The organism is Variovorax sp. RCC_210, from assembly GCF_041355175.1.
GTDB lineage: Bacteria > Pseudomonadota > Gammaproteobacteria > Burkholderiales > Burkholderiaceae_C > Variovorax.
This window is the reverse complement of the sequence record NZ_JBFUPJ010000009.1, coordinates 223,281-278,841: the sequence shown is the minus strand read 5'-3', so window position 1 is coordinate 278,841 and position 55,561 is coordinate 223,281. Positions and strand designations below refer to the sequence as shown.

The following is a 55,561-nucleotide window of genomic DNA, read 5'->3' as shown; positions in this document are numbered from 1 at the left end:
CTTCCTCGCCAACGCCCGCGTGCTCGAAGACGCGAACGCCTCGGCCGAAGACCGGCAGACCGCACAGCAAGACCTGCGCTCGCTGATTCCCGCGCTCGAGACGCTCGGCCTGTTCGACATCTTCGAACTGCGTTCGCCCGCCTTGCGCGCCGAAGTGGACCGCCATCGCGCAACGCTCAGCCAGCAGCCCCGGACTTGACCTCGGCCTGCTTCGCCGCGCGCGTGATCGACGCGAGCGTGCCGCGCGTGGTGATCACCTCGGGGTCCAGCGGAATCTCTATCAGCGTGCCCGTGTCGGCCGCCAGCGCGCGCAGCAGCGCGGCCTCGAACTGCCCGGTGGCCGTCACCCGCTCGGCCGCGTAGCCGTAGGCGCGCGCCAGGCCGCAGAAGTCGGGGTTGCGCAGCGCCGTGCCGCTGGTGCGTTCGGGGTACTCGCGCTCCTGGTGCATGCGGATGGTGCCGAACATGCCGTTGTTCAGCAGCACGATGATGCTCTTGCCGCCATGCTGCGACGCCGTCGCCAGCTCCTGCCCCGTCATCAGGAAATCGCCGTCGCCGGCAATCGTGAAGGCCACGCGCCCCGTCGCCAGGTTGGCCGCGATGCCGGCCGGCACGCCGTAGCCCATCGCGCCGCTGGTCGGCGCCAGCTGCGTCTTCGCGCCCTTGGTGAGCCCGTGGTAGCGAAAGTAGCGGTGCACCCAGCTCGCGAAGTTGCCCGCGCCGTTGGTGATGGCCGCGTCGGCGGGCAGGTGCTTCTGCAGCAGCGCGACGACCTCCGCCATGTCTACCGGCCCGCGTGGCGCGTCGGCGGGCATGCCGGCCAGCGCCTGGGGCACCAGGTTGGCCTCGTAGTCGGCATGGGCCTGCAGCGTCCATTCTTCCCACGGCAGCGTCGGCGGCGCGCTCAGCACCTCCAGGCTGCGCGCGGCGGCGCTCATGCCGGCGTTGATGGCCAGATCGGCCTGGTACACGCGGTTGAGTTCTTCCGCGCTCGCGTGGATGTGCACCAGCGTCTGCCTGGCCTTGGGCGCCTCGAGCAGCGTGTAGCCGCCCGTCGTCATCTCGCCCAGGCGCGGGCCGATGGCGAGGATCAGGTCCGCGTCCTTCACGCGCTGCGCGAGCTTCGGGTTGATGGCGATGCCCACGTCGCCCGCGTACAGCGGGTGGTGGTTGTCGAAGGTGTCCTGGAAGCGAAAGGCGTTGGTCACCGGCAGGTGCCAGTTCTCCGCGAAGCGCTGCAGCGCGTGCGCGGCCTGCGTGGTCCAGCCGCCGCCGCCGGCAATCACCAGCGGGCGCTGCGACTTCAGCAGCAGCTCGCGCAGCGTGCGCAGCGCGCCCGGGTCGCTCCAGGGCTCCACCGCTTCGACGCGCTTCAATGGCCGCGCGGCGGTCTCGCTGCGCAGCATGTCTTCGGGCAGCACCAGCACCACCGGCCCTGGCCGCCCGTTCATCGCGGTGGCGAAGGCGCGCGCGATGTACTCGGGAATGCGGTCGGCGTCGTCGATGCGCTCCACGCGCTTGGCAAAGCCCTTGGTGCTCGGCCCGAAGAAGCTGCCGTAGTCGACCTCCTGGAAAGCCTCGCGGTCGCGAAAGTCGCTGCCGACGTCGCCCACGAACAGCACCATCGGCGTGGAGTCCTGGAACGCGTTGTGCACGCCGATGGATGCGTTCGTCGCGCCCGGACCGCGCGTGACGAAGCACACGCCCGGCCGCCCGGTGATCTTGCCGTGCGCCTCGGCCATGAAGGCCGCGCCGCCCTCCTGCCGGTTGACGATGAAGCGCGCGCGCTCGCGGTACGCATGAAAGCCGTCGAGCACCGCCAGGAAGCTTTCGCCGGGCACGCCGAACGCGATCTCCATGCCCTGTTCGACCAGGCACTCCACGATCAGGTGGCCTGCGGGTTGTGATGTACTCATGAGAAGTAGAACCTCAGCTGCAAATGTCTTCGGCAATTATGTGCGTCCGCCCTTCGCGCCTTGCGTTAATTCCCCAATTGGTTAAATTCGCGCCATGAAGGCTCCCAAGGACCGCACCGCTCAAGCCAGCATTGCCGGCAATGCCGCCCGTGCCACGGACACCATCGACGTGCTCGAACCCCGTTCGCGCGATGCCGACCGCTCGCAGCTCGCCATCCTCGCGTCGGCGCGCGACGAGTTTTCGGCACGCGGCCTGGCCGGTGCGCGCATGGACAGCATCGCCGAGCGCGCGGGCCTCAACAAGCGGCTCATCTACTACTACTTCGGCAGCAAGGACGACCTGTTCCTGGCGGTGCTGGAGCGCACCTACGCCGACATCCGCGAGGCCGAGCAGCGCCTGCACCTCGACGAGATCGAGCCGGTCGAGGCCATTCGCCAGCTGGTGTCCTTCACCTGGCACTACTACCTCGAGCACCCGGAGTTCATTACCCTGCTCAACAGCGAGAACCTGCACTGCGCGGCGCACCTGAAGCGCTCCGAGCGCATCCAGGAAATGAACTCGCCGCTGGTGCAGCTGCTGGACACCGTGCTGGAGCGCGGCAAGAAGGACAACCTGTTCCGCGCCGGCGTCGACCCCGTGCAGCTGTACATCTCCATCGCGTCGCTCTGCTACTTCTACCTGTCGAACAACCACACGCTGTCGGCCATCTTCGGGCGCGACCTGCGGGCCCCCAAGGCGATGGCGCAACGCCTGTCGCACATGACCGACCTCGTGCTGGGCTACGTGCTGCACTGAAGGCGGCACCGCGGCGCCCCTCCTTCCTCACCGACCGGGCGCCGCCTCTCCTCACTCTGCGGGTATTCACTAGGCGGCGGCCGTTGACGCTGCGGTGTGGCCGTTTCTAAAATCGATAATTCACTCAATGGTGAATTGATCGATCCAAGAAAGCGGCCCGACCGCGCGGAGACAAACCTTGAAGCTTCTTGCCAGCACTGCACGCTCCCCCGCCCTCGCCTCGCTGACCGCGGCCTTGACCTTGGCCTGCACAGCCGCGCTGTTCCCCACGCTGGCGTCCGCGCAGAACGGCTACCCCAGCAAGCCCATCCGCGTGATCGTTCCCTTCGCGGCCGGCAGCACCACCGACATCATTGCCCGCGCCATCACCGACAAGATGAGCGTCAGCATGGGCCAGACGCTGGTCATCGACAACCGCGGCGGCGCCAGCGGCACCATCGGCCAGCAGGCGGTGGCCACGGCGGCGGCCGACGGCTACACGGTGATGATCCATTCGTCGTCGCACACGGTGAGCCCCTCGACCTTCGCCAAGCTGCCCTTCGACACGGTGCACGACTTCGCGGGCGTCACGCCCATCTCGTCGCTGCCCAACGCGCTGGTGATCTCGCCGGGCAAGAACATCAAGACGCTGCCACAGCTGCTGGCCGCGGCGCGCGCCAAGCCGGGCAGCATGAACTTCGCTTCCGCCGGCCAGGGCAGCGCCACGCACCTGAACGCAGAGAAGTTCAAGCTGGCCGCCAAGATAGACGCCACCAACATCCCCTTCAAGGGCTCGGGCGAGGCCGTGACCGAGGTGCTCTCGGGCCGCGTCGACTACTACTTCTCGCCCATCGCCCCGGTCATCGGCCAGATCAAGGAAGGCCAGCTGCTGGCGCTGGCCGTGGGCTCGCCCAAGCGCGCCGCCGCCCTGCCCGACGTGCCCACCACCACCGAGGCCGGCGTGCCCGGCTCGGAGTTCAACTTCTGGATCGGAATGATGGCGCCGGCCAAGACGCCGCGCGACATCGTCGAGCGCCTGAACGCCGAGGTGGCCAAGGCGCTGGCCACGCCCGAGGTGAAGGAGCGTTTCGCCAAGCTCGGCGCCGACGCCTGGACGCTCAAGCCCGCGCAGTTCGACGCCTACATCAAGGACGAGATCGCGAGCAACGCCGAGCTCGTGAAGGCGGCCGGCCTCTCGGTGCAGCAGTAAGCAAGCAGACAACAAGCAAAAGAAACCCCGGCCCCCCGTCATGTTCCGCAAGCTCCTGCTCTCCCCGGCCCTGCGCCCGTTCATCCTCATCTTGCTGCTGCTGGTGTTGTGGGACCTGGCGATTCGACTCTTCAGGATTCCGGCCTACCTGGTGCCGCCAACCTGGGAGGTGGTGAAGCAGCTCGTGGCCGAGTGGCCGCGCCTGCTGTCCGAAAGCTGGAAGACCACGCTGGCCACGCTGGGCGGTTTCGGGCTGACCATCCTCATCGGCATTCCGATGGCCATGGTCATCGCGTACTCGCGCGTGGTCGAGTCGTACGTGTACCCGCTGCTGGTGTTCTCGCAGAGCATTCCCAAGGTGGCAATCGCGCCGCTGTTCGTGGTGTGGTTCGGCTTCGGCATCTTCCCGAAGGTGATCAGCGCCTTCCTGCTGGGCTTCTTCCCGGTGGTGGTGTCCACGGTGATGGGCTTCAAGTCGGTCGAGCCCGACATGATCGACCTGTCGCGCTCCATGGGCGCGAGCCGGCTGCAGACCTTCTTCAAGATCAGCCTGCCCCAGGCGCTGCCGCAGATCTTCAGCGGCTTGAAGGTGTCGGTCACGCTGGCCGTGGTGGGCGCGGTGGTGGGCGAATTCGTCGGCTCCAACTCGGGCATCGGCTACGTGCTGCAGGTGGCCAACGGCAACTTCGACCTGCCGCTGATGTTCGCCGCGCTGGTGGTGCTGTCGAGCATCGGCGTCATTCTTTTCGTCGCGGTCGACCTGGTCGAGCGCGTGATGATTCCGTGGCACGCCTCGCAGCGCCACGCGCACTGAGTTCCCGGTTTCTAGTTCCTTCTGCATACCAACAACCTCCCGGAGACAAGACCATGAAGAAACTGCTTCCCTCGCTGCTCGCCCTGTCGACCGCCGCGGCATTCGCCACCTTTGCCGTGCTGCCGGCCCATGCCCAGGGCGACAAGCCCAAGGACAAGGTCACGCTCATGCTCAACTGGTACCTGTACAGCGAGCACGCGCCCTTCTTCCTGGGAAAGGAAAAGGGCTTCTATGCCGACGAAGGCATCGAGCTCGACATCCAGGAAGGCCGCGGCTCCGCCGTCACCGCGCAGGCGGTGGCCGCCAAGTCGGCCACCTTCGGCTACATCGACGTCACCACCATGATCAAGGCCGCCGCCAAGGGCGCGCCGCTGAAGTCGACCGGCGTGCTGTTCCAGGTGAGCCCGATGTCGGTCATGGGCTTCACCGAGAAGAACATCAAGACCCCCAAGGACATCATCGGCAAGACCGTGGCCGTGACGCCGGGCGACTCCATGTCGCAGATGTGGCCGCTGTTCCTGAAGGTCAACAACATCACGGCCGACCAGGTGAAGATCGTCTCGGGCGACGGCCAGACCAAGCTCAACGCGGTCACCAACGGCCAGGCCGACCTGCTGCTGGGCTACGTGATGGACCAGGCCATCAAGCTGCAGGACGCCACCGGCAAGCCCGTGACGCCGATCCGCTTCGCCGACTCGGGCGTGAACCAGATCAGCTCCGGCATCATCACCAACAAGAACCTGCTCACCGAGAACCCCGACCTGGTGAAGCGCTTCATGCGCGCCTCCACCAAGGCCGCCGAAGCTGCCGAGAAGAGCCCCGAGGCGGCCGTGGACGCCATGCTCAAGGCCAACGCCAAGGCCGGCGTGCGCGACACGCTCATCGTCGGCATGAAGCAGAGCGTGGCCCTGTATCACACGAAGGAAACGGCCAACCAGCGCCCCTACCGCGTGACCATGAAGAACGTGAGCGACTCGCTCGACCTGCTGGTGCAGTACGGCGGCATGGACGCCTCCACGCGCGGCAAGCCGGAAGACTACGTGACGCTGGACTTCCTGCCCTGATCGCCTGATCACCCGACCACCCGACCCATCGACCGCCCGACCGCCGCCTCCCGAGCCCCGCGCGCCTTTCGCCGTTGCCACCTCCCACGCATTCCATGTCCCAAGTCAACCTGATCGAAGCGCGCGGCGTCTCGAAGATCTACCAGAGCAAGGACGGCCCGGTCGAGTCGCTCAAGCCGCTCGACTTCGCCATCGGGCAAGGCGAGTTCGTCTCGGTCGTCGGCCCGTCGGGCTGCGGCAAGAGCACGCTGCTGAAGATGGTGGCGGGCCTGCTGCCGATCAGCGGCGGCAGCCTCACGCTCGCGGGCAAGCCCATCCAGGGCCCGCAGAAGGACGTGGGTATCGTGTTCCAGAGCGCGGTGCTGCTGCCCTGGCGCAGCGTGGAGGACAACATCCTGCTGCAGGCCGAGATGCGCCACCTGCCCATGGAAGCCGCCCGGGCTCGCGCCCGCGAGCTGATGGAAATGGCCGGCCTGAAGGGCTTCGAGGGCAAGTACCCGTGGCAGCTCTCGGGCGGCATGCAGCAACGCGCGTCGATCTGCCGCGCGCTGCTGCACGACCCCTCGGTGCTGCTGATGGACGAGCCCTTCGGCGCGCTCGACGCCATGACGCGCGAGAAGATGAACCTGGAGCTGCAGCGCATCTGGCTGGCCTCGAAGAAGACGGTGATGCTCATCACCCACAGCATTCCAGAAGCCATCTTCCTGTCGGACCGCGTGATCGTGATGAGCGAGCGGCCCGGCTCCATTGCGGCGGTGTACGACATCGACCTGCCGCGCGCCCGCACGCTGGACATGATGGCCTCGCCCGAGTTCGGCGCCTACACGAAGCTGGTGCGCGCGCATTTCTTCTCGCAGGGCATCCTGGACCACTGAACGGCACCCCATGGACGCGACCCGTTTCCACGTCGAGGAAGTTCGCTTCGCGGAGCGCAACGTCACGCTGCGGCTGCCGTTTCGCTTCGGCGCGGCCACCGTCACGGCCTGCCCGCAGGTCTATGTGAAGGCGCGCATCCGCTTTGCCGACGGCCGCACCGCCGAAGGCTGCGCCGCCGAGATGATGGTGCCCAAGTGGTTCGACAAGAACCCGGCGCTCACCAACGAGCAGAACTTCGAGCAGTTGCGCTTCGCCCTGCGCGACGCGCGCGAGGCCTACACCGCGGAGCCCGACGCGCAGACCGCGTGGACGCACTTCGCCTCGAACTACGCCGCGCTGCAGTCGCGCGCCAGGGCCAAGGGCCTGCAACCGCTGGTCGCCAGCTACGGCCCCGCGCTGATCGACCGCGCCCTGCTCGACGCGCTGTGCCTGCACCACGGCGCGAGCTTTGCCACGGCGATGAGCGGCAACCTCTGCGGCATCGACATCGCGGGCAGCGGCCTGGCCGACGACCTCGCAGGGTTCGACATGCCCGCCTTCCTGGCGAAGCAGTCGCCGCGCGCCCGCATCGCCGCGCGCCACACGGTAGGCCTCGCCGACGCGATCGACGAGATGGACGCCAGCGAGGCGCTGACGGATGCGCCTGAAGACGGCCTGCCGACGACGCTCGCGGCCGCCGTGAAGCGCTACGGCCTCACGCACTTCAAGCTCAAGCTCTGCGGCAACACCGCGCAGGACATCGACCGGCTGCAGCGCATCGCCCGCGTCATCGACGGCCATGCGCAGCGGGTCACGCTCGACGGCAACGAGCAGTACGCCGATGCCGACGACTTCGCCGTGTTTCTCGACCGCATGCTGTCCACGCCCGTGCTGTGGAAGCTCGCGCAGAAAACCGTGTTCGTCGAGCAGCCGATTCGCCGCGACGCGGCCTTGCAGCGCGACGTGTCCGCGCTGGGCAAGCGCATGCCGCTGCTCGTCGACGAGTCCGACGCCACGCTCGATGCCTTCGTGCAGGCGCGCGCGCTGGGCTACACCGGCGTGTCGAGCAAGAGCTGCAAGGGCTTCTACAAGTCGGTGGTCAACGCGGCGCGCTGCGCGCACTGGAATGCGGCCGAGCAAAAGCAGCCCTCCTCGCGCTTCTTCCTTTCAGGTGAAGACCTCACCATGCAGGCCGGCCTCGGCGTGCAGCAAGACCTGGCGCTGGTCGCGTGGCTGGGCCTGTCGCACGTGGAGCGCAACGGGCACCACTACGTGAACGGACTGGCCGCCGCGCCGCAAGCCGAACAGCAGGCGCTGCTGAAGCTGCACCCCGGCCTGTACGAACTCAGCGAGGGCGCCGTGCGCCTCGCCATCCGCGACGGGCAAATCGACTTGTCCTCGCTCGCCGCCGCGCCCGGCTTTGCCACCGGCAGACCCGGCGCCGGCATCTCGTGGGACGCCATGCGTTCCGTCTACTGAAGCCCTTGCGCTTCGCTCTGCAATCTCTCTCGCATCTCAAGGAAGAAAACGATGGCCACCCAACGTCTAGGAATCATCATGCACGGCGTCACCGGCCGCATGGGCATGAACCAGCATTTGATCCGCTCCATCTGCGCCATTCGCGCGCAAGGCGGCGTGACGCTGTCGAACGGCGACAAGGTCATGCCCGACCCGATCCTCATCGGGCGCAACGCCGAGAAGATGGAAGCGCTGGCCAAGGCGCACGACATCGCACGCTGGGGCACCGACCTCGACAAGGCGCTGGAGAACCCGGACGACACCATCTTCTTCGACGCCGGCACCACGCAGATGCGCCCCACGCTGCTGGCCAAGGCCATTCGCGCCGGCAAGCACGTGTACTGCGAGAAGCCCATTGCCACCAACCTGAACGAGGCCGTGGAGATCGCGCGCCTGGCCGAAGGCTCGGGCCTGAAGCACGGCGCCGTGCAGGACAAGTTGTTCCTGCCCGGCCTGCGCAAGCTCGACATGCTGCGCCGCGCCGGCTTCTTCGGCCGCATGCTCAGCGTGCGCCTGGAGTTCGGCTACTGGGTGTTCGAGGGCGACCTGCAGCCCATCCAGCGCCCGAGCTGGAACTACCGCAAGGAAGACGGCGGCGGCATGATCCTGGACATGATGTGCCACTGGCGCTACGTGCTGGACAACCTGTTCGGCGAGGTGAAGTCGGTGTCGTGCATCGGCGCCACGCACATCCCGAAGCGCTGGGACGAAGCCGGCCAGCCGTATGAAGCCACCGCCGACGACGCCGCCTACGCCACCTGCGAGCTCACCGGCCACAACGGCGAGCCGGTCATCGCGCAGCTCAACATGAGCTGGGTGACGCGCGTGCGGCGCGACGACCTCGTGACCTTCCACGTCGACGGCACCGACGGTTCCGCGGTGGCGGGCCTGTCGAGCTGCCGCGCCCAGTCGCGCGTGGCCACGCCGCGCCCGGTGTGGAACCCCGACGAGAAGCAGACCATGAACTTCTTCGACCAGTGGCAGGAAATTCCGGACTCGCAGGTGTACGACAACGGCTTCAAGATCCAGTGGGAGCACTTCATTCGCCACGTGGTCGAGAACGCGCCCTACAAGTGGACGCTGCCCGAAGGCGCCAAGGGCGTGCAGCTGGTCGAGGCCGCGCTCGAGTCGTGGAAGGACCGCCGCTGGGTCGACGTGTCTCCTTTGAAGGTGTGAGGCGGCCATGGCACTGTCGCTGACCCTCCCCAACACCGGCGGCACGCTGGCGCCCTACGCGCTGCGCGGCACCGCGCCGGTGAAGCCCGACGCGGGCGTCAAGTTCGACCGCATCGCCTACTCCGCGGCGCACGTGGTGGCCGACCCGCTGGCGGCCGTCGACCCGTGGCTGCAAGCGGCGGTCGACTGGGACACCACCATCGCCTACCGCCGCCACCTGTTCTCGCTGGGCCTGGGCGTGGCCGAGGCCATGGACACCGCGCAGCGCGGCATGGGGCTGGACTGGCCCACCTCGCTGGAGCTGATCCGCCGTTCGCTCGATGCCGCCCAGGACACGCCGGGCGCGCTGGTCGCCTCGGGCTGCGGCACCGACCACCTGGACATCGATGACGTGAAGAGCGTCGACGACGTGATCCGCGGCTACGAAGAGCAGATGGCGGCCATCGAGAAGCTGGGCGGCAAGCTCATCGTGATGGCCAGCCGCGCGCTGGCCCGCGTGGCGAAGGGCCCGGCCGACTACGAGCGCGTGTACGACCGCATCCTGGGCCAGGCGAAGCAGCCGGTGGTGCTGCACTGGCTGGGCGACATGTTCGACCCGGCGCTGGCGGGCTACTGGGGCACGAAGGACGTGAACGCGGCGATGGACACGGCGCTGGGCATCATCGCGGCGCATCCGGACAAGGTCGACGGCATCAAGATCTCGCTGCTCGACAAGGACAAGGAAATTGCGATGCGGCGGCGCTTGCCCGCGACCGGAGGGGCTGATGGCCGTGGCGTGCGCATGTACACGGGCGACGATTTCAACTACGCCGAGCTGATCGCCGGCGACGGCTTCGGCAGCGCGCCGACGCACGGCAAGAGCGATGCGCTGCTGGGCATCTTCGACGCCATCGCGCCGGCCGCGAGCGCCGCACTGGGCGCGCTGGCACAGGGCGACACCGCAAAGTTCCACGCCATCCTCGGGCCGACGGTGCCGCTGTCGCGCCACATCTTCGCGGCGCCGACTCGCTTCTACAAGACGGGCGTGGTGTTCATGGCCTGGCTCAACGGCCACCAGAAGCACTTCACGATGGTGGGCGGCCAGCAGAGCACGCGCTCGCTGGTGCATTTCGCGGAGCTGTTCAGGCTGGCCGACGCGGCCAACCTGCTGGAGCAGCCCGAGCTGGCGGTGCGGCGCATGAAGACGCTGCTCGCCCTGCACGGCGTGGAAGGCTAGTCATGCTGCACCCTCACGCACATCACTTCATGCATCGCTGCTCCCCGAAGGGGCGCCCAGTGCCCTTCGGGCAGCCGGGCGGGCACTGACCATGCGCGATTTCTCGCAGAACCACGACTGGCTGTCGATCAACACCGCCACGGTGCGCAAGCAGTCGGGCGCCGAGGTGCCGCTGGACCGCATCATCGACCAGTGCGCCGCGCGCGGCATCCGCGCCATCAGCCCCTGGCGCGACCAGGTGGCGGCCGTCGGCCTCGACAAGGTCGCGAAGCAACTGAAGGCGCACGGCATGGGCCTGTCGGGCTACTGCCGCGGTGGCTTCTTTCCCGCGCCCGACGCGGCGGGCCTGAAGGCCGCGCTGGACGACAACCGCCGCGCCATCGACGAGGCGAAGACGCTCGACGCGCCCTGCCTGGTGCTGGTGGTCGGCGCGCTGCCCGGCGCGCTCGACGGCAAGGCGGCCTACAAGGACATCGGCCGCGCGCGCGCCGAGGTGCGCGACGGCATCGCCGCCTCGCTGGAATACGCGCGCGAGGTCGGCATGCCGTTGGCCATCGAGCCCCTGCACCCGATGCAGGCGGCCGACCGCGCCTGCATCAACACGCTGCGGCACGCGCTCGACCTGTGTGACGAACTCGACGCCGGCAGGAGCGGCATGCTGGGCGTGGCGCTGGACATCTACCACGTATGGTGGGACCCGAAGCTGCAGCAGCAGATTGCGCGCGCCGGTCGCGAGCGGCTGCTGGCGTACCACGTGTGCGACTGGCTCACGCCCACGCGCGACCTGCTGAGCGACCGCGGGATGATGGGCGACGGCGTGGTCGAGCTGAAGAAGATCCGCGGGTGGGTGGAAGACGCGGGCTTCGCCGGGTTCAGCGAGGTCGAGATTTTCTCGAACCTCGATTGGTGGCAGCGGTCGGGCGAAGAGACGCTGGGCGTGTGCATCGAAAGGCACAAGCAAGCGGTCTAGGCGCTGTCTAGGTGGTCGGCCGTTCGGCCCTGTCGAAAGCAAAAAACAACCGGCTGTGCTGCAATTCGCCGCATGGCTGACCCGACCCTCGACGACCTGCGCCGTTACGCGATCGCGCGCACCCTCTTCAAGCCCACGACATTGCCCGGCGCGATCCGCCGGCTCGGCTTCGTGCAGGCCGACCCCATCCGCGCGCCGGCGCGTGCGCAGGACCTGACGCTGCGCCACCGCGTGAAGGACTACCACGCGGGCGATCTCGAAAGCCGCTACACGCGCCTGGCCATCGAGGAAGACTGCCTGGTCAACTACGGCTTTCTGCCGCGCGAACACCTTGCGCTGATGCACCCGCGCGAAGCCAAGCGAGCGTGGGACGCGGCCACGCGGCGCAAGGCCGCCGACGTGCTGGCCTATGTGCAGGCGCACGGCCAGGTGCATCCGCGCCAGGTGGAACAGCACTTCGCCCATGGCCGCGTGCAGAACTACTGGGGCGGCTCCAGCAACGCGACCACGCAGCTGCTCGACGGCATGCATTACCGCGGCATGCTGCGCGTGGTGCGGCGCGACAGCGGCACGCGCGTGTACGAGGCGGTGGCGCACGCGGGCGCCGACGACAGCCCCGCAGGCCGCGCGCAACGCGCCGCCGCGCTCATCGAACTGGTGGTGCGCAAGTACGCGCCGCTGCCGGCCGCGAGCCTCACCTACCTCGTGCGGCTGCTGGGCTACGGCGCGCCGCACCTGTCGGCGCAGACGCAGGCGGCCCTGCGCATCGCGCGCGAGGAGCTCGCCAGCTGCCGCATCGACGGCACCACCTGGTACTGGCCCGCCGACGAAAACCCGGCCTCGCGCCGCCATGCGCCCGACGATGCGGTGCGCCTGCTCGCGCCCTTCGACCCGGTCGTGTGGGACCGCCGCCGCTTCGAGCTGCTGTGGGGCTGGACGTACAAGTTCGAGGCCTACACGCCCGCGCCGAAACGCCAGTTCGGCTACTACGCGCTGCCGCTGCTGTGGCACGAGCGCGTGATCGGCTGGGCCAACGTCACGGCGCCCGGCGGGCTGGTGACGCCCGGCTTCGGCTACGTCGAAAAGAAGCCGCGCGACGCCGCCTTTCGCGCGGCGCTGGACGACGAGCTGCAGCGCATGACGCAGTTTCTTTCGGGGCGCTGAAGCCCGCCTGCCGCTCCTATAATTCCGCCGCTCAGCCAGCCGCCCGCCACGGGCGCGCCAGCCGTCTTCGAAGGAACGAAGACCGCAGCCGCAACGGCTGCACCCGACAACGCACAGACCATCTACATCATCGGCCGCCGGCACCAGGCGAGCAGCCGGATGCGTTCGCTCGGACCCGAACCGAGAAGCCATGGCGCGCCCCGACGCGCGCCGCAGCCACTCCCCGCCCCTTTTGACGCAGGACCAGGAGAAGCTGCACATGACATCGAACACCCGTCGCCCTAAGTGGCGCCTTTCAACTCTTTCCAATCTTTCGGCCCTTTCAGCTGTTTCCCACCGCCGCCGCGCCACGCTCGCGGCAACCGCCGTCGCGCTCAGCGCCGCCGTGCCCGCCTACGCCGACGAAAAAGACGAGTCCGGCGAGCCCCGCAGGGCGCTGCCGACGGTCACCGTCTCCAGCGATTCGGGCGAGACCGCCACCGGCCCGGTGACCGGCTTCGTCGCGCGCCGCGGCGGCACCGCCACCAAGACCGACACGCCGCTCATCGAAACGCCGCAAGCCATCTCGGTCATCACGCGCGACCAGATGGAAGCGCAGGGCGCGCTCACGCTGCGCGAAACCACCAACTACACGGCCGGCGTGGTGTCCAGCTACTTCGACAGCCGCGTCGACTCGTTCAAGGTGCGTGGCGGCGACGCCGTGCAGTACCTCGACGGGCTGCAGCGCACCTACGGCACCTACAACTCGACCAAGGTCGAGCCTTACCTGCTGGAGCGCGTGGAGCTGCTGCGCGGCCCGTCGTCGGTGCTGTACGGCCAGGGCGGCATCGGCGGCGTGCTCAACCTGGTGTCCAAGCGGCCGCAGGCCGAGGCGCAGCGCGAAGTGCAGGTGCAGGCGGGCAGCCACGACCGCAAGCAGGTGGCCGCCGACTTCACCGGGCCGCTCGATGCCGAGGGCAAGTGGCTCTACCGCCTGGTGGCCGTGAACCGCGACAGCGGCACGCAGGTCGACCACGCGCCGGACGACCGCATTTTGGTGGCGCCGTCGCTCACCTGGCGCCCGAGCACCGACACCTCGCTCACCCTGCAGGCCTCGTACCAGAAGGACAAGAGCGGCTCGCTGATCGGCTTCTTCCCGTGGCAGGGCACGCTGCAGCCCTCGCTGTACGGGCAGATTCCCACCTCGACCTTCACCGGCGAGCCCGGCTTCGACCGCTACGACTCGCGCAACACCTCGCTGGGCTACCTGTTCAGCCACCGCATCGACGACACCTGGACCGTGCGGCAGAACCTGCGCTCGACCGAAAGCAAGGTCTGGTACGACACCGCGTACACCAGCTTCACGGCCAACCGCGCCACCGGCCGGCCGGCGCGGCCGGTGTTCAACATCGACCAGCGCACCATCGAGCGCGACCTGAGCTCGACCATCAGCGCCGGCAAGATGCTGCTGGTCGACAACCAGGCCGAGGCGCATTTCAAGACCGGCGGGGTGGAGCACACGCTGCTGGTCGGCGCGGACTTCCAGCGCAACCAGACCTCGCAGCTCACCGGCCGCGGCCGGGCCGGCGCGCTCGACGTGTATGCGCCGGTGTACGGCAACTACACGCCGCCCGCCTTCCTCACGCGCCAGCCCGCGGTGGTGCAGAAGCAGGTGGGCATCTACGCGCAGGACCAGGTGAAGTACGGCCGCTGGGTCGGCCTGCTGGGCCTGCGCCACGACAAGGCCGACACCGACACCGAAGGCCGTCCGGCAGCCGCAGTCGACGACAAGGCCACCACCAAGCGCGCCGGCCTGGTGTACCTGGCCGACGGCGGCTGGGCGCCGTACCTGAGCTATGCCGAATCGTTCCTGCCGCTGGGTGGCGTCGACCTGAACAACACGCCCTTCAAGCCACAGCGCGGCAAGCAGTGGGAGGCCGGCGTGAAGTGGGAGCCCGAGGGCCAGCGCACGTCGTTCATGGCCGCGCTGTACGACCTGCGCGACACCAACCGCAAGACCACCGACCCGACCAACCCGCTGAACAGCGTGCAGCTCGGGGAGGTGCACGTGAAGGGACTGGAGCTGGAATACAAGGGCAGCATCGCGCGCGACTGGGACTGGATTGCCTCCTACGCCTACACCGACGCGCGTGTCTCGCGCAGCAACGGCGCCGACCTGGGCAAGCGCCTGTCGGGCGTGCCCAGGCACACGGCCTCGGCATGGGTGATGCGGCGCTTCTCCATCGGCGGGGTGCCGGGCTTTTCGCTGGGCGGCGGGGTGCGCTACCTGGGCGAATCGTGGGACGGCACCGACGCCCTGCGCACGCCCTCGGTCACGCTGTTCGACGCAATGTTCGCCTGGGACAACGGCCCGCTGCGCCTGTCGCTGAACGCCAGCAACCTGACCGACAAGGTGCAGATCACCACCTGCCTCACGCGCGGCGACTGCTTCTACGGCCAGCGCCGTAGCGTGACTGCGTCGGCCACGTACCGCTTCTGAAGAAAATCCCCGCGCGCCTGAAGGTCTGGCGCGCGGGCGACAACGCCGCGCCGCGGGCGGCTCCTAGAATCGCGCCGTGGTCCGGTTCGCCGGACGACAAGCGTTCTCAGGGCGGGGTGCAATTCCCCACCGGCGGTGATGGCGGTTCTTTCGAAAGAAGGCCGCACAAGCCCGCGAGCGCCTGGAGCTTGCAACAAGCCCCAGGGTCAGCAGATTTCGGTGCGATTCCGAAGCCGACGGTCACAGTCCGGATGAAAGAGAGCGCGAAATGCGGGCGTGCCCGCGCGCTTCGCTTTGCGGGCGCGCAGGCGGGCCTGTGGTTTCGTGCGCCCTGATTCAGGAATCCTGCTTTCCAGAGGCACACCATGAGTCAGATCAACGACCTTCCCCTTTCCGCCGTCACGGCCTCGGGCTCGCCCCGCGGCACGCGCATCGCCTTCGTCGAGGCGCAGTGGCATTCCGACATCGTCCACCAGGCCCGCGACGCCTTTCTCGAAGAGATGGCGCGGCTCGGCGTGGCGCGCGAGCTCATCGACATCTTCGACGTGCCCGGCGCGTTCGAGATTCCGCTGCACGCCAAGCGCCTGGCCAACTCCGGCAAGTACGCGGCCATCATCGGCTGCGCGCTGGTGGTGGACGGCGGCATCTACCGCCACGAGTTCGTCGCCAACACGGTGGTCAGCACGCTGATGTCGCTGCAGCTGGAAACCGACGTGCCGATCTTCTCGGCCGTGCTCACGCCGCACCACTTCCACGAACACGTGGAGCACCGCAAGTACTTCCACCGCCACTTCGCCGTCAAGGGCACCGAAGTGGCCGAGGCCTGCTTCCGCACGCTGGAAGGCCTGAACAAGGTCGACGCACTGCTGGCTGCGTAGTCCCTGGCCAGGTTACTTCTGGCTGCGTGACAGCAGCCCCGCTGCTGCAGTAGCCTGCGAGGATGAGCGCTTCATCCACGCCTTCTTCCGCCGCCGACCGCTACACCCTCTACGGCGCCCCGGGCTCCGGCGCCACGCCGGTCCACGCGGCGCTGACGCTCGTCGGCGCGCAGGTCGACACGGTCGACATCGCCACCTGGGAGGGCGAGGCCGAGCGCGAGCGCGTGTCGGGCGTGAACCCGATGCGCCAGGTGCCCGCGCTGGTGCTCCCTTCCGGCGAGCTGATGACCGAGAGCGCGGCCATCCTCGTGTGGCTCGCCGACCGCTACCCGCACGCCGGCCTGTGCCCCGCGCCGGACCATCCGCTGCGTGCGCGCTACCTGCGCTGGATGGTCTATCTGCCGGCTGCCATCTACTCGCTCTTCTGGGTGCGCGACGACCCGTCGCGCCTCGTGCCCGACCCCGCGGCGCAGCCCGCGATGCTCGAACGCAGCGCGGAGCGCATCGCGCACTGCTGGCACCTGATGGACGCGCAAATCGACGCGCCCTCGCCCTACCTGCTCGGCGACACGCTGAGCGTGCTCGACCTGTACGTGACGGTGATGTCGCGCTGGACGCCATGCCGCACGCGCTTCTACCGCGAGGCGCCGCGCATGGCCGAGGTGGTGAAACGGGTCGACGCCGACCCGCGGCTCGCCGCGTTCTGGGCCGCGCGTTTTCCGTTCGTGCCCGCGTGGGAAGACGGCAACGCATGAGCGCGCGTTGGCTTTTTTCGATAATCCCGGCCATGACCGCACGCACCCCCACCACCGCCTACCCGATGACCATCTTCCACAAGCCCAACTGCAGCACGTCGCGCAACGTGCTGGGGCTGATCCGCGAAAGCGGCGTGGAGCCCGAGATCGTGCTGTACCTGGAAACACCGCCCTCGAAGAAGAAGCTGCGCGAGCTCGCCAAGGCGATGGGCCTGGGCCCGCGCGACCTGCTGCGCACGAAGGAAGCGCCGTACGAAGAACTCAAGCTGGCGAACGAGGCGCTGAGCGACGACCAGCTGTTCGACGCCATCGTCGCGCACCCGATCCTGCTGCAGCGGCCCATCGTGGTGTCGCCGCGCGGGACGCTGATGTGCCGGCCCTGGGAGCGCGTGCGCGAGATTCTTCCGGTGTGATTTTCGTGATGGGCTGGTGGCTTCGATTGCCTGGCCGGCTGAAAGCTCAGGCCAGGTCCGCGGCCTGTTGCGCCAGGCCCCAGGCCACATGCTCGCGAACGAGTTCGCTGTCGTGCGTGGCGCGCGTGGCCAGCGCTTCGTGCGCATCGCCCTCCCCCGCCCGCGCAGCATTGCCCAGCGCCACCGCGATGTTGCGCAACCAGCGTTCATGGCCGATGCGGCGAATCGGGCTGCCCTCGGTGCGGCGCAGGAAGTCTTCCTCGGTCCACGCGAACAGCTCGGCCAGCGTGCGCCCGGTGAGCCCTTCGCGCGCGTCGAAGTCGGGCAGCGTGCTTTTCTTGGCGAACTTGTTCCAGGGGCAGATCAGCTGGCAGTCGTCGCAGCCGTAGATGCGGTTGGCCATCAGCGGGCGCAGCTCCAACGGAATCGGCCCGCTGTGCTCGATGGTGAGGTACGAGATGCAGCGCCGCGCATCGAGCCGCCGCGGCGCGACGATGGCCTGCGTGGGACACACGTCGATGCAGGCGCTGCAGCTGCCGCAGTGCGCGGTCACGGGCTCGCTCGGCGGCAGCGCCATGTCGACGTAGATCTCGCCCAGGAAGAACATCGAGCCCGCGTCGCGGTCGAGCACCAGCGTGTGCTTGCCGCGCCAGCCCTGGCCGCTGCGCGCGGCCAGCTCGGCCTCGAGCACGGGGGCCGAGTCGGTGAACGCGCGGTGGCCGAAGGGGCCCACCTCTTCGGCGATGCGCTCGGCCAGCCTGGCGAGGCGGTTGCGCAGCACCTTGTGATAGTCCCGCCCCCGCGCATAGACCGACACGATGGCTTCGCCGGGGCGCGCAAGGCGATCGAACTCGATGGCCTGCCACTCGGGGGCGGTGTCGCGCGGCAGGTAGTCCATGCGCGCGGTGATCACGCTCACCGTGCCCGGCACCAGCTCGGCCGGGCGGGCGCGCCGGGTGCCGTGTGTTGCCATGTATTGCATCTCGCCATGGAACCCATGGGCCAGCCATTGCATCAGACCGTCCTCGGCGCTCGATAAATCGACGCCCGCGATTCCGATTTGGGAGAATCCGAGATCCCGGGCCAAGGCCTGAATACGAACAACGAGTGGATGGCTGACGATCACTTGCCGATTGTAGAAACGCAAACGAGCACCCGCACCCTGCGCTGGCGCAGCGAAGACGACACCGACGCCCTGGCGCGTGCGCTGGCGGGCGCGCCCGCCGTGCGCGACGCCTTCATCGCGCTGCACGGCGACCTGGGCGCCGGCAAGACCACTTTCGTACGCCACCTGCTGCGCGCGCTGGGCATCGCGGGGCGCATCAAGAGCCCGACCTACGCCGTGGTCGAGCCGCACGAGGCGCCCGACGGCCTGCAGATCTTTCACTTCGACTTCTACCGCTTCAGCGACCCGCGCGAATGGGACGACGCGGGCTTTCGCGACATCTTCGCGGGCCCCGGCCTCAAGCTCGCCGAGTGGCCTGACAACGCCGCGGGCCGTACCCCGCCGGCTGACCTCGCTATTAAAATAGAAGCAATGACCGACGACACACGCAGCGTGACCCTCCTCGCGAACACCCCTCGCGGCAGCGATCTGCTGGCGCGCATCGCCGCATGAAGGCGGCCGGACTGAAACGGCGCGTGCTGCTGCAGGGCGGCAGCATCGCGCTGATGCTCGGCGTGCACCAGATCGCGCGCGGCGCCAGCATCCTCGCGGTGCGCGTCTGGCCCGCGGCCGACTACACGCGCGTGACCATCGAGTCCGACGCGCGCCTGAACTCGCAGCAGCTTGTGGTGGGCAGCCCGCCGCGGCTGGCGGTGGACATCGAGGGCATCGACCTGAACCCCGAGCTGCGCGAGCTGGTCGGCAAGATCAAGCCCAGCGACCCCTACATCAACGGCCTGCGCGTCGGGCAGTACGCACCGAAGGTGGTGCGCATCGTGTTCGACCTGAAGCAGGCCGTGGTGCCGCAGGTGTTCTCGCTCGCACCCGTGGCCGCGTACAAGCACCGGCTGGTGCTCGACCTGTACCCCGAGCAGGCCATCGACCCGATGGAAGCGCTGATTGCCGAGCGCCTGCGCGACGCGCCGCGAACCACCGGCGGCAACAACAACGCACCGGCTGTGGCGGGCAACACGCCGCAACCTTCGCCCGCGCCCACGGTCGACGCACTGGGCGAACTGATGGCGCAGCAATCGATGCGCCCCGGCCCGCCCGCGCCGCCACCGCCGGTGGTATCGGGCCCCGACCGTGCGGCGCCCGCGCTCGTGGTGCCTGCACCCGTGCCACCCGTGGTGGCGGCTGCGCCCCCCAGGCCCGTGCAACCACCGCCTCCGGTGGCGCGCGGCGGCGGCACCGCCACCGCGAGCCGCACCGACCGCATCATCATCGTGGCGCTGGACCCCGGCCACGGCGGCGAAGACCCCGGCGCCACCGGCCCCAGCGGCACGCGCGAGAAAGACATCGTGCTGCAGGTGGCGTTCCGCCTGCGCGATCGCATCAACGCAGGCAGCGTCAACGGCAACCCGATGCGCGCCTTTCTCACGCGCGACGCCGACTTCTTCGTGCCGCTGGGCGTGCGCGTGCAGAAGGCGCGCCGCGTGCAGGCCGACCTGTTCGTGAGCATCCACGCCGACGCCTTCACCACGCCCGCCGCACGCGGCGCCAGCGTGTTCGCGCTGAGCCAGAGCGGCGCCTCCAGCAGCGCCGCGCGCTGGATGGCAAATAAAGAGAACGACGCCGACAAGGTGGGCGGCGTGAACGTCGGCGGCCACGAGGCGCAGGTGCAGCGCGCGCTGCTTGACATGAGCACCACCGCGCAGATCAACGACAGCCTGAAGCTCGGCGGCGCGATGCTCGGCGAAATCAAGGGCATCGGCGCGCGGCTGCACAAGGGCCAGGTCGAGCAGGCCGGCTTCGCGGTGCTGAAGGCGCCCGACATTCCCAGCGTGCTGGTGGAAACCGCCTTCATCAGCAACCCCGAAGAAGAGGCCAACCTGCGCCGCGTCGACTACCAGGAGAACCTGGCCGACGCGCTGATGCGCGGCATCCAGCGCTACTTTGCGCAGAACCCACCGCTCGCGCGCAGCCGGCAGCTTTGAAGTTCGAAGCCTGCTCTGGCGCCGAGCCATGGCGGGCTGCTTTGCAAAGCCACAGCGCCAGTGGCAGCGCCCTGATGTCCCACGCCGGGCGGCCCATGTGTCCGCACAGGCAGGCGCGGCAGGCTCCTACACAGGGAGCGAGCGGGTTTTGAACATGATGACCCATCACTCTTCGAAAGGTGGACATCATGAACACACGTCTCTGGATCGCTGCAGCCGCAGCCACTTCGGTCATGACGATCGCAGGCTGCGCAAGCGGCCCCAACCAGAACCTCGGTACTGGCGTCGGTGCGGTGGGCGGTGCGCTGGTGGGCAATGCCATCGGCGGCAACACTGCCAGCACGGTGGGTGGTGCAGCCATTGGCGGCATCATCGGCAACCAGGTCGGCCGCAATGCCGACGAACGCAACTACAACCGCCAGCGTTATCCGCAGGGCAGCGGCTACTACCCGAGCAACGGCCCCAACTACTGATCGCTGTTCGGCCTGGACTCAGCCTGAACGAAAAAGCGCGCCATCAAGGCGCGCTTTTTCTTTTGTGAGGGAAGAAGCTCAGGCCTGCGCGGTGCGCGCCTTCTCGGCTTTCGACGCGCGCCACGCGCCGAAGATGGCCAGCAGGCCCGGCACGAAGATCAGCGCCCAGATGATCTTGTCGAGGTGCTGGCGCACGAACGGCAGGTTGCCGAAGAAGTAGCCCGCCGTCGCGATGCCCAGCACCCAGATCAGCGCGCCCACCACGTTGAACATGGTGAACTTGGCGCGGCTCATCTCGGCCACGCCGGCCACGAAGGGCGCGAAGGTGCGAATGAAGGGCATGAAGCGCGCCAGGATGATGGTGATGCCGCCGTAGCGCTCGTAGAAGCCGTGCGCCTGGTCGAAGGCCTTGCGGTTGAAGAAGCGCGAGTTCTCCCACTGGAAGACCTTGGGCCCGAAGTAGCGCCCGATGGAGTAGTTGCACTGGTCACCCAGAATGGCCGCCGCAATCAGGATGCCGCAGGCCAGCGGGTAGTTCATGAGCCCGGCGCCGCACAGCGCGCCCACGATGAACAGCAGCGAGTCGCCCGGCAGGAACGGCATCACGACCGCGCCGGTCTCCACGAAGACGATGAGGAACAACAGCGCATAGACCCAGGGGCCGTAGGCAATGACGAAGGCCTCGAGGTGTTTGTCGACATGAAGGATGAAGTCGACGAGAAAGCTGATGATTTCCATGGGCGCGGATTATCCTTGTTGAATACGAACGCTCCCTGAATCACCCCACTTGGAGACCCCCACGATGACCGGTCAGTACATCCAGATCCAAGCTGCCGATGGCAGCGGCACCTTCCGCGGCTACCTCGCCCTGCCCGAGAGCGGCAGCGGCCCCGGCCTGGTGATCGCGCAGGAGATCTTCGGCGTGAACCACACCATGCGCGAGATCGCCGACTACTACGCCGAGGAAGGCTACGTCGCGCTCGTGCCCGACCTGTTCTGGCGCCAGGAGCCCGACGTGGAGCTGGGCTACAGCGAAGCCGACTGGCAGCGCGCCTTCGCGCTCTACGGCGGCTTCGACGAAGCCAAGGGCATGGCGGACATGCAGAGCGCCATCGATGTGCTGCGTGCGCGTGCCGAAGTGCCTGGGAAGAAAGTCGGTGTCTTGGGCTTCTGCCTCGGCGGCAAGCTGGCCTATCTGGCAGCCTGCCGCACCGACGCGGACGCCGCGGTCGGCTACTACGGCGTGGGCATCGACGCCGCGCTCGACGAGGCCGACAAGATCAAGTGCCCGCTGACCCTTCACATCGCCGAGCTCGACAAGTTCTGCCCGCCCGAAGCACGCGACCGCATCGTCGCCACGCTCAAGGGCCATTCGGGTGTCTCTCTGTACGTGTACCCCGGCATGGACCACGCCTTCGCGCGCACCGGTGGCGAGCATTTCCACAAGCCCTCCGCGTTGATGGCGCACGAGCGCAGCATCGCGACGCTGAAAGGCGGCATCGGCCCGCACTACGACCTCTCGGCGCTGTGGGACAAGCACTGCGAATACGAGTTCGGCACGCGTAACGTCGACGACACCATGGGCACGATGGTCGCGCAGCCCTACGTCAACCACATCCCGACCATGACGGGCGGCGTGGGCTACAAGGACCTGCACGCCTTCTACACGAACCACTTCGTCAACAGCAACCCGCCGGACACGGCGCTGGTGCCCATCTCGCGCACCGTGGGCGCCACGCAGGTGGTGGACGAGATGCTGTTCAGCTTCACCCACACCACCGAGATCCCGTGGATGCTGCCGGGCGTGGCGCCCACGGGCAAGCGGGTGGAGGTGCCGCTGCTGGCGGTCATCAAGTTCCGTGGCAACAAGCTGTACCACGAGCACATCTACTGGGACCAGGCCAGCGTGCTGGTGCAGGTCGGGTTGCTCGACCCCAAGCTGCTGCCCGTGGCGGGCATCGAGACCGCCCGCAAGCTGCTGGACGAGACGCTGCCTTCGAACACGCTGCTGAAATAACGAGCAAGGAACGCCCGCGCGCAGAGGGCGCCGTGAACAACGCCCTGCGCAGCGCCCGGCTTCATCGCGCTCCTAAAATGCCCAGCGTGAGCGCCCTCCCCACCCCCAGCATCCCCCGCAGCCCCACCGAACGCCGTCCGATCCGCGAGCTTCCCGACGAGCTGATCAGCCAGATCGCCGCCGGTGAAGTCGTCGAGCGCCCCGCCTCGGTGGTGCGCGAGCTGCTGGACAACGCGCTGGACGCCGGCGCCAGCCACATCACCGTGCGCCTCGCCTCGGGCGGCGTGCGGCTGATTTCGGTGGAAGACGACGGCCTGGGCATTCCACGCGAAGAACTCACGGTGGCCCTGCGCCGCCACGCGACCAGCAAGATCGCCAGCCTGAACGACCTGGAAACGGTCGGCACCATGGGCTTTCGTGGCGAGGCGCTGGCGGCCATCAACGCCATTGCCGAGCTCAGCATCCTGTCGCGCTTCACCGGCGCGGACACCGCTTTTTCACTCGACGGGCGCACCGGCGAGCTGCGGCCCGTGGCGCGTTCCACCGGCACCACGGTGGAGGTGCGCGAGCTGTTCTTCGCGACGCCCGCGCGCCGCAAGTTCCTGAAGACCGACGCCACCGAGCTGGCCCACTGCATCGAGTCGGTGCGCCGCCATGCGCTGGCGCGGCCCGAGGTGGGCTTTTCGGTCTGGCACGACGGCAAGCTGGTCGAGCAGTGGCGCGGCGCCTCCACGCACGAGCAGCGACTGGCCGACGCGCTGAGCGACGACTTCGTCACGCAGAGCGTGGCCGTCGAGCGCACCCACGGCCCGGTGCGCGTCGTCGGGCGCGCCGGCATTCCCGACGCGGCCCGCTCGCGCGGCGACCAGCAGTTCTTCTATGTCAACGGCCGCTTCGTGCGCGACAAGGTGCTGTCGCACGCGGTGCGCAGCGCTTATGAAGACGTGCTGCACGGCCAGCGCCAGCCGATCTACGCGCTGTACCTTGAAATCGACCCCGCGCGGGTCGACGTGAACGTGCACCCGACCAAGATCGAAGTGCGCTTTCGCGACGGGCGCGAGGTGCACCAGGCGGTGCGCCACGCCATCGAGGACGCCCTGGCTGCCCCGCGCGCCGGCGACGCCGTGGTGCCATCGGCCGCGCAGCAACCCTTCTTCAAGGAAACCCAGCTGCCGTCGAACGCGGGCTGGTCGCAGCCGGCCATGAATTTCGTGGCGCAGGAACGCGGCGCGGGCGACCTGGAGGCCATGTGGCCCCTCCGCACGAGCCCCGCGGGTTCCACGGGCTTCGTTCAGGAGGCCGGGCCCGCGCTGCGGTCTTCGTCTTCGTTCGCCTCCCCGGCCTCGGCGCCGGCCGCGTTCAGCCCTCCCGCCAACCTGGGCGCCAATCTCGGCACGGGTGCCGCGGCCCTCCAGGCCAACGACCAGGCATGGCCGCTGGGCCGGGCGCTGGCGCAGCTGCAGGGCATCTACATCCTGGCCGAGAACAGCCAGGGCCTGGTCATCGTCGACATGCACGCGGCGCACGAGCGCATCGTCTACGAACGCCTGAAGACCCAGCTCGACGGCGCCGCCATCAGCAGCCAGCCGCTGCTCATTCCGGCCACCTTCGCCGCCACGCCCCAGGAAGTGGCCACGGCCGAGGCCTGCGCCGACGTGCTGCCCACGCTGGGCCTGGAGATCACGCCGTTTTCGGCGCGCACGCTCGCGGTGCGCGCCGTGCCGGGCACGCTGGCCGACGGCGACCCGGTGGAGCTGGCGCGCAGCGTGCTGGCCGAGCTGGCCCAGCACGACGCCAGCACCGTGGTGCAGCGCGCGCAGAACGAATTGCTGTCCACCATGGCCTGCCACGGGGCGGTGCGGGCCAACCGGAAACTCACCGTGGACGAGATGAACGCACTGTTACGCCAAATGGAAGCAACAGAACGTTCGGACCAGTGCAACCATGGCCGCCCGACCTGGCGCCAGCTGTCCATTCGCGAGCTCGATTCGCTGTTCATGCGCGGGCGATAGGTTTTTCGGCGCTTTTTTCAGGGTTTTCGAGGGTTTTGGACGGTCATCCGTGCGGCGGGCACGCACGTTGCATAGGTTCACTGAAGCGCCAACGAGCGTTGTTTGAGGGGGTTACCAAAGTGCAATGTCGGCGCACGGCGGTCAGAGCAGGTGAACTTTTCCGCCGACTTCGCTGTCCCTCAACCCCATGATGAAACGCTGGACCCTCCTCGCGTCTGTCTTCTCGCTTTGCGCCCTGCTCGCCGCCGGTTGCTCGACGCTCGACGCGCAACAGCGTGAGTGGATCTTCCAGCCCAGCGACCGCAGCTGGGGCAACACCGCCTCCATGACCCAGGGCATGGAGGACGTGTGGATCGACTTCCAGTCTTCCCTCACCGGCGAGCCCGCCCGCCTGCACGGCCTGTGGCTGGGCGGCGCGCCCGAGACCACCGACACCCCCGTCATGCTCTACCTGCACGGCGCGCGCTACAACGTGGCCGGCTCGGCGCCGCGCATCCAGCGCATGCACGAGCTGGGCTTCTCGGTGCTGGCCATCGACTACCGCGGTTTCGGGAAGAGCTCAAAGGGCCTGCCCTCCGAGGAATCGGCCCGAGAGGACGCCCGCGCCGCCTGGACCTGGCTGGCCGCGCGCCACCCCAAGCAGCACCGCTACATCTTCGGCCACTCGCTGGGCGGCGCCATCGGCATCGACCTGGCGGCGCACGTGAACGACGAGAGCGGCACCATCGTGGAGAGCACCTTCAGCTCCATCGCCGACGTGGTCGCCAGCTTCAAGTGGGGCTGGCTGCCGCTGGGGCCCTTCATCACGCAGCGCTTCGAGGCCATCGACAAGGTCAAGGACATCGGCGCGCCGCTGCTGGTGGTGCACGGCACCGCCGACAGCCTGATCAACCCCACGCTGGGGCGCAAGCTGTACGACGCGGCCACCGTGCCCAAGCTGTTCGTGCTGGTGGAAGGCGGCTCGCACCACAACACCAACTCGGTCGGTGAAACGCAATACCGTTCGGCGCTCACGCAGCTGTTTCGCATGAAGCCGGAGAACATGGTCGCCAGCAACGCCGGCGTGCCGCGCCCGACGCCCAAGCTCGCGCCGCCCGCTGGCGGCGCCCTCACGCCGCAAGACGTGAGCGGCAAGGTGCTGCCGCCGGTGCCCGCGGCCATCTGATCACCGCGAGCACTGGGGCCGCGCCGCCGCTTCAGCCGACCGCCACGCCGCGGCCGATGGCCCGGCGGGCGCCCAGCACGAACACGAACACCCCACCCATCGCCGCCGCCAGGCCGGCGAGCATGCCCGCATAGCCCGTGCGGTCCAGCAGGAAGCCCGCGGCCACCGGCACCACCAGGCGGCTCAGCGCGAACAGGCTGGCCTGCAGGCCATAGTCCGCGGCATGGTGACCGTCGCGCGCGAAGAACATCATCAGCCCGAAGGCCAGCGACGCGGCCGCGCCCATCGCCAGCGCAACCAGCAACGCACCCACCGCCAGCCACGCTGGTGGCGCTTGCAGGCCCACCAGCGCCGCGAGCAAGGCGATGCAAAGACAGCACAGCAGCGCGATGCCTGGCACCGCGCGCTCCACGCCAACCCGCCGAATGACCGCCGCGGCCACCATGCTCGCCACCGCCGCGACCAGCCCGCCGCCGACGCCCACGAGCCACGCCACCTGCGGCAACGCGAAGCCCCGGTCGATCAGCAACGGCTTCAAAAAGAACCACGCCGCGCCGATGAAGGGAAAGCATGCCAGCAGCAGCACCGTCCACGCTCCAGCGCCTGGTTGCGCGAAATAGCCGCGCGCCCGGCCGTTCGACACGCCCTGCACCGGCGATGAAGCCGCGGCATCGCCTTCGTTCACGCACAGCAGCGCCAGCACGCCCGCCACCAGCAGCCCCGCCATCACCCAGAACGGTGCGGCCCAGCCCCACTTCGCCTGCACGAGCAGCATCAGCCCGCCGCCCACGATGGCGCCCAGCGACAGCGCCGCCGAACGCAGCCCGCCCGCGCGCACCCGCGCCGCGGCGGGCAGCAGGCGGATGGCCAGCGCGTTGACCGGAATGTCGGCCCACGTCGACATCAGCGCCGCCGCCACGGCCAGCACATAGAGCGCGAGCCGGTCGGCCAGCAGCGCGCGCTGCGCCAGCAGGCCCAGCACCGCGGCAAAGCCGAGGCACAGCAGCACAGCCCACGCGCGGTAGTGCCCGCTCCTGAATCGCAGCCGCTCCACCGGCACCGCGAGCACGAACTTGAAAACCGCCGGCAAGCCCGCGAGCTGGAACAGCCCGATTTCCAGCCCGCTCCAGCCGTGTTGCCGCATCACGACCGGCAGGCCCAGCCAGAGGTAGACGCTGGGCGCGGTGAGCGCCAGGTTCAGCCCGGCGAAGAGCGACTGCAGCAGGTTCTCGCGCAGCCGGGACATGGGCGAACGGCTCATGCGGCCCGCCTGCGCGCCACCAGCACCTGCAGCGGCGCCATCGGAAATCCGGTCGACGCAAAGCGCCGCAGGCACTCGAAGCCCACGCGCTGCAACGCGGCCTCGCCAGAGCCGGCGGCGCCCACGTGGCGGCCCAGCATCATCATCGGCAGGTAGAACGGCAGCACGGCCGCGGCGCCCTCGCGCGACGCGCCCACCTCGGCATGCGCGCAGACGAAGATGCCGCCGGGGCGCAGCGACGCCAGCACCACGCACAGCAGGGCGTCGATGTCGGGCACGAAGTGCAGCACCGACGAGCACCACACCAGGTCGTAGCCCTCGCCGATGCCGTCGCGCACCACGTCGCCGCCCACCGCGCGCACGCGGTGCGAGAGCTGTTCGCGCGCGATGTTCTCCCTGGCGACCGCCGCCGTGGCGGGCCCGTCGAACACCACGCCTTGCGAGTCGGGCCATGCCTTGGCCAGCGCGATGCCGATCCAGCCGGGGCCGCCGCCCAGGTCGAGCCAGCGCTTCGTGCGCGCCGCCTCGGGCACGCGCGCCATCACGTGCAGCGCCGCCTCGACGCTGACCGCGCGCTGCTCCTGGCCGATCTGCACGCGCGCGGCCTGGGCCCAATCGGAATCGGCGCCCGTCGCAGGCCGGGGCACCGCCTGCCCTTCTTCGGGCTGCGGACCGCCTTGCAATTGCCCGTGCAACCGCCCGCCCGCCGCGCGCAGGCTGCGCAGCCTAAACAGCAAGGCGTCACCGCAAAACGCCGCGCCGTCGCCCAGCAGGAAACGCCGCGCGCCTTCGCTCACGCGGTAGCGGTGAACGCCGCCGCCGTCGGCCTCGGTGCGGTCGAGCACGTCGAGGCTCCACAGCAGGTCGAGCAGGGGCCCCATGGCGGCGAGCTGCAGGCCGAGGCGCTGCGCGGTGTCGTGCGCGGTGGCGTGCTCGCGCAGCGCGTCGGGCACGCCGAGCTCCAGCGCGGCGGCCAGTGCGTCGGCCTGCACGGCGGCGCTGGCGATGTCCCAGTAGCGTTGCAAGGGATGTTGCAAGGGATGGTGTGGCGAAGAAGTCATGTCGTCTGTGCGCATCGAAGCGGTGTCAGGAAAAAAGGAATGCCGCATGCGTCACATCCGCCAGTTCAGCCGCACGCCGACTTCGCGCGGCGGGCTGTACACGGTGACGATGCCGTTCTGGTAGCCCACCGCGTCGTAGCGCCGGTCGGCCAGGTTGCGCACGTAGGCCGTGAGCTCCCACGGGCCCTGCGTGTAGCCGCCCGACAGGTCGAGCCGGCCGTAGCCGTTGCGGCTGTAGCGGTTGGCCGCGTCGAGATAGACCTTGCCGGTGCCCGACAGCGTGGCCTGGGCATGCCAGCCCTTCGGCGCGTCGTAGCGCAGGCCCAGGTGGCCGTCGATGTCGGGCGCGAACGGGTTGCGGTGGCCGTCGTACACGGCGCTGCCGTCGCGAAAGCGCTCGAAGCGCGTGCGGTTCAGCGCCAGGCCGGCGCGCAGCTGCCAGCCCTGGCCGAAGAGGTAGTCGAGCGACAGCTCCGCCCCGCTCGCGCGCGCCGACGCGGCATTGGTGACGTACACCGTGCCGGGCACCGGCATCTGCTGCACCTGCATGTCGTTCACGCGCATGGCGTACACCGAGGCCGCATAGCGCAGCCGGTGGCCGGCCACGGTGCCCTTGGCGCCGAACTCCAGCGAGCGCACCTTCTCCGGCTGGTAGGCCGCATAGCGCGCCGCCGGCACGAAGACGTTGAAGCCGCCCGCGCGAAAACCGTCGGACACGCTCGTGTACAGCTGGTGCGTGGGCGCGAGCTGGTACTGCAGCGCGAGCTTGGGCGAGAAGTGGGTCCAGTCGGCGCGCTGGCCCGCATTGGCTGTGCCGCCCGCACCCGCCGCGAACCGCACCGCGTTGCGCTCGATGCGCGCACCCGCCGACACCGACCACGCGCCCGCCAGCGGCACCGACCAGTGCGTGAACAGCGCCGACGAATGCCCTTCGAGCGTGGCCGCCGACACGCTCGACGCCAGCGGCAGCTTCTGCGTGTTGCGCAGGTCGTGGTCGTCGCGGTCGAGGTACACGCCCGCCAGCCACTGCGCGCCGCCGAGCCGGCCTTCGAGCCGCAGCTCCTGCGACAGCGTGCGAAAGCGGTGGTCGCGGCCGATGTGCAGCAGGTCGGCGGGCTGGAAGTCGGTGTCCTGCTGCACGCGGTCATTCACGTGGTTCTGCGCGGTGATCGAGCGCAGCCGCAGGCCGTTGTCGAAGTTGTGCGTCACGTCGAGCGACAGGCTTCGCCCGCCCGACCGGTTGTAGCTGGCCGTGCCCGAGCGCACCGTGGCGCGCTGCGCGCCGGGCGAGCCCCACAGGGCGGCGCCGTCGTCGTAGTCCTGGCTGGCGAAGCGCAGCGTGGCGTCGGTGCGCGCGCTGGGCGTCCAGCGCAGCGCCAGGCGCAGCGCGCGGCGCTCGCGGTCGTCCTCGGTGCGGCCGGTGTAGGTGTTGCGGATGAAGCCGTGCTGCTGCGAGGTCTCGGCCGCGATGCTGGCGTAGAGCGTGTCCTGCACCAGCGGCCGGCTCAGCGCGAAGCGCAAGGCGCGCCGCTCGCGGCTGCCCGCCTCCACGCCCACGCTGGTGCGCGGTTCGTTGCCCGGCTGGCGCGAATGGATGGCGATGACGCCGGCCTCCGCATTGCGCCCGTACAGCGTCGACTGCGGCCCGCGCAGCACCTCGACGCGCTCGACGTCGAGCAGCGCGTGGTCGAAGCCCTGCGCCATCAGCGTCGGCACGCCGTCGAGCAGCAACAGCGTGGACGAAGAAAAGCTGAAGAAATTGGCGCTCAGCCCGCGCATCACCGGCGACAGCACGCCGGCCTGCCCGAAGGGCTGGAAGCCCAGGCCGGGCGTGAGCTGTTCCAGCGTCTGCAAGCCGGTGGCGCCCTGCGCCTCGAGCGTGTCGCCGTCGAGCACCGACACGCTGGCCGGCACGGCATCGAGCGGCTGCGACTGCTTGGTGGCGGTGACCGAGATAGACGGCAGCTCGGGCGCCTGCGCGGCCGCCGTGCCGCACAGCGCGCAGAGAAGCGGAGAGGCCCAGGCGGCACGCGCGCGGGAACAGAAAAGCAATGAAGCCATGGTTGGAAATCGCCAAGAAGAGAAGAGACGAGGTGAGGTGCGAAGGGCCTTCGAAGCCCTGGCGCGACGCTTGCCCCAGCGTATTTCCAAACAAGAATGACTATCATCTGAGTTCGAATGCATTCCGGTCCGTTTCATATGCATTCGCCCTTTCCATTCATTTCCCGCCCCTTCCGTTCGCCTGCGAACGAGCCTCGCCATCGCCTTTCGCATCGCCGCCACCGAAGCCCACGCCGCCCCTTCCGGCGTGGCGGGCTGGTCGCGCCTGCAGTTGCCCGACACGGTGGGCGATTGCCATGCCGAGCGGCTCGACATCGACCACGGGCTGGCCGTGGTGCGCTCGCGCTACCTGCCGCGGCGCGACCTGGCCGAGCACAGCGCGCAGCAGGACGGCGCGCGCCGTTTGATCCTCACCTTCGCGCTGCAGGGCGACTCGGGCTATGAATCGCAAGGCGGGGAACGGCTGGCGTTCAGCGCGGGCTTCACCACCGTGTCGGCCGCGCGCGACAGCGTCGGCGAGCGGCGCTACAAGGCCAACGAGCCGGTGGCGCAACTGCGCCTGCTGGTCGACGAAGACACGGTGGCGCGCTACTTCGGCGAGCAAGGCCGCCACCGCCTGCTGCCCGACGCCGGCCTGCGCCCGCTGGCCTTTGGTCGCACCAGCGCCGCCAGCGCCGCGCATGCGGCCGCGCTGGGCCGGCGCAGCGCGCAACCGATTCAGAACCCGCTCGACCTGCACATCCACGCGCTGAGCCTGCTGGCCGGAGAAATGTGCGCGCTGCAGGCGCCCGCGCCGGCAGCCGCCGGCAGGCTGTCGCCGCAAGACATCCGCAAGCTCGAACAGGCACGCGACCTGATGCAGGCGCAGATGCAGTCGCCGCTCACCGTGGCCTACCTGTGCGCCAGCGTCGGGCTCGGCGAATCGAAACTGCAGCGCGGCTGCCGCGAGCTGTTCGGTGCCAGCCCCTATCGGCTGCTGCTCGAATTGCGCATGCGGCGCGCCCTTGCGCTGCTGGAGGCCGGGGCGCAGGTCGCGCAGACCGCCTGGCAGGTGGGCTACGCGCACCCGGCCAACTTCAGCGCGGCCTTCACCCGGTTCCATGGCCGCGCGCCCAAGGCGGTGCGCGGCCGCCAGCGCTGAGCAAGACCTGAACCGGCGTGCGGCCCGCGCCATTTGCTACCCTCGGCGCACCATGTCTCCCAGCTTCGTTCCGGCCGCCGAGGCCGCTCCCCCGGCAGCGCCACGCGCAGCCACTTCCACCACGCTTCTCACCGCTCCTTCCACCGCTCCTTCCACCCCGCTTTCCCCAGCCTCCCAGCTCCCCCCGCGCTTCGTCGCCCTCGCGGGCCCCACCGCCTCCGGCAAGACCGCCGCCGCGCTCGCCCTGGCGCGACTGCAGCCGGTGGAAATCATCTCGGTCGACTCGGCCCTGGTCTACCGCGGCATGGACATCGGCACCGCCAAGCCCACCGCCGCCGAGCAGGCCGCCGTGCCGCACCACCTCATCGACATCCTCGATGCGAGCGAGAGCTACAGCGCCGCCGCCTTCGTGGCCGATGCCACGCGGCTCATCGGCGAGATCCACGCGCGCGGCGCGCTGCCGCTGCTGGTGGGCGGCACCATGCTGTATTTCAAGGCGCTGTTCGACGGCATCGACGCCATGCCCGCGGCCGACGCGGCCGTGCGCGCGCAAATCGACGCCGAAGCCGCCGCGCTGGGCTGGCCCGCCATGCATGCGCGGCTCGCGCTGATCGACCCCGTCACCGCCGCGCGTCTCGCGCCGCAGGACAGCCAGCGCATCCAGCGCGCGCTCGAGGTGTGGGCCAGCAGCGGGCAGCCGCTGTCGAGCTTTCACGCGAGCGACAACAAGACAGCCAGGCCGGTCGAAGGCGGCGTGCTGTTCTCGCTGGAGCCCGCCGACCGCGCCTGGCTGCACGCGCGCATCGCCGAGCGCTTCGACGCCATGCTGGCCGGCGGCTTCCTGGACGAAGTGCGCGCCCTGCGCGCGCGCGGCGACCTGTCGACCGACCTGCCCTCGATGCGCTGCGTCGGCTACCGCCAGGCCTGGGAAACGCTGGACGCCTGCGGCAACACCGCGCCCGACGCCAGGGCCATGGCCGACCTGCGCGAGCGCGGCATCGCCGCCACGCGCCAGCTCGCCAAGCGGCAGGTGACGTGGCTGCGCAGCATGCCGCAGCGCACCGTCGTCGCCTGCGACGCGCCCGACGCGGTGCAAACCGCCGTTCAACTGATCTACAAGACCACCCACCCCGGATGACGCTGCGCATTACCAACCTCGGCAAGCACTACGGTGATGTGCCCGTGTTCGAGAACGTGACGCTGGCCGTCGAGCCCGGCGAGTTCGTCGCCATCGTGGGGGAATCGGGCGTGGGCAAGTCGACGCTGCTGAACTGCATGGCCGGCCTCGACAGCTGGGACCAGGGCACGGTGGTGCACGACGGCACCGACATCGGCGCGCTCGACGGCGAAGCCTGCGCGCTCTGGCGGCGGCGTCACGTGGGTTTCGTGTTCCAGGCCTTCCATGTGCTGCCGCACCTGGACGTGGCGCAGAACGTGTCGCTGCCGCTGATGCTGCTCGGCCAGCAGAAAGACCAGGGCCGCGTGGCGACCATGCTCGACGCCGTGGGCCTGCCCGGCATGGGCGGCCGGCTGCCGCAGACCTTGTCGGGCGGCCAGTTGCAGCGCGTGGCCATCGCCCGTGCGCTGGTGCACCGCCCCGCCCTGCTGCTGGCCGACGAGCCCACCGGCAACCTCGACCCCACGACCGCCGCCAAGGTGATGGACCTGCTGATCGGCCAGACCCGCGAGCACGGCGCCTCGCTGGTGCTGGTGACCCACTCGGAAAGCGCCGCCGCCCGCGCGGACCGCCTGCTGCACCTGACGGCCGGCGGCATTCGCCCGTGAACCTGGGCGCCTGAACGGACTACTGCTGCGGCGCGATCAGCGCGGCGAAGCGCGACAGGTCGACGTTGCCGCCGCTGATCACGATGCCCACGCGCTGGCCCGCGATGGCCTTGCCGGCCGCGATGGCACCCGCGAAGGCCAGGCAGCCGGTGGGCTCCACCACCATCTTCATGCGCTCGGCGAAGAAGCGCATCGCATCGACCAGCTGCGCGTCGGTCACGGTGAAGATGTCGTCCACGTCGCGCTGGATGATGCCGAAGGTGTACTCCCCCAGGTGCTGCGTCTGCGCGCCGTCGGCGATGGTCTTGGGCGTTTCGATGTGCACGATCTTCCCGGTGCGGAAAGACTGCTGGCCGTCGTTGCCCGCCTCGGGCTCCACGCCGTAGACCTTGCAGTCCGGCGACAGCGCACGCGCCGACAGCGCCGAGCCCGACAGCAGCCCGCCGCCGCCCAGGCACACGAACAGGTGGTCCAGCGGCCCGGTCTCCTCGATCAGCTCTTTCACCGCCGTGCCCTGGCCCGACAGCACGTCGGGATGGTCGTAGGGCGGAATCATCGTCATGCCGCGCTCCTGCGCGAGCCGCTTCGTGAGTGCCTCGCGGTCTTCGGTGAAGCGGTCGTACATCACCACTTCGGCGCCGTAGCCCTTGGTGGCGGCCACCTTGGCGGCCGGTGCGTCCTTGGGCATGACGATGACAGCGGGCATCGACAGCAGCCGCGCCGACAGCGCAATCGCCTGCGCGTGGTTGCCTGAAGAGAAGGCGATGACGCCGCCCCTGCGCTGCGCGGCATCGAACTTCGACAGCGCATTGAACGCACCACGGAACTTGAACGCGCCCATGCGCTGGAAGTTTTCGCACTTGAAGAAGAACTGCGCGCCCCAGCGCTCGTTGGCGGTGGTCGATTGCAGCACCGGCGTGCGGTGGGCATGGCCTTCGAGCCGCGCGGCCGCGGCGGTGACGTCGTCGTAGGTAGGTAGTTGCATGGGGCCAGAGCTTAGCGGCGGCTTGCAAATTTTTGCAGTCCTGATGGGTAAAAACCCGGTACGCACGGCGGCGGCAATGTTCGTACTCTGTATACAGAGTTCAGAAAAAAGGTCTGCCATGCCCGCCCAGCTCGTCAGCATCGAGGTCGCGCCCGACCTCGTCGACCAGGTCTACCGCGCCCTGCTCGGCGCCATCAGCAGCGGCACGCTCGCGCCGGGCGAGCGCCTCACGCAGGAAGACATCGCGCAGCGGCTGTCGGTGTCGCGCCAGCCCGTGCTGCAGGCGCTGCGGCTGCTGAAGAAAGACGGCTTCGTGCTCGACGCGCCGGGCCGCGGCGTGCTGGTGGCGCCGCTGGAGGCCGAGGCGATGCGCAAGGTCTACCAGGTGCGCGGCGCGCTCGACGCGCTGGCCGCGCGGCTGGCGGCGCAACTGTGTTTTCGCATCGACCCCAAGCTCATGGAGCGCGGCCGGCGCGCCGCGCGCGGGCGCAACGTGGAGGCCATGCTCGACGCCGACGTCGCCTTCCACCAGGCCATCTACGCCGCCTCGGGCAACCCGTTGATCGGCCAGAGCGCCGACCCGCACTGGCGCCACCTGCGCCGGGCCATGGGCGCGGTGCTGCAGGCCGAGCCGCAGCGCGAGTCGCTGTGGGACGAGCACGAGGCCATTGCCGCGGCCATTGCCGCCGGCGACGCCGAGCGCGCCGCGCGCCTGAGCGAGGAACACGTCTCGCAGGCCAGCCAGGCCCTGGGCGAGCGGCTCGCGCAGCTGTCGCGCGGCGCCGCCCGCGCACCGATCACCCCACCGAAGACAAAAGGAGACAAGGCATGAAGCTGACCCCCGAGCAACGCGCGCAGTTCGAGCGCGACGGCTACCTGTTCTTCCCCGGCCACTTCTCGGCCGACGAAACCCGCGTGCTGACCGACGCGGTGCCCGAGCTGTACGCCCGGCGCGAGGCCTTCAACGTGCGCGAGAAAGGCTCGGACGCTGTGCGCACCAACTTTGCCGCGCACCTGGTCAGCGAGCCCTTCGCGCGGCTGGCGCGCCACCCGCGCATGGTGGGCCCGGTGATGGACCTGTTCGACGAAGAGGTCTACATGCACCAGTTCAAGATCAACGGAAAGATGGCCTTCGAGGGCCAGGTGTGGCAGTGGCACCAGGACTACGGCACCTGGCTCAACGACGACCTGATGCCCACCGAGCGCGCAATGAACGTGGCCATCTTCCTGGACGACGTGAGCGAGCACAACGGCCCGCTGATGTTCATTCCGGGCAGCCACCGCAAGGGCGTGGTTGATGCCAGGCACGACCTCACCACCACCAGCTACCCGCTGTGGACGGTCGACAACGCGCTCATCGCGCAGCTGGTGGAGCGCGCCGGCGGCAAGCACGGCGGCATCGTGTCGCCCAAGGGGCCGGCGGGCTCGATGATCCTGTTCCACAGCTGCCTGGTGCATGCCTCGGGCAGCAACCTGTCGCCCTTCAACCGCGTGGCCGTGTACCTGAGCCTGTGCGCGGTCAGCAACCACATCCGCCGCCACAAGCGCCCCGAATACATCGCGCACCGCGACTTCACGCCCATCGCGATGCTGCCCGACGACTGCCTGCTCGCGCCCTGCCCGGTCGAGGTGCCGTGGAAGCACGGCCTGCCCGAGAGCGCGCTGAAGACGTCGCTCGATGTCATCGACGAAGTGGAGGCCTGACCCCATGAGCCTCTACGCCCGCCTGCAACAACGCGCCGCCGAAGGCCGGCCCATTCGCATCGGCCTGATCGGCGCCGGCAAGTTCGGCGCCATGTACCTCGCGCAGATTCCGCGCACGCCCGGCGTTCAGCTGGTGGCCATTGCCGACCTGTCGCCCGACGCGGCGCGCGTCAACCTCGCGCGCGTGGGCTGGCAGCCCGAACGCGCCGCCGCCGGCTCGGTGCAGGAGGCACTGAAGCACGGCACCACCTGGATCACCGACGACTGGCAGGCCGTGACGCGCGAGCCCTCCATCGACATCGTGGTCGAGTGCACCGGCAACCCCATTGCCGCGGTCGACCATTGCCTGGACGCCTTCGCGCACGGCAAGCACGTGGTGAACGTGACGGTGGAGGCCGACGCTTTCTGCGGCCCGCTGCTGGCGCACCGGGCGCAGCAGGCCGGCGTGGTCTATTCGCTGGCCTTCGGCGACCAGCCCGCGCTGATCTGCGACCTGGTCGACTGGGCGCGCACCTGCGGCTTGCCGGTGGTGGCGGCCGGGCGCGGCCACAAGTGGCTGGCGCACTTCACCGAATCGACGCCCGAGACGGTGTGGGGCAACTACGGCCTCACGCCCGAGCAGGCGAAGCGCGGCGGGCTCAACCCGAAGATGTTCAACAGCTTTCTGGACGGCTCCAAGCCCTCCATCGAAAGCTCGGCCGTGGCCAACGCCACCGGCCTCACCGTGCCGTCGGACGGCCTGCTCTACCCGCCCGCGAGCGTGGAAGACATTCCCTTCGTCACGCGCCCGAAGAGCGAGGGCGGCGTGCTGGAGCGCAAGGGCATGGTCGAGGTGGTGTCTTCCCTGGAGGCCGACGGCCGCAAGATCCCGTACGACATCCGCATGGGCGTGTGGGTCACGGTGGAGGCCGAGACCGACTACATCAGGAACTGCTTCGAGGAATACAACGCCCACACCGACCCGAGCGGGCGCTACTTCACGCTGTACAAGCGCTGGCACCTCATCGGGCTGGAGGTGGGCATGTCGGTGGCCAGCGTGGCGCTGCGCGGCGAGCCCACCGGCGTGGCCACCTGCTGGAACGCCGACGTGGTCGCCACCGCCAAGCGCGACCTGGCCGCGGGCGAGATGCTCGACGGCGAAGGCGGCTACACCGTGTGGGGCAAGCTGCTGCCGGCCGAACGCTCGCTGCGCCTGGGCGGCCTGCCGCTGGGGCTGGCGCACAACGTGAAGCTGGTGAGCCCGGTGAAGAAAGGCCAGAGCCTGGCATGGGCCGACGTGGCCATCGACGCCGGCACCGCCGCCTACAAGCTGCGCAACGAGATGGAGGCGATGTTCGCGCCTTCGGTGCAGGCGCGGGCGGCTTGAACCGCCTGGGCGTTTGCTGAACCGAGCGCGAAACGATGCATTGCGCCGCGGCGCCTTAAGGTCAAGAATATTCTGCTCGGCACGGCGCCCCCGTGTCGAAATGGCCGCCGGCGGGCCGTCATTGTGGTGAGCGATCCTGCTCAGCAGCTTCTTCCATGACGGAGAGACACCATGCAGTACATGTTGATGTTCTATCAGCCCGCGTCCGAGTTCGAACAACGCGACGACGCCTCGTCCCGGGCCTACCGCGCCAGCTGGATGGCCTATGCCGACGCCGTGCGCCGCGCGGGCATTTCGCTGGGCGGCCACGGCCTGCTGCCGCCCCTGACCGGCACCACGCTGCGCGTGCGCGGCGACAAACGCCAGGTGCAGGACGGCCCCTTCGCCGACACCAAGGAGCAGCTCGGCGGCTACTTCGTGATCGAGGTGGCCGACCTGGACGCCGCGCTCGAATGGGCCGAGCGTGCGCCCTGCGCCACCACCGGCGGCGTGGAGGTGCGCCCCGTGTTCACCGCCACCGCCATGGCCGCCGCGGCATGAGCGGCCCGGCGGCGCACCAGGCCGCCGAGCGCGCGGCGCGCGATTCGTACGGGCGGCTGCTGGCCATCCTGTCCGCGCGCACGCACGACATCGCCGCCTCCGAAGATGCGCTGGCCGACGCCTTCGCGCGCGCGCTCGAGCGCTGGCCCGCCGACGGCATTCCGCAGCAGCCCGATGCCTGGCTGCTGAGCGTGGCGCGCCACCGCAAGCTCGACGCCTGGCGCCACACCCGCGTGCAGGACAAGGCCACGCAGACGCTGATGCTGCTGGCGGGCGAGGTCGATGACGGCGCCGCGCATGGACACGACGGCGCCGCCGTGCCCGACGAGCGGCTGCGCCTGCTCTTCGTGTGCGCGCACCCGGCCATCGACGCGCCGGCGCGCGCACCGTTGATGCTGCAGACCGTGCTCGGCATCGACGCCGCGCGCATGGCAGGCGCCTTTCTCACATCGCCCTCCACGCTGGCCCAACGGTTGGTGCGTGCCAAGGCGCGCATCCGCGCGGCCGGCGTGCCCTTCGAATACCCGCAGGCGCGCGAGCTGCCGCACCGCCTGCGCGACGTGCTCGACGGCATCTATGCCGCCTACGGCACCGGCTGGGACGACGTGGACGGCGCCGACGCCCTGCCCCGCGGGCTCACTGGTGAAGCCATCGACCTGTGCCGCATCCTGTGCGGGCTGATGCCGAACGAGCCCGAGCCGCTCGGCCTGCTGGCGCTCATGCTGTTCTGCGATGCGCGCCTGGCCGCGCGCCGCAGCGACACCGGCGCCTACGTGCCGCTCGACCAGCAGGACATCACGCGCTGGAACCACGAGTTGCTGGCCGAGGCCGAGCACCACCTGCGGCAGGCTTCCACGCTGGCGTCGCTGGGCCCCTACCAGCTGGAGGCGGCCATCCAGTCGGCGCACTGCGAGCGCCGCGCCGGCGCACCCGTGCCGCCCGAAACGCTGGTGTCGCTGTACGAAGGCCTGCTGGCGCTGCGCCCGAGCATCGGCGCGCAGGTGAGCTTGGCGTGCGCGCTGGCCAATGCACGCGGGCCTGAAACGGGGCTGCAGGCGCTCGATGCGATTCCGGCGGACGAGGTGGCCAGCTACCAGCCCTTCTGGGCGGCACGCGCGCACCTGCTGGCGGCCGGCGGTGCGCGCGCCGCCGCGCGGCAGGCCTACGACCGCGCGATCGGGCTGAGCACCAGCGCTGTGGTGCGGACGTATCTCGACGCGATGCAGCAGCGGCTTTGAGACGGTGCGATGGCTTCAGCGTGCGTTGAAAAACACAAACTTCAACGTGCGTTGAGAAGCGGTTCGCTTCAACGTGCGTTGAGAAATACGAACTTCAACGTGCGTTGAAGGTGCGCGGAAACAGCGCCGCCTGCGACCGGTCGCGCAGCCGGTAGCTCATGGCCGGCCGGCCCAGCGTGCCGGTGACCATGCCCGCTTCTTCCATGAAGTCGCCGTCGAGCATGCGCTTGCGGAACGCGCTCTTGTCGATGTCGCGGCCCAGCACCACCTCGTAGGTGTGCTGCAGCGCAGGCAGCGTGAAGGGCTCCTCGAGCAGGAAGGCCGGCAGCGAGGTGTATTCGACCTTGCTGCGCAGCCGCGCGACGGCGGCCTCCAGCAACTCGCCGTGGTCGAAGGCCAGCCGCTTGCGCGCGGCGGCATCGACTTCGAACCACGCCACCTCGGCCGTGTTGGCGCCGCTGCGCAGCTGCATCGCTTGCGCGGGAATCAGCGCATAGAAGCAGTGCGTGGTCGACCAGCCCCGCGGGTCGCGCTGCGCGCCGCCCCAGCTTCCGAGCTGCTCCAGGTAGGGCGCGGCCACGCCGGTCTTTTCGCTGAGCTTGCGCAGCGCGCAGCCGAGCAGGGTGGCGTCTTCGTCGATGTTCACGAAGCCGCCCGGCAAGGCCCACTTGCCGGGAAACGGCTCGTCGGTGTCCGCGGCGCGCTTCACCAGCAGCACCTGCAGCGCGTCGCCGAGCACGGTGAACATCACCACGTCGACCGTGACCAGCGGGCGCGGAAAGGTCAGCGGGGGAAAGTTCGACGAAGGTGTTTTCACGGGAAGGCTTGACTCCAGATTTGTTAGTTGTACTATACAACCCTTGATTAGTTGTACTGGACAACTCTCATGACAAATAAAACAACAAGAGGATTAAAAAATGAACACCGCTGTCACACCCCTTCCCACCGAGCGACACCTGGCGCAGCGTGTGCGCTGGCCACAGAGCGGGCGACACATCCTGGCTCATCACGACGCTGAATCGGTTGTCGTGTACCAAGCCTATCGCCCGGCCATCGGCGAGTACGCCATTCGCAACGGACGGCTCGATGGGCCGGACTTCAGTCTTTCGCGCATGAGCTGGATCAAGCCGAACTTCCTCTGGATGATGTACCGCTCTGGCTGGGGCACCAAGGAAGGTCAGGAGGTAACGCTCGGACTGCGGCTCCGTCGCGCATTTTTCGAGCGGCTGGTGCGAGAGGCTGTGCCGTCGACCTTCGACTCAAGCTATCCGAGCCGCGACGCGTGGCAGGCTGCGGTCGGGCGCTCCGAAGTGCGGCTGCAGTGGGACCCTGACCACTCGCCCAGCGGCCACAAGCTCGAGCGCCGCGCAATCCAGCTCGGCCTGCGCGGGCGTGCGCTGGTCGCCTTGGCACACGAAGAACTGCTGGAGGTGATCGACATGCGTGCCTTCGTGGACGCCCAGCGCGCGCTGGCGCAGAACGACAACGCTGAATTGCAACTGCCGGTGGAGCATCCGATCGGCATCGGCCAATGATCGGCCAATGAGGGAGAAAAACAAATGACGAACAACAACATCGGCGCCGCCACCATCATCAATACTGCTACCGCCACCCCGCGCAGCACCCGCGACCTGCCCGCCTACTTCGCGCAGGGCCACCGCCCCGAGTACCTGCTGTTCTGGGGCCACCAGGCGCCGAAGGCCGGCGTGAACAAGAGCTGCTTCAGCCAATGGTTCGAGGCCGGGTTCAAGCTCGACGGCATCAGGTACCGCACGGCCGAGCATTTCATGATGGCTGGCAAGGCGCGCCTGTTCGACGACACGGCGACCTGCGAGCGCATCCTCGCGGCGCGCACGCCGGGCGAGGCGAAGAAGCTGGGCCGCGAGATCGGCGGTTTCGACGAGGCGGCGTGGGCCGCGGCGCGGCTGGACATCGTGACGCAGGGCAACATCGCCAAGTTCGCGCAGAACCCGGCGCTGGGCGCCTTCCTGCTCGGCACGGGGCATCAGGTGCTGGTGGAGGCCAGCCCGGTCGACCCCATCTGGGGCATCGGCCTGGCGGCCACCGACCCCGCGGCGCAAGACCCGCGCGCGTGGCGCGGACTCAACCTGCTGGGCTTCGCGCTGATGGCGGCGCGCGATGCGCTCAGCGCCGCGCCCGACGCTCTGGATACGCCAGGGCAGTCGCAATGAGCCCGCTCGAACGCTATGAGGGTTGCCTGCTCGGGCTGGCCTGCGGCGACGCCGTGGGCACCACGGTCGAGTTCCGCACGCGCGGCAGCTTCGAGCCGGTGACGGACATGGTCGGCGGCGGCCCTTTCAGGCTGGTCGCCGGCGAGTGGACCGACGACACCTCGATGGCGCTGTGCCTGGCCGCCAGCCTGGTGCACCGCGAGGGCTTCGACGCCGTCGACCAGATGAACCGCTACTGCAACTGGCGCAGCGTGGGCTACATGAGCAGCACCGGCAACTGCTTCGACATCGGCATCACGGTGTCGGGCGCCCTCACCCGCTACCTGGCCTCGGGCGATCCGTTTTCGGGCGACCCCGACCCGCGCACGGCCGGCAACGGCGCGCTGATGCGGTTGGCGCCCGTGCCCATGTTCTTCGCGCCGAGCGCGCAGGCCACCTGGCAGCAGGCCGGCGACAGCACGCGCATCACGCACGGCGCGCAGGAGGCCATCGCGTGCTCGCAGCTCTTCGCGCTGCAGCTGCGCGCGGCCCTGCTCGGCGAGAGCAAGGCGGCCATTCTTGCCACCGCGCCGCTCGCCGTGTTGAGTGAGAAGGTCGCGGCGCTGGCACGCGGCGACTACGCGACGAAGCCGCGCGAGCGCATCAAGGGTTCGGGCTACTGCGTCGAGTCGCTGGAGGCGGCGCTGTGGTGTTTCGCGCACACCCAGTCTTTCGAAGAAGCCGTGCTGGCCGCCACCAACCTGGGCGACGACGCCGACACCACCGCCGCCATCTGCGGCCAGCTGGCGGGCGCGTTCTACGGCGTGGGCGGCATTCCCGCGCACTGGCTCGAAAAGCTGGTGATGCGAGACGAGATCGCGCAACTGGCCGGGCGCCTGCTCGCGATGACGCGCTAACGCGCTGAAGGCGCCGACCGCAGCAGCAGCCTTTGCCTACTCCTGCGGCACGGCGACCGCTTCGCCCACGCGCCGCGCGTCAAGCTGGCTGCCGCCCTGCGCCAGCGTCACGCCCACCACCACGTTGCCCGCGTCGCGCCGGAACACCAGCTGCGCGCCGATGCCGGCCACGGCGAAGCGGTCGGGCCCGGTGGGCGTGAGCGCGTTGTAGCCGCGCCCCGTCTCGCGCACCAGCAGCCGGCCGCCGCGCACCGTGAAGCTCAGCGCCTGCGTTCGGCTGACGCGGTATTCGCCCTTGTAGTCGTCCAGCCGCTTCGCGTCGATGGGCACCTCGACGGTGGACACGGGGTAGCGGCTCTTGCCGATGGCCAGCATCACCGACTGCATCGGCGCGCGTGCGTTGCTGCTGAGCACGACGATGGCTTCGCCGGTGTCGGGCGCCAGCAGCCACAGCGTGCGGTAGCCCTCGGTGAGGCCGGCGTGCCAGTAGGTGCGGCGCCCGCCCTCGGGGCCGCGCACCATCACCGCATAGCCGATCTCCGCGCCCTCGTAGCGCGCCAGCGGCGTGAGCATGCGCACGGCCGCCGGGCCCAGCGGGCCGTTGGCGCCGGCCAGCACGGCGCGGCTGAAGGTCAGCATGTCGGCGGCGGTGGAGCGCAGCGCGCTGGCCGGCGCGTAGGCCTGCATGTCGAACAGCGGCTGGCGGCGGTCGCCGGCAAAGGCCGGGGCCATGCGCGAGGCCTTGTCGCCGAGAAAGATCACAGTGTCGTTCATGCCCAGCGGCTCGGTGATGCGCGCGCGCACCAGCTCGCCCCACGAGGTGCCGTAGCGCTCGGCCAGCAGCTGGCCCAGCAGCGCCATGCCGAAGTTGCTGTACGCGGCCTCGCACGGCGGCGCCGCGGCCGTGAGCTTGATGCGCGCCAGCGCGGCCCAGAACATGGGCTTGTCGAAGCTGCGGAACTGCTCGGCCAGCGGCGCGCCGCCGGTCACGCCGTCGGCCATCACGGGCATGCAGCCGGTGTGCGTGACCAGCTGGCGCAGCGTGACCGAGGCCACGGCGGGCGGCAGCGGCTGCTGCGGCACGTCGGCCTTGCCCGCGAGCAGCTTGCCCACGGTGTCGTCCAGCTTCACGTCACCGCGCTCCACCGACTGCGCCAGCAGCAGCCCGGTGAACACCTTGGTGACCGAGCCGATCTCGAACATCGGCTGCTCCGCGCTGTTGGCCGCAAGGGCGCGCGGCGGCGTGGGCGGCTCGGGGTTGTAGGCCGCGCCGTAGGCGGCCTGGCCGCCGCGCAGGGTGCCGACCACCAGCGTGCCGCGCTCGGCGCCGAGGGCGGCCCTGGCGAGCACCAGCGGGTCGCTGGCCAGCGTGAGCGGTTGCTGGGGTTGGGGAGACTGAGGAGGCTGGGCTTGCTGCGGTTGCTGGGACGTCTGGGCGGCGGCGGCGCCCACCAGCAGCGGCGCGAGGAGCCAGGCGGCGAGCCAATGGCGGGACAGGGCACGGGGCAAAAGCCGCATCGTCGGGTACCTCAGGCGTCGGTCGAAGAGGCGCCATGGTGCCACGGCTGGGCCGGCGGCCGTGCAGGCTTTCGCGCGCCGCCACAATCGGCGCATGCGCGCACTGCTCACCACCTTCTCCTGGCAGGAACTCCGCCACCACCCCTGGCGCAACGCGGCGGCCGTGCTGGCCGTGATGCTGGGCGTGGCGCTGGCCTTCTCGGTGCAGCTGATCAATGCCTCCGCGCTCGACGAGTTCTCCAGCGCCGTGCGCTCGGTGAACGGCCAGCCCGACCTCGAGGTGCGCGCCGTGCAGGGCGGCTTCGACGAGGCCGTGTTCGCGCGGCTGGCCAAGCACCCGCAGGTGACGCTGGCGAGCCCGGTGGTGGAGTTCCAGGGGTTGGCGCTGGCGGGTGATGGCAAGCCTGGTAGTTCGGCCGGCGACAGCCAGGTGCCCATGCGCGTCATCGGCATCGACGCCCTCGTGCTGCCCACCATCGCGCCCGCGCTCATGCCGCAAGCCGCGCCCGGCGCCGACCGCTTCGCGCTGTTCGCGCCCGGCCAGGTGTTCCTCAACGCCGCCGCGCGCACCGCGCTGGGCCTGCCGGCCGAAGCGCCCGCCGGCAGCCGGGAAACCGTGCAGCTGCGCAGCGGCGATGCATGGCGCCAGCTGGCCGTGGCCGGCCATGTCGCGGCCGGCGGCACGGCGCTCGCGGTGATGGACATCGCCGCCGCGCAAGACCTGTTCGACCAGGGCGGCCGCCTCAGCCGCATCGACCTGCGGCTGGCGCCCGGCACCGACCGCGCCGCCTTCACCGCCGCGCTGCAGAAGTCGCCCGACTGGCCCGCCGGCGTGCAGTTTGCCGAGCCCGGCGACGCGGCCGAGCGCGTGAGCAACCTGTCGCGCGCCTACCGCGTCAACCTCACCGTGCTGGCGCTGGTGGCGCTGTTCACCGGCGCCTTCCTGGTGTTCTCGGTGCTGGCGCTCAGCGTGGCCAAGCGCGCGCAGCAGTTCGCGCTGCTCGGCGTGCTGGGCCTCACGCCGCGCGAGCGGCTGCGGCTGGTGCTCACCGAATCGCTGGTGCTGGGCCTCATCGGCAGCCTGGCCGGCCTGGCGCTGGGCACCGCGCTGGCGGCCTTCGCGCTGAAGGTGCTGGGCGGCGACCTGGGCGGCGGCTACTTCGAAGGCGTGGCGCCCACGCTGCACTGGAGCGCCGGCGCGGCGCTGCTCTACGGTGGGCTGGGCGTGGCCGCCGCCCTGGTCGGCGGCTGGTGGCCCGCGCGCGCGGCGCAGGCGCTGCCCGAGGCGCAGACGCTCAAGGGCCTGGGCGCCGCGCCTGTGCAGAGCAACGGCCACTGGCTGGCGCTGGCGTTGATCGCGCTGGGCGGTGCGCTGGCCAAGGTGCCGGCCATCGGCGGCATTCCGGTGGCGGCGTACTTGTCGGTGGCCTGCCTGCTGGTGGGCGGCATTACTGCCCTGCCCTGGCTGATTGCGCTGCTGTACGACCGCATCGCGCCCCTGTTCGCGCAGCGTGTGCTGCCCATGCTGGCCGTGGAGCGCGCGCGGCGCATGCGCGGCACCGCAGCCGTGGCCGTCAGCGGCGTGGTCGCCAGCCTGAGCCTGGCCGTGGCCCTCACCGTGATGGTCGCGAGCTTCAGAGATTCGGTGACGCAGTGGCTCGACGTCGTGCTGCCCGCCGACCTGTACGTGCGCGCCACCTCGGGCGGGCGCGGCAGCAACAGCGGCGGCGGCAACAGCACCGACACCGCCACCTTTCCCCCGGCCTTCGTGCAGGCGCTGGCGCAGTTGCCCGGCGTGGCGCGCACCGGCACCCTGCGCACCCAGTCGCTGCAACTCGACGCCACCCGGCCGGCCGTGGCGCTCATTGCGCGCAGCCTGGAAGGCGGCGCCACGCAGTCGCTGCCGCTGGTCGGTTCGGCCCTGGCCGTGCCCGAAGGCCAAGTCGGCATCTATGTGAGCGAGCCGATGGTGGAGCTGTATGGCGCCCGGCCCGGCACCACCTTCGCGCCGCTGGCCGATGCGATGGGCGCCGTGGCGTCGGCGAAGACAAAGCCCGGCTTCTTCGTGGCCGGCGTGTGGCGCGACTACGCGCGGCAGTTCGGCGCCATCACCATGGATGCGCGGGACTACGAGCGCATCACCGGCGAGCGCAACGTGAGCGACGTGGCCGTGTGGCTCGCGCCCGGCGCCGCCGAGGGCGAGGTGCAGGCGGCGGTGCGTGCGCTGGCCGCGCGCCAGGGCGGCGGTTCCGCCGAGTCGGTGGAGATCGCGTCTGTCGGGCAGATCCGCGTGACTTCGCTGCGCATCTTCGACCGCAGCTTTGCCGTCACCTACTGGTTGCAGGCCGTGGCCATTGCCATCGGCCTGTTCGGCATTGCCGCCAGCTTCAGCGCCCAGGTGCTGGCCCGGCGCAAGGAATTCGGCCTGCTCGCGCACCTGGGCTTCACCCGCCGCCAGGTGCTGGCCGTGGTGGCCGGCGAAGGCGCCGCGTGGACCGCCATCGGCGCCGTGGCCGGCCTGGGGCTGGGGCTGGCCGTGTCGGTGGTGCTGGTGAAGGTGGTGAACCCGCAGAGCTTCCACTGGAGCATGGACCTGCTCGTGCCATGGGAGCGCCTGGTGGTGCTGTGTGCCGCCGTGGTGGCCGCGGGCACCGTCACGGCATGGCTGGCCGGCAGGGCCGCCGCAGGCAAGGACGCGGTGCTGGCGGTGAAAGAAGACTGGTAAAAAAGCGACCCTCGAAAAAAGGAAGCCAGGTGCTGCAGAAGCAAAGCGCCTGCAGCACCTGGCGGGCCGAGCGAAGCAATGGCCCGTGGGCTCCCGCCCCTCTGGCTGCGCCGAGGAGCGGAGCGTTTCGCGGATCAGGGCTCGCCCTTGTTTGAGCGAAGCGAGTTTGGGCGAGACCCCGCGAAACGCGAGCACCGCAGGTTGCCCGCAGCGAAGCGGAGGGACGCAGCCAGTGGGGTCGCCTTTTCTTTGCTTACTTTCTTTTGGCGAAGCAAAAGAAAGCAAGTCGCCCGCCGGGGCGAGACCCGGCCCCGAAACCCCAATCCCAAAGCCAATCAACGCCCACCCAAAAAAACCGCCCAACAGCCCCAACCACGCAAGCGCCATTGGGAGTCACAAGGCATGACTTGTAGACTGGCGCGCTATGCAGCAACCCCCCTCCTCCACAGCCATCACCGGCTGGCTAGACGGTGCCATCCGCCGCATCGAGGCCGACTACCAGCGCAGCGCCGATACCCACCTCATCCCCCTGCCGCTGCCCTCGCTGGCCGCCGCCGGCATCGACCTGTACCTGAAGGACGAGTCCACGCACCCGACCGGCAGCCTGAAGCACCGGCTCGCGCGTTCGCTCTTTCTCTATGCGCTGTGCAACGGCTGGGTGCGCGAGGGCACCACCATCGTCGAGGCTTCCAGCGGCTCCACGGCGGTGAGCGAGGCCTACTTCGCGCGGCTGCTGGGCCTTCCCTTCATCGCGGTCATGCCGCGCAGCACCTCGCCCGAGAAGGTCGCGCAGATCGCCTTCTACGGCGCGAGCTGCCACTTCGTGGACCATGCGGCGCAGGTGTACGAAGAGGCCCGCGCGCTGGCCGAGCGCACCGGCGGCCACTACATGGACCAGTTCACCTACGCCGAGCGCGCCACCGACTGGCGCGGCAACAACAACATCGCCGAGAGCATGTTCCAGCAGATGGCGCGCGAGCGGCATCCGGTGCCCAAGTGGATCGTGGTGGGCGCGGGCACCGGCGGCACCAGCGCGACCATCGGGCGCTACGTGCGCTTTCGCTGCCACGACACGCAGGTGTGCGTGGCCGACCCCGAGGGCTCGGTGTTCTCGGCCTACCACCGCACCGGCGACGCCACGCTCACCGCGGCCGGCTCGCGCATCGAGGGCATCGGCCGGCCGCGCGTGGAGCCCAGCTTCATCCGCACGCTGGTCGACCGGATGATCGAGGTGCCCAACCTCGATTCGGTGGCCGCGATGCATGCGCTGTCGGCGCTGCTGGGGCGCAGGGTGGGCCCGTCGACGGGCACCAACTTCGTCGGCATGCTGGCCGTGGCGCGCGAGATGCGCGCGGCCGGCCAGCAAGGCTCCATTCTTTCGCTGCTGTGCGATGCCGGCGAGCGCTACCTGCCGAGCTACCACGACGCCGCGTGGGTGAAGAACGCGTTCGGCGACATCGGCCCCGCGCAGCAGCGCATCGACGCGCTGGTGGCAGCGTGATGCAACCCGGGCGCACCCCCTTCGCTCTGTCGCGGCGCGGCCTGCTGCTGGCGGCGCTTGCCGCACCGGCGCTCGGCCCTTTCACGGCGTGGGCGTTGCCCGAGCGCAGGCTCGAGTTCCCTCGCGACTTCGGCAGCCACCCCGACCTGCACACCGAGTGGTGGTACATCACCGGGCACGCGAAGACGCCGGCCGGGCGCGAGTTCGGTTTTCAGGTGACCTTTTTCCGCTCGCGCGTCGATGCCGCGCAGGGCATGCGCTCGGCGTTCGCGGCGAAAAACCTGGTGTTCGCGCACGCGGCCGTCACCGACCTCGAGGGCCGCGTGCTGCTGCACGACCAGCGCATCGCACGCGCCGGCTTCGGCGTGGCCGAGGCCAGCACCAGCGACACCGACGTGCGCATCCGCGACTGGTCGCTGGTGCGCGAGAACGGCATCTACCTTGCGCGCATTCCGGCCGGCGAGTTCGCGCTCGACCTGCGCTTCACGCCCACGCAACCGGTGTTGCTGCAGGGCAAGGCGGGGCTGTCGCGCAAGGGGCCGGACGAATCGCAGGCAAGCTACTACTACAGCGAGCCGCAGCTGAAGGCGCAGGGCAAGCTGACGCTGAAGGGCCAGGCGTTCGACGTGGGCGGCGCGGCGTGGCTGGACCACGAGTGGAGCGAAGCATTGATGCACCCCGAGGCCGTGGGCTGGGACTGGACCGGCATGAACCTGGACGACGGCAGCGCGCTGACGGCCTTTCACCTGCGGCGCAGCGACGGCAGTGCGTTGTGGGGCGGCGGATCGTTTCGGCCACGCGATGGCGTGGCGCGCATTTTTGCGAACGACCAGGTGCGCTTCGAGGCGCTCAAGTCATGGGACAGCCCGCGCACGCAGGCCAAGTATCCGACGCAGTGGCGTGTGCAGACGCCGGCGGGTGCGTTCGAGGTGCGGGCGCTGCTCGACGACCAGGAGCTGGACAGCCGTGGCTCTACGGGCGGGGTGTACTGGGAAGGGGTGAGCGATCTGCTCGATGCGCAGGGGCGGCGCGTGGGGCGGGGGTATCTGGAGATGACGGGGTACGCGGCGCCTCTTCGGTTGTAGCCCCTTGTTCCTGGTGCTGCTGTACGGGGCGTGATCGCGCCCTGAGCAACGGCCGCGACCCCGCCGACAGCGCTCAGTGCGACTTGCCCGAAGCCCCCTTGCGCCGCTCGATGAACGCAATGATCTCGCCCATGATCCCCTTGCGGAAGGCCAGCACGCAGATCACGAAGATCAGGCCCGTCACCATGGTCACCGACTCGCCCAGCGTGTTGAACCAGTCGACCGTGGTGATGCGCGCGAGCAGGTTGCCCAGTTCGCCGATCTTGTTCTCCAGCAGCACCACCACCGCCGAACCCACCAGCGGGCCCGAGAGCGTGCCCAGCCCGCCCACCAGCGTCATCAGGATGACCTGGCCCGAGGCGGTCCAGTGCACGTCCGACAGCGTGGCGAAGCCCAGCACCAGCGTCTTGAGCGAACCGGCCAGCCCCGACAGGGCGGCCGAGATCACGAAGGCCAGCAGCTTGAAGCGGCTCACGTCGTAGCCCAGCGACAGCGCGCGCGGCTCGTTCTCCTTGATGCCCTTGAGCACCTGCCCGAAAGGCGAGTGGATGGTGCGCACGATCAGCAGGAAGGCCAGCACGACCACGACCAGCGCCACGTAGTACATCGTGAGGTCGTTCGACAGGTCGATGAGCCCGAACAGCTTGCCGCGCGGCACGCCCTGCAGGCCGTCTTCGCCGCCCGTGAACTTGGCCTGCAGCGCGACGAAGAACATCATCTGCGCGAGCGCCAGCGTGATCATCGCGAAGTAGATGCCTTGCCGGCGAATGGCCAGCACGCCGAAGATCCAGCCCAGGAAGCCGCCCGCCAGCGTGCCCGCGATGAGGCCCAGCTCGGGCGTGAGGCCCCACACCTTCATGGCGTGGCCCGCGACGTAGGCGGAACCGCCCAGGAAGGCCGCGTGCCCGAAGGACAGCAGGCCGGTAAAGCCCAGCAGCAGGTTGAACGCCGCCGCGAACAGCGCGAAGCACATCAGCTTCATCACGAACACCGGGTAGGCGCCGAAGAACGGCGCCAGGATGAGCGCGACCAGCAGCAGGCCGTAGACGACGGTGGAGATTTTCTTCATGTTCAGGTTCATGGTGCCGCTCGCCTTACTTCTCTTTGCCGAACAGGCCGGCGGGGCGAATCAACAGCACGATGACCATGATCACGAACACAACCGTAGACGAAGCCTCTGGATAGAAAACCTTGGTGAAGCCCTCGATCACGCCCAGCCCCAGGCCCGTGAGGATGGCGCCCATGATCGAGCCCATGCCACCGATGACGACCACCGCGAACACCACGATGATGAGGTTCTGCCCCATCAGCGGCGACACCTGGATCACCGGGGCGGCGAGCACGCCGGCGAACGCCGCGAGGCCCGCGCCGAAGGCGTAGGTCAGCGTGATCATCAGCGGCACGTTCACGCCGAAGGCCTCCACCAGCCGCGGGTTCTCGGTGCCGGCGCGCAGGTAGGCGCCCAGGCGCGTCTTCTCGATCACGTACCAGGTGGCGAAGCACACCACCAGCGAGGCCACGACGACCCAGGCGCGGTAGTTGGGCAGCACCATGAAGCCGAGGTCGGTGGCGCTCGACAGCGCCTCGGGCGCGTCGTAGGGCAGCCCCGACACGCCGTACACCGAGCGGAACACGCCCTCGATCAGCAGCGTGAGGCCCAGCGTGAGCAGCAGGCCGTAGAGGTGGTCGAGCTTGTAGATCCAGCGCAGCAGCAGCCGCTCGATGAGCACGCCGAACAGGCCGATGACGATGGGCGCCGCGATCAGCATCACCCAGTAGTTGATGCCGAGGTACTCCATGGCCATCCAGGTGAGGACGGCACCGAGCATGAACAGCGCGCCGTGCGCGAAGTTGATGACGTTGAGCAGGCCGAAGATCACCGCGAGCCCGAGGCTCAGGATGGCATAGAACGAGCCGTTCACCAGCCCCAGGAGGAGCTGGCTCAGCAGGCCGGGAAGGGAAATGGTCATAGGCGTTTCAACGAACCCGGGCGCCGGGGCGCCCGTGAAAAATCACTTCCAGAGGGCGCACTTGCTCTCGGCCTTCGTCGTGTACACGTCCTCGCCCTTGAGCTTCTGGACCACCTTGTAGTAGTCCCACGGCTGCTTCGACTCGGCCGGCGACTTCACCTGCATGAGGTACATGTCGTGCACGAAGCGGCCGTCCTCGCGCACCACGCCCTTGGCGTAGAAGTCGTCGATGGGGGTCTTCTTGATCTGCGCCATGACCGTGTCGGCGTCGGTGCTCTTGGCGGCCTGCACGGCCTTCAGGTAGGTCATGGTGGCCGAGTAGTCGGCGGCCTGGATGTCGGTGGGCATGCGCTTGGTCTTGTCGAAGAACTTCTTGCCGAAGGCGCGCGTCTTGTCGTCCAGGTTCCAGTCCCAGCTGGTGGTGAGCAGCAGGCCTTCGGTGTTCTTCAGGCCCAGGCTGTGCACGTCGGTCACGAAGACCAGCAGGCCGACCATCTTCATGGTCTTGGTGATGCCGAATTCCTTCGCGGCCTTGATGGCGTTGATGGTGTCGCCGCCCGCGTTGGCCAGCGCCAGCACCTGCGCCTTGGAGTTCTGCGCCTGCAGCAGGAACGACGAGAAGTCCGACGTGTTCAGCGGGTGCTTCACGCTGCCCACCACGGTGCCGCCCTTCTCCTTCACCACCTTGGAGGCATCGGCTTCCAGCGCCTGGCCGAAGGCGTAGTCGGCCGTCAGGAAGTACCAGCTCTTGTCACCGCGCGCGATCACCGCGCTGCCGGTGCCCTTGGCCAGCGCCACGGTGTCGTAGGCGTAGTGCACGGTGTAGGGCGAGCACTGCTCGTTGGTGAGCGCCGAGCTGCCCGCGCCGTTCACGATGAACACGCGCTTCTTCTCCTGCGCCACCTTGGCCATGGCGAGGCCGGTGCCCGAGCTGGTGCCGCCGAACAGCATCGTCAGGCCCTGCGTGTCGATCCACTCGCGCGCCTTGGAGGCGGCGATGTCGGCCTTGTTCTGGTGGTCGGCCTGCAGCAGCTCGATGGGCATGCCGTTGACCTTGCCGCCGAAGTCGTCGATGGCCATCTGGATGGCGAGGGCGCCGTTCTTGCCCTCCACGTCCGCGTAGAGGCTCGACATGTCGGTGATGAAACCGATCTTGACCTTGTCCTGCGCCTGCGCGGCGCCGGCCGCCATCAGGCAGGTGGCGACGAGGCAGGCGGAGGCGATGAGCGTGCGTTTCATGGAAGGGTTCTCCTCGTTGGCTTCGGTGGTGGCTTGGGTGGTGGTGTCTGCGCGGGGGTCAGCGGTCTATGCCGTTTATTTGCCGCTTATTTCCAGGCGGCGCACTTGGTCTCGGCCTTGGTCGTGAAGACCTGGTCGCCCGGCAGCGTCTTGAGCACCTTCAGGTAGTCCCAGGGCTTCTTCGACTCGGCGGGCGACTTCACCTCGACCAGGTACATGTCGTGGATGAAGCTGCCGTCGGCGCGGATCTGGCCCTTGCCGTAGAAGTCGTCGATCTTGGTGCTCTTGAGCTGCGCCATCACCTTGTCGGAGTCGGTGGTCTTGGCGGCGGCCACGGCCTTCAGGTAAGTCATGGTGGCCGAGTAGTCGGCGGCCTGCACGTCGGTGGGCATGCGCTTGGTCTTCTCGAAGAAGCGGTTGGCGAACTTGCGCGACTCGTCGTTCAGGTCCCAGTACCAGCTGGTGGTGTGCAGCAGGCCTTCGGTGTTCTTCAGGCCCAGGCTGTGGATGTCGCTCAGGAAGACCAGCAGGCCGGCGGTCTTCATGGTCTTGTTGATGCCGAACTCCTTCGCCGCCTTGATGGAGTTGATGGTGTCGCCGCCCGCGTTGGCCAGCCCCAGGATCTGCGCCTTCGAGTTCTGCGCCTGCAGCAGGAACGAGGAGAAGTCCGACGCGTTCAGCGGATGGCGCACCGCGCCCACCACCGTGCCGCCCTTTTCTTTCACGACCTTGGTGGTGTCGGCTTCCAGCGCGTGGCCGAAGGCGTAGTCGGCTGTCAGGAAGAACCAGCTCTTGCCACCGCGGTCGACCACCGCGGCGCCCGTGCCCTTGGCCAGCGCCACGGTGTCGTAGGCGTAGTGGATGGTGTACGGGCTGCACTGCTCGTTGGTGAGCACCGAGCTGCCCGCGCCGTTGTTGAAGTACACGCGCTTCTTTTCTTCGGCCACCTTGGCCGTGGCCAGCGCCACGCCCGAGTTGGTGCCGCCGAAGATCATCGTCACGCCGGCCGTGTCGACCCACTCGCGCGCCTTCGAGGCGGCGATGTCGGCCTTGTTCTGGTGGTCGGCCACCAGCAGCTCGATGGGCTGGCCCAGCGCCTTGCCGCCGAAGTCGTCGATGGCCATCTGGATGGCCGTGGCGCCGCCCTTGCCTTCGAGGTCGGCGTACAGGCTCGACAGGTCGGTGACGAAGCCGATCTTCACTTTTTCCTGCGCCTGCGCGGCGCCCGCGCCCAGCGCGAGGATGCCGATGGCGGTAGCGACGAGGCCGAGTTTCTTGTTCATGGTGTTGTCTCCTGGAGGAATCTTTGTGGGATGGGAGCGAGGTCTTGTGGACGTTTGTTTTTTTTCTCTTCTCAGACGCCCAACAGCTCGGTGAGCACGGGCATCTTGGCTTCGAGCTCCGCGGCGCCGAACTTCTCGACGATGCGGCCGTGCTCCATCACGTAGAAGCGATCGGCCAGCGGCGCGGCGAAGCGGAAGTTCTGCTCCACCATCACGATGGTGTAGCCCTTGGCACGCAGCGTGGTGATCATGCGGGCCAGCGCCTGCACGATGACCGGCGCCAGGCCTTCGGAAATCTCGTCGAGCAACAGCAGCTTGGCGCCCGTGCGCAGGATGCGCGCCACCGCCAGCATCTGCTGCTCGCCGCCCGACAGGCGCGTGCCCTGGCTGTGGCGGCGCTCGGCCAGGTTGGGGAACATGGCGTAGATCTCTTCGACCGACATGCCCTGCCCGCCCCCTTTGAGCTCCGGCGGCAGCAGCAGGTTTTCTTCGCACGAGAGGCTGGCGAAGATGCCGCGCTCTTCGGGGCAGTAGCCGATGCCCAGGTGGGCGATGCGGTGCGTCGGCATGCCGATGGTCTCTTTGCCGTTGACCTCGATGCTGCCCTTGCGCGCGCCCGTCAGGCCCATGATGGCGCGCAGCGTGGTGGTGCGGCCTGCGCCGTTGCGCCCCAGCAGCGTGACGACCTCGCCCGGCTGCACGACCATGTCGACGCCGTGCAGCACGTGCGATTCGCCGTACCAGGCTTGCAGGCCCTTGATTTCGAGTGCGGCGGTCATGTCAGTGGGCGCCCTGCATTTCGCCGTCGGTGGTGCCCATGTAGGCCTCCATGACCTGCGGATTCTTCGAGACCTCGGCGTACGGGCCTTCGGCCAGCACCGCGCCGCGCTGCAGCACCGTGATGGTGTCGGCAATGGTCGACACCACGCTCATGTTGTGCTCCACCATCAGGATGGTGCGGCCCGCGGACACGCGCTTGATGAGCTCGGCCACGCGGTGCACGTCTTCGTGGCCCATGCCCTGCGTGGGCTCGTCGAGCAGCATCAGCTCGGGCTCCATGGCCAGCGTGGTCGCGATCTCGAGCGCGCGCTTGCGGCCATAGGGAAGGTTCACGGTCTGCTCGTCGGCGAGCTCCTCGAGGCCCACTTCGGCCAGCAGCTCGCGTGCGCGTGCATCGAGCGGCTTGAGCGACTTCTCGCTCTTCCAGAAGTGGTACGAGGTGCCCAGGCGGCGCTGCAGGCCCAGGCGCACGTTTTCCAGCAGCGTGAGGTGCGGGAACACGGCCGAGATCTGGAACGAGCGGATGATGCCGCGCCGCGCGATCTGCGCGGGGCGCTCGCCCGTGATGTCCTGGCCGTTGAAGAGGATCGTGCCGGTGGTCGGCTCGAGGAACTTCGTCAGCAGGTTGAAGCAGGTCGTCTTGCCCGCGCCGTTGGGACCGATGAGCGCGTGAATGGAGCCGCGCACCACCGACAGGTTGACCTTGCTGACCGCGGTGAACCCTTTGAATTCCTTGGTGAGCTGGCGTGTTTCGAGAATGACGTCGCTCATCTCGCGAAGTCGCCCGGATGCGGAAGAAGAAAGTCGGTCATGCGGTCCATCTGAATTCGCCACTACCGGGCGCGGACTGATTGTTGGTGGGCGTTCCGCGCTTGGATACTGGGGCAAATGCCTATGCTGCAGTGCAACCATGCATGGCCCGGCGTGAGCTGTTCAGAGGGACTGTCGTCGCAACGACAAACGGTCGATGCGACGCCTTGCCTGCCTTGGGCGGCATGCGGATGACTGCAGCCGCCGGTGTTCAGCTCACCGCGCCAAGCGCAGCCTTCAATTCCTCGCACAGGCGCGCGAGCGCGGGTTGCAGGTCTTGCGCCCACTCGGCGTGCACGCGCGCAGGCAACTTCACAAGCACGTCGACGAGCCGCGTCGGCGCCGTGGCGGACAACACCGAACCGAAGGCCGGATGCTCGTAGAACTTCGGATGGGTCGTCAAGGCGAGCTGGCAGGCGAGCAATCGGTCGTCCCATCCGAAGAACCC

The 55,561-nt window shown here is 69.1% G+C and carries 51 protein-coding genes and 1 riboswitch (2 of these 52 only partly in view); of the genes, 35 read left to right on the top strand and 16 right to left on the bottom strand.

The window, feature by feature from the left end:
• A protein-coding gene (locus AB6807_RS24405) for a hypothetical protein (protein WP_116907097.1) crosses the window boundary here: on the top strand, positions 1-199 show its 3' portion. It extends 83 nt beyond the left edge of the window; 199 of the gene's 282 nt are visible here — the last part of the coding sequence; the start codon falls outside the window, past its left edge; the stop codon is at positions 197-199.
• On the opposite strand, the gene AB6807_RS24400 is transcribed toward AB6807_RS24405, so the two are convergent.
• The gene (locus AB6807_RS24400; protein WP_371086560.1) at positions 177-1,916 is read right to left on the bottom strand and encodes a thiamine pyrophosphate-binding protein; all 1,740 of its coding nucleotides are present in this window, start codon (positions 1,914-1,916) and stop codon (positions 177-179) included. The two genes, AB6807_RS24405 and AB6807_RS24400, sit on opposite strands and share 23 nt — an antisense overlap.
• A 94-nt stretch (positions 1,917-2,010) precedes the next feature.
• Between AB6807_RS24400 and AB6807_RS24395 the strand changes: the two genes are divergently transcribed.
• From AB6807_RS24395 to arsC, 14 genes are all read left to right on the top strand, one after another.
• Positions 2,011-2,712, top strand: a complete 702-nt coding sequence (locus AB6807_RS24395; protein WP_371086559.1) for a TetR/AcrR family transcriptional regulator — start codon at positions 2,011-2,013, stop codon at positions 2,710-2,712.
• A 223-nt stretch (positions 2,713-2,935) separates the two neighbouring features.
• Positions 2,936-3,901, top strand: coding sequence for a tripartite tricarboxylate transporter substrate binding protein (locus AB6807_RS24390; RefSeq protein WP_371086598.1), 966 nt, complete (start codon positions 2,936-2,938; stop codon positions 3,899-3,901).
• A gap of 40 nt (positions 3,902-3,941) precedes the next feature.
• Positions 3,942-4,715, top strand: coding sequence for an ABC transporter permease (locus tag AB6807_RS24385; RefSeq protein WP_371086558.1), 774 nt, complete (start codon positions 3,942-3,944; stop codon positions 4,713-4,715).
• Positions 4,716-4,768: 53 nt separating this feature from the next.
• Positions 4,769-5,779 (top strand): ABC transporter substrate-binding protein, encoded by a 1,011-nt coding sequence (locus tag AB6807_RS24380; RefSeq protein ID WP_371086557.1) that lies wholly within the window; start codon positions 4,769-4,771, stop codon positions 5,777-5,779.
• 95 nt (positions 5,780-5,874) lie between these two features.
• Complete coding sequence (locus AB6807_RS24375) at positions 5,875-6,654, top strand: ABC transporter ATP-binding protein (RefSeq protein WP_371086556.1); 780 nt, start codon at positions 5,875-5,877, stop codon at positions 6,652-6,654.
• 10 nt (positions 6,655-6,664) lie between these two features.
• Positions 6,665-8,113: an enolase C-terminal domain-like protein gene (locus AB6807_RS24370; protein WP_371086555.1), complete on the top strand. Its 1,449-nt coding sequence runs from the start codon at positions 6,665-6,667 to the stop codon at positions 8,111-8,113.
• A 51-nt stretch (positions 8,114-8,164) separates the two neighbouring features.
• Positions 8,165-9,328: a Gfo/Idh/MocA family protein gene (locus tag AB6807_RS24365; RefSeq protein ID WP_116907089.1), complete on the top strand. Its 1,164-nt coding sequence runs from the start codon at positions 8,165-8,167 to the stop codon at positions 9,326-9,328.
• A gap of 7 nt (positions 9,329-9,335) precedes the next feature.
• A complete protein-coding gene (locus tag AB6807_RS24360) occupies positions 9,336-10,544 on the top strand; it encodes a dihydrodipicolinate synthase family protein (protein WP_371086554.1) in 1,209 nt (402 codons plus the stop codon).
• 91 nt (positions 10,545-10,635) lie between these two features.
• On the top strand, positions 10,636-11,514 hold the full coding sequence (locus AB6807_RS24355; RefSeq protein WP_371086553.1) for a sugar phosphate isomerase/epimerase family protein: 879 nt from the start codon (positions 10,636-10,638) through the stop codon (positions 11,512-11,514).
• Positions 11,515-11,586: 72 nt separating this feature from the next.
• The gene (locus AB6807_RS24350; protein ID WP_371086552.1) at positions 11,587-12,678 is read left to right on the top strand and encodes a DNA glycosylase AlkZ-like family protein; all 1,092 of its coding nucleotides are present in this window, start codon (positions 11,587-11,589) and stop codon (positions 12,676-12,678) included.
• Positions 12,679-12,937: 259 nt separating this feature from the next.
• A complete protein-coding gene (locus AB6807_RS24345; protein ID WP_371086551.1) occupies positions 12,938-15,157 on the top strand; it encodes a TonB-dependent siderophore receptor in 2,220 nt (739 codons plus the stop codon).
• 98 nt (positions 15,158-15,255) lie between these two features.
• A riboswitch (FMN riboswitch) is annotated at positions 15,256-15,424 on the top strand.
• 98 nt (positions 15,425-15,522) lie between these two features.
• On the top strand, positions 15,523-16,035 hold the full coding sequence (locus AB6807_RS24340) for a 6,7-dimethyl-8-ribityllumazine synthase (RefSeq protein ID WP_116907085.1): 513 nt from the start codon (positions 15,523-15,525) through the stop codon (positions 16,033-16,035).
• Positions 16,036-16,097: 62 nt separating this feature from the next.
• Positions 16,098-16,790, top strand: a complete 693-nt coding sequence (locus AB6807_RS24335; protein WP_371086550.1) for a glutathione S-transferase family protein — start codon at positions 16,098-16,100, stop codon at positions 16,788-16,790.
• Positions 16,791-16,822: 32 nt separating this feature from the next.
• The gene (gene arsC, locus AB6807_RS24330) at positions 16,823-17,203 is read left to right on the top strand and encodes an arsenate reductase (glutaredoxin) (RefSeq protein WP_116907083.1); all 381 of its coding nucleotides are present in this window, start codon (positions 16,823-16,825) and stop codon (positions 17,201-17,203) included.
• A 46-nt stretch (positions 17,204-17,249) separates the two neighbouring features.
• Here arsC and queG read toward each other — a convergent pair whose 3' ends face one another.
• Positions 17,250-18,329, bottom strand: a complete 1,080-nt coding sequence (gene queG, locus AB6807_RS24325; RefSeq protein ID WP_371086549.1) for a tRNA epoxyqueuosine(34) reductase QueG — start codon at positions 18,327-18,329, stop codon at positions 17,250-17,252.
• On the opposite strand from queG, the gene tsaE reads away from it, so the two are divergent.
• The 3 genes from tsaE to AB6807_RS24310 all read left to right on the top strand — a co-directional run bounded on the left by tsaE (position 18,315) and on the right by AB6807_RS24310 (position 20,778).
• Entirely contained in the window at positions 18,315-18,821 is a 507-nt protein-coding gene (tsaE, locus tag AB6807_RS24320; protein ID WP_116907081.1) for a tRNA (adenosine(37)-N6)-threonylcarbamoyltransferase complex ATPase subunit type 1 TsaE, read from the top strand. The genes queG and tsaE overlap by 15 nt on opposite strands.
• Positions 18,818-20,305 (top strand): N-acetylmuramoyl-L-alanine amidase, encoded by a 1,488-nt coding sequence (locus tag AB6807_RS24315; protein ID WP_371086548.1) that lies wholly within the window; start codon positions 18,818-18,820, stop codon positions 20,303-20,305. Before tsaE ends, AB6807_RS24315 begins: the two co-directional genes overlap by 4 nt.
• Positions 20,306-20,493: 188 nt before the next feature.
• Positions 20,494-20,778, top strand: coding sequence for a glycine zipper domain-containing protein (locus AB6807_RS24310; RefSeq protein WP_116907805.1), 285 nt, complete (start codon positions 20,494-20,496; stop codon positions 20,776-20,778).
• Positions 20,779-20,856: 78 nt separating this feature from the next.
• On the opposite strand, the gene AB6807_RS24305 is transcribed toward AB6807_RS24310, so the two are convergent.
• Positions 20,857-21,516 (bottom strand): DedA family protein, encoded by a 660-nt coding sequence (locus AB6807_RS24305; RefSeq protein WP_116907079.1) that lies wholly within the window; start codon positions 21,514-21,516, stop codon positions 20,857-20,859.
• Between the two features lie 64 nt (positions 21,517-21,580).
• Here AB6807_RS24305 and AB6807_RS24300 point away from each other — a divergent pair, with 64 nt between their 5' ends.
• From AB6807_RS24300 to AB6807_RS24290, 3 genes are all read left to right on the top strand, one after another.
• A complete protein-coding gene (locus tag AB6807_RS24300) occupies positions 21,581-22,795 on the top strand; it encodes a dienelactone hydrolase family protein (RefSeq protein ID WP_371086547.1) in 1,215 nt (404 codons plus the stop codon).
• 86 nt (positions 22,796-22,881) lie between these two features.
• Positions 22,882-24,807 (top strand): DNA mismatch repair endonuclease MutL, encoded by a 1,926-nt coding sequence (gene mutL / locus AB6807_RS24295; RefSeq protein WP_371086546.1) that lies wholly within the window; start codon positions 22,882-22,884, stop codon positions 24,805-24,807.
• A 190-nt stretch (positions 24,808-24,997) separates the two neighbouring features.
• Positions 24,998-25,972: an alpha/beta hydrolase gene (locus AB6807_RS24290; RefSeq protein WP_371086545.1), complete on the top strand. Its 975-nt coding sequence runs from the start codon at positions 24,998-25,000 to the stop codon at positions 25,970-25,972.
• A gap of 31 nt (positions 25,973-26,003) precedes the next feature.
• On the opposite strand, the gene AB6807_RS24285 is transcribed toward AB6807_RS24290, so the two are convergent.
• From AB6807_RS24285 to AB6807_RS24275, 3 genes are all read right to left on the bottom strand, one after another.
• Positions 26,004-27,233: an MFS transporter gene (locus AB6807_RS24285; protein ID WP_371086544.1), complete on the bottom strand. Its 1,230-nt coding sequence runs from the start codon at positions 27,231-27,233 to the stop codon at positions 26,004-26,006.
• Positions 27,230-28,258, bottom strand: a complete 1,029-nt coding sequence (locus AB6807_RS24280) for a methyltransferase (protein ID WP_371086543.1) — start codon at positions 28,256-28,258, stop codon at positions 27,230-27,232. Before AB6807_RS24280 ends, AB6807_RS24285 begins: the two co-directional genes overlap by 4 nt.
• Before the next feature lie 87 nt (positions 28,259-28,345).
• Positions 28,346-30,355: a TonB-dependent receptor gene (locus AB6807_RS24275; protein ID WP_371086542.1), complete on the bottom strand. Its 2,010-nt coding sequence runs from the start codon at positions 30,353-30,355 to the stop codon at positions 28,346-28,348.
• A gap of 247 nt (positions 30,356-30,602) precedes the next feature.
• On the opposite strand from AB6807_RS24275, the gene AB6807_RS24270 reads away from it, so the two are divergent.
• From AB6807_RS24270 to AB6807_RS24260, 3 genes are read left to right on the top strand one after another with little or no spacing between them, the layout of a single operon-like run.
• Complete coding sequence (locus AB6807_RS24270) at positions 30,603-31,496, top strand: helix-turn-helix domain-containing protein (protein WP_371086541.1); 894 nt, start codon at positions 30,603-30,605, stop codon at positions 31,494-31,496.
• Between the two features lie 52 nt (positions 31,497-31,548).
• The gene (miaA, locus tag AB6807_RS24265; protein ID WP_371086540.1) at positions 31,549-32,634 is read left to right on the top strand and encodes a tRNA (adenosine(37)-N6)-dimethylallyltransferase MiaA; all 1,086 of its coding nucleotides are present in this window, start codon (positions 31,549-31,551) and stop codon (positions 32,632-32,634) included.
• A complete protein-coding gene (locus tag AB6807_RS24260; protein WP_116914421.1) occupies positions 32,631-33,281 on the top strand; it encodes an ABC transporter ATP-binding protein in 651 nt (216 codons plus the stop codon). Before miaA ends, AB6807_RS24260 begins: the two co-directional genes overlap by 4 nt.
• Positions 33,282-33,300: 19 nt before the next feature.
• Here the strand turns inward: AB6807_RS24260 and AB6807_RS24255 are convergent, their stop codons facing one another.
• Entirely contained in the window at positions 33,301-34,266 is a 966-nt protein-coding gene (locus AB6807_RS24255) for a threo-3-hydroxy-L-aspartate ammonia-lyase (RefSeq protein ID WP_371086539.1), read from the bottom strand.
• A 118-nt stretch (positions 34,267-34,384) separates the two neighbouring features.
• On the opposite strand from AB6807_RS24255, the gene AB6807_RS24250 reads away from it, so the two are divergent.
• From AB6807_RS24250 to AB6807_RS24230, 5 genes are all read left to right on the top strand, one after another.
• On the top strand, positions 34,385-35,098 hold the full coding sequence (locus tag AB6807_RS24250) for a GntR family transcriptional regulator (RefSeq protein ID WP_371086538.1): 714 nt from the start codon (positions 34,385-34,387) through the stop codon (positions 35,096-35,098).
• Positions 35,095-35,970 carry a phytanoyl-CoA dioxygenase family protein gene (locus tag AB6807_RS24245; RefSeq protein WP_116914424.1) on the top strand — a complete coding sequence of 292 codons (876 nt, stop codon included), beginning with the start codon at positions 35,095-35,097 and terminating at the stop codon, positions 35,968-35,970. The genes AB6807_RS24250 and AB6807_RS24245 overlap by 4 nt, the downstream gene beginning before the upstream one ends.
• A gap of 4 nt (positions 35,971-35,974) precedes the next feature.
• Positions 35,975-37,336 (top strand): NAD(P)H-dependent oxidoreductase, encoded by a 1,362-nt coding sequence (locus tag AB6807_RS24240; RefSeq protein WP_371086537.1) that lies wholly within the window; start codon positions 35,975-35,977, stop codon positions 37,334-37,336.
• A 171-nt stretch (positions 37,337-37,507) separates the two neighbouring features.
• Positions 37,508-37,876 carry a YciI family protein gene (locus AB6807_RS24235; RefSeq protein WP_116914426.1) on the top strand — a complete coding sequence of 123 codons (369 nt, stop codon included), beginning with the start codon at positions 37,508-37,510 and terminating at the stop codon, positions 37,874-37,876.
• On the top strand, positions 37,873-39,114 hold the full coding sequence (locus tag AB6807_RS24230) for an RNA polymerase sigma factor (protein ID WP_371086536.1): 1,242 nt from the start codon (positions 37,873-37,875) through the stop codon (positions 39,112-39,114). Before AB6807_RS24235 ends, AB6807_RS24230 begins: the two co-directional genes overlap by 4 nt.
• Positions 39,115-39,208: 94 nt before the next feature.
• Here the strand turns inward: AB6807_RS24230 and AB6807_RS24225 are convergent, their stop codons facing one another.
• Positions 39,209-39,862: an NUDIX domain-containing protein gene (locus tag AB6807_RS24225; protein ID WP_371086597.1), complete on the bottom strand. Its 654-nt coding sequence runs from the start codon at positions 39,860-39,862 to the stop codon at positions 39,209-39,211.
• 169 nt (positions 39,863-40,031) lie between these two features.
• On the opposite strand from AB6807_RS24225, the gene AB6807_RS24220 reads away from it, so the two are divergent.
• From AB6807_RS24220 to AB6807_RS24210, 3 genes are read left to right on the top strand one after another with little or no spacing between them, the layout of a single operon-like run.
• Positions 40,032-40,649, top strand: a complete 618-nt coding sequence (locus AB6807_RS24220) for a DUF4291 domain-containing protein (RefSeq protein WP_371086535.1) — start codon at positions 40,032-40,034, stop codon at positions 40,647-40,649.
• A 24-nt stretch (positions 40,650-40,673) separates the two neighbouring features.
• A complete protein-coding gene (locus AB6807_RS24215; RefSeq protein WP_371086534.1) occupies positions 40,674-41,306 on the top strand; it encodes an NADAR family protein in 633 nt (210 codons plus the stop codon).
• Complete coding sequence (locus AB6807_RS24210; protein ID WP_371086533.1) at positions 41,303-42,202, top strand: ADP-ribosylglycohydrolase family protein; 900 nt, start codon at positions 41,303-41,305, stop codon at positions 42,200-42,202. Before AB6807_RS24215 ends, AB6807_RS24210 begins: the two co-directional genes overlap by 4 nt.
• Before the next feature lie 36 nt (positions 42,203-42,238).
• Here AB6807_RS24210 and AB6807_RS24205 read toward each other — a convergent pair whose 3' ends face one another.
• A complete protein-coding gene (locus AB6807_RS24205) occupies positions 42,239-43,720 on the bottom strand; it encodes a serine hydrolase domain-containing protein (protein WP_371086532.1) in 1,482 nt (493 codons plus the stop codon).
• A gap of 94 nt (positions 43,721-43,814) precedes the next feature.
• Here AB6807_RS24205 and AB6807_RS24200 point away from each other — a divergent pair, with 94 nt between their 5' ends.
• From AB6807_RS24200 to AB6807_RS24190, 3 genes are all read left to right on the top strand, one after another.
• Positions 43,815-46,445, top strand: coding sequence for an FtsX-like permease family protein (locus tag AB6807_RS24200; RefSeq protein WP_371086531.1), 2,631 nt, complete (start codon positions 43,815-43,817; stop codon positions 46,443-46,445).
• A 424-nt stretch (positions 46,446-46,869) separates the two neighbouring features.
• Positions 46,870-47,946, top strand: coding sequence for a PLP-dependent cysteine synthase family protein (locus AB6807_RS24195; protein WP_371086530.1), 1,077 nt, complete (start codon positions 46,870-46,872; stop codon positions 47,944-47,946).
• Positions 47,946-49,031 carry a lipocalin-like domain-containing protein gene (locus AB6807_RS24190; RefSeq protein WP_371086529.1) on the top strand — a complete coding sequence of 362 codons (1,086 nt, stop codon included), beginning with the start codon at positions 47,946-47,948 and terminating at the stop codon, positions 49,029-49,031. Before AB6807_RS24195 ends, AB6807_RS24190 begins: the two co-directional genes overlap by 1 nt.
• Positions 49,032-49,104: 73 nt before the next feature.
• Here AB6807_RS24190 and AB6807_RS24185 read toward each other — a convergent pair whose 3' ends face one another.
• The 7 genes from AB6807_RS24185 to AB6807_RS24155 all read right to left on the bottom strand — a co-directional run.
• A complete protein-coding gene (locus AB6807_RS24185; protein ID WP_371086528.1) occupies positions 49,105-50,112 on the bottom strand; it encodes a branched-chain amino acid ABC transporter permease in 1,008 nt (335 codons plus the stop codon).
• Between the two features lie 13 nt (positions 50,113-50,125).
• On the bottom strand, positions 50,126-51,001 hold the full coding sequence (locus AB6807_RS24180) for a branched-chain amino acid ABC transporter permease (protein ID WP_116914523.1): 876 nt from the start codon (positions 50,999-51,001) through the stop codon (positions 50,126-50,128).
• Positions 51,002-51,043: 42 nt separating this feature from the next.
• Positions 51,044-52,192, bottom strand: coding sequence for an ABC transporter substrate-binding protein (locus AB6807_RS24175; protein WP_286517429.1), 1,149 nt, complete (start codon positions 52,190-52,192; stop codon positions 51,044-51,046).
• A 134-nt stretch (positions 52,193-52,326) separates the two neighbouring features.
• Entirely contained in the window at positions 52,327-53,523 is a 1,197-nt protein-coding gene (locus tag AB6807_RS24170) for an ABC transporter substrate-binding protein (protein ID WP_371086527.1), read from the bottom strand.
• A 71-nt stretch (positions 53,524-53,594) separates the two neighbouring features.
• Positions 53,595-54,302: an ABC transporter ATP-binding protein gene (locus AB6807_RS24165; protein WP_116914520.1), complete on the bottom strand. Its 708-nt coding sequence runs from the start codon at positions 54,300-54,302 to the stop codon at positions 53,595-53,597.
• 1 nt (position 54,303) lies between these two features.
• Positions 54,304-55,074 carry an ABC transporter ATP-binding protein gene (locus AB6807_RS24160; RefSeq protein ID WP_013542391.1) on the bottom strand — a complete coding sequence of 257 codons (771 nt, stop codon included), beginning with the start codon at positions 55,072-55,074 and terminating at the stop codon, positions 54,304-54,306.
• 250 nt (positions 55,075-55,324) lie between these two features.
• On the bottom strand, positions 55,325-55,561 hold the end of the coding sequence (locus tag AB6807_RS24155; protein ID WP_371086526.1) for a DUF4123 domain-containing protein. Its footprint extends 798 nt past the window's final position; the window shows 237 of its 1,035 coding nt (coding positions 799-1,035); the start codon falls outside the window, past its right edge; it ends in the stop codon at positions 55,325-55,327.

Excerpts from the sequence above, each read along its gene's own strand:
- AB6807_RS24400 (WP_371086560.1), bottom strand. The coding sequence starts at position 1,916 with ATGAGTACATCACAACCCGCAGGCCACCTGATCGTGGAGTGCCTGGTC.
- AB6807_RS24395 (WP_371086559.1), top strand. The coding sequence starts at position 2,011 with ATGAAGGCTCCCAAGGACCGCACCGCTCAAGCCAGCATTGCCGGCAAT.
- AB6807_RS24385 (WP_371086558.1), top strand. The coding sequence starts at position 3,942 with ATGTTCCGCAAGCTCCTGCTCTCCCCGGCCCTGCGCCCGTTCATCCTC.
- AB6807_RS24380 (WP_371086557.1), top strand. The coding sequence starts at position 4,769 with ATGAAGAAACTGCTTCCCTCGCTGCTCGCCCTGTCGACCGCCGCGGCA.
- AB6807_RS24375 (WP_371086556.1), top strand. The coding sequence starts at position 5,875 with ATGTCCCAAGTCAACCTGATCGAAGCGCGCGGCGTCTCGAAGATCTAC.
- AB6807_RS24370 (WP_371086555.1), top strand. The coding sequence starts at position 6,665 with ATGGACGCGACCCGTTTCCACGTCGAGGAAGTTCGCTTCGCGGAGCGC.
- AB6807_RS24365 (WP_116907089.1), top strand. The coding sequence starts at position 8,165 with ATGGCCACCCAACGTCTAGGAATCATCATGCACGGCGTCACCGGCCGC.
- AB6807_RS24360 (WP_371086554.1), top strand. The coding sequence starts at position 9,336 with ATGGCACTGTCGCTGACCCTCCCCAACACCGGCGGCACGCTGGCGCCC.
- AB6807_RS24355 (WP_371086553.1), top strand. The coding sequence starts at position 10,636 with ATGCGCGATTTCTCGCAGAACCACGACTGGCTGTCGATCAACACCGCC.
- AB6807_RS24350 (WP_371086552.1), top strand. The coding sequence starts at position 11,587 with ATGGCTGACCCGACCCTCGACGACCTGCGCCGTTACGCGATCGCGCGC.
- AB6807_RS24345 (WP_371086551.1), top strand. The coding sequence starts at position 12,938 with ATGACATCGAACACCCGTCGCCCTAAGTGGCGCCTTTCAACTCTTTCC.
- AB6807_RS24340 (WP_116907085.1), top strand. The coding sequence starts at position 15,523 with ATGAGTCAGATCAACGACCTTCCCCTTTCCGCCGTCACGGCCTCGGGC.
- AB6807_RS24335 (WP_371086550.1), top strand. The coding sequence starts at position 16,098 with ATGAGCGCTTCATCCACGCCTTCTTCCGCCGCCGACCGCTACACCCTC.
- arsC (WP_116907083.1), top strand. The coding sequence starts at position 16,823 with ATGACCGCACGCACCCCCACCACCGCCTACCCGATGACCATCTTCCAC.
- tsaE (WP_116907081.1), top strand. The coding sequence starts at position 18,315 with ATGGCTGACGATCACTTGCCGATTGTAGAAACGCAAACGAGCACCCGC.
- AB6807_RS24315 (WP_371086548.1), top strand. The coding sequence starts at position 18,818 with ATGAAGGCGGCCGGACTGAAACGGCGCGTGCTGCTGCAGGGCGGCAGC.
- AB6807_RS24310 (WP_116907805.1), top strand. The coding sequence starts at position 20,494 with ATGAACACACGTCTCTGGATCGCTGCAGCCGCAGCCACTTCGGTCATG.
- AB6807_RS24305 (WP_116907079.1), bottom strand. The coding sequence starts at position 21,516 with ATGGAAATCATCAGCTTTCTCGTCGACTTCATCCTTCATGTCGACAAA.
- AB6807_RS24300 (WP_371086547.1), top strand. The coding sequence starts at position 21,581 with ATGACCGGTCAGTACATCCAGATCCAAGCTGCCGATGGCAGCGGCACC.
- AB6807_RS24290 (WP_371086545.1), top strand. The coding sequence starts at position 24,998 with ATGAAACGCTGGACCCTCCTCGCGTCTGTCTTCTCGCTTTGCGCCCTG.
- AB6807_RS24285 (WP_371086544.1), bottom strand. The coding sequence starts at position 27,233 with ATGAGCCGTTCGCCCATGTCCCGGCTGCGCGAGAACCTGCTGCAGTCG.
- AB6807_RS24275 (WP_371086542.1), bottom strand. The coding sequence starts at position 30,355 with ATGGCTTCATTGCTTTTCTGTTCCCGCGCGCGTGCCGCCTGGGCCTCT.
- miaA (WP_371086540.1), top strand. The coding sequence starts at position 31,549 with ATGTCTCCCAGCTTCGTTCCGGCCGCCGAGGCCGCTCCCCCGGCAGCG.
- AB6807_RS24260 (WP_116914421.1), top strand. The coding sequence starts at position 32,631 with ATGACGCTGCGCATTACCAACCTCGGCAAGCACTACGGTGATGTGCCC.
- AB6807_RS24255 (WP_371086539.1), bottom strand. The coding sequence starts at position 34,266 with ATGCAACTACCTACCTACGACGACGTCACCGCCGCGGCCGCGCGGCTC.
- AB6807_RS24250 (WP_371086538.1), top strand. The coding sequence starts at position 34,385 with ATGCCCGCCCAGCTCGTCAGCATCGAGGTCGCGCCCGACCTCGTCGAC.
- AB6807_RS24245 (WP_116914424.1), top strand. The coding sequence starts at position 35,095 with ATGAAGCTGACCCCCGAGCAACGCGCGCAGTTCGAGCGCGACGGCTAC.
- AB6807_RS24240 (WP_371086537.1), top strand. The coding sequence starts at position 35,975 with ATGAGCCTCTACGCCCGCCTGCAACAACGCGCCGCCGAAGGCCGGCCC.
- AB6807_RS24235 (WP_116914426.1), top strand. The coding sequence starts at position 37,508 with ATGCAGTACATGTTGATGTTCTATCAGCCCGCGTCCGAGTTCGAACAA.
- AB6807_RS24230 (WP_371086536.1), top strand. The coding sequence starts at position 37,873 with ATGAGCGGCCCGGCGGCGCACCAGGCCGCCGAGCGCGCGGCGCGCGAT.
- AB6807_RS24225 (WP_371086597.1), bottom strand. The coding sequence starts at position 39,862 with ATGTTCACCGTGCTCGGCGACGCGCTGCAGGTGCTGCTGGTGAAGCGC.
- AB6807_RS24220 (WP_371086535.1), top strand. The coding sequence starts at position 40,032 with ATGAACACCGCTGTCACACCCCTTCCCACCGAGCGACACCTGGCGCAG.
- AB6807_RS24215 (WP_371086534.1), top strand. The coding sequence starts at position 40,674 with ATGACGAACAACAACATCGGCGCCGCCACCATCATCAATACTGCTACC.
- AB6807_RS24210 (WP_371086533.1), top strand. The coding sequence starts at position 41,303 with ATGAGCCCGCTCGAACGCTATGAGGGTTGCCTGCTCGGGCTGGCCTGC.
- AB6807_RS24205 (WP_371086532.1), bottom strand. The coding sequence starts at position 43,720 with ATGCGGCTTTTGCCCCGTGCCCTGTCCCGCCATTGGCTCGCCGCCTGG.
- AB6807_RS24200 (WP_371086531.1), top strand. The coding sequence starts at position 43,815 with ATGCGCGCACTGCTCACCACCTTCTCCTGGCAGGAACTCCGCCACCAC.
- AB6807_RS24195 (WP_371086530.1), top strand. The coding sequence starts at position 46,870 with ATGCAGCAACCCCCCTCCTCCACAGCCATCACCGGCTGGCTAGACGGT.
- AB6807_RS24190 (WP_371086529.1), top strand. The coding sequence starts at position 47,946 with ATGCAACCCGGGCGCACCCCCTTCGCTCTGTCGCGGCGCGGCCTGCTG.
- AB6807_RS24185 (WP_371086528.1), bottom strand. The coding sequence starts at position 50,112 with ATGAACCTGAACATGAAGAAAATCTCCACCGTCGTCTACGGCCTGCTG.
- AB6807_RS24180 (WP_116914523.1), bottom strand. The coding sequence starts at position 51,001 with ATGACCATTTCCCTTCCCGGCCTGCTGAGCCAGCTCCTCCTGGGGCTG.
- AB6807_RS24175 (WP_286517429.1), bottom strand. The coding sequence starts at position 52,192 with ATGGCGGCCGGCGCCGCGCAGGCGCAGGACAAGGTCAAGATCGGTTTC.
- AB6807_RS24170 (WP_371086527.1), bottom strand. The coding sequence starts at position 53,523 with ATGAACAAGAAACTCGGCCTCGTCGCTACCGCCATCGGCATCCTCGCG.
- AB6807_RS24165 (WP_116914520.1), bottom strand. The coding sequence starts at position 54,302 with ATGACCGCCGCACTCGAAATCAAGGGCCTGCAAGCCTGGTACGGCGAA.
- AB6807_RS24160 (WP_013542391.1), bottom strand. The coding sequence starts at position 55,074 with ATGAGCGACGTCATTCTCGAAACACGCCAGCTCACCAAGGAATTCAAA.